Genomic DNA, 53310 nt, shown 5'->3' with positions numbered 1-53310 from the left:
TTTTGACGATGTTAACGAAGGCGGCCACGTCTTATTCGATGATGGTCTGTTAGACACTGTTGTTGACAAGAAGGACGACGCCGCTAAGGAATTAGTTGTGACTGTTCAAAACGATGGTGTGCTTGGTTCACGTAAGGGTGTTAACGCACCTGGCGTTTCAATCAACTTGCCTGGGATCACTGAAAAGGATGCCGATGACATTCGTTTTGGGTTGGATCACGAAATCAACTTCATCGCTGCTTCATTTGTTCGTAAGCCACAAGATGTTATGGATATTCGCGAACTCTTGGAAGAAAAGCACATGGAACACGTCCAAATCTTCCCTAAGATCGAATCACAAGAAGGTATCGACAACTTTGACGATATCATCAAGGTTTCTGATGGGGTGATGGTCGCTCGTGGTGACATGGGTGTTGAAATCCCAGCTGAAAACGTGCCTTTGGTACAAAAGAGCTTGATCCGCAAATGCAACATCTTGGGTAAGCCAGTAATCACTGCTACTCAAATGTTGGACTCAATGCAAGAAAACCCACGTCCTACTCGTGCCGAAGCTTCTGACGTTGCTAACGCTGTCTTTGACGGTACTGACGCAACCATGCTTTCTGGTGAATCAGCTAACGGTGAATACCCAGTAGAATCCGTTGCTACGATGAACCGGATCGACATCAAAGCTGAAAACGCATTGAAGGACTTCGGGACTGACAACATGGACTTCCAGAACGGCGACGTTACTGAATCCATTGGTGCTTCAGTTGCCCGTGTTGCTAAGACCTTGGGCGTTAAGACCATCGTTGCTGCAACTGAATCAGGTTACACTGCACGGATGATCAGCAAGTACCGTCCAGACGCAGACATCTTGGCCATCACTTTTGATGACCGGACTCGTCGCGGTTTGATGGTTAACTTTGGTGTTTACCCAATCGTTGCTGAAAAGCCAGCTAACACTGATGAAATGTTTGACTTGGCTGCTGCTAAAGCCGTTGAAACTGGCTTAGCTAAGGAAGGCGACTTGATCTTGATCACTGCCGGTGTTCCCGTTGGCGAACGCGGTACAACTAACCTGATGAAGGTTCAATTGATCGGTTCAAAGTTGGTTCGCGGCCAAGGTGTCGGCGATGACACTGTTATTGGTAAGGCCGTTGTTGCAACGTCAGCTGACGAAGCTAACAGCAAGACTACTGAAGGCAGCGTTTTGGTTACTAAGAACACTGACAAGGACTACTTGCCAGCTATCGAAAAGGCCAGCGCAATCATCGTTGAAAACGGCGGTTTGACTTCACACGCAGCTGTAGTTGGTATCTCAATGGGGATCCCAGTTATCGTTGGTGCTGAATCAGCTACTGACAAGATCTCTGATGGCGAATTGATCACTGTTGACTCACGTCGCGGTGTCGTTTACCACGGTGCCTCAAACGCACTTTAAGATCTTTAATCTTAAACAATAAAGGAGCAAGTCCATTGTGGGCTTGCTCCTTTATTGTGCTATGAAGCTGAATAAGGGGTGGCTGGGGAATTCCGTTGCATTGCGCGATTTGGCACTCCGCTGTGGTGGCTCGCGAATGAGCTAACTCAATTTCCGCTGCGCGGCTCTTGAGTGGATCTCATGCGTCTCGCATATCACTAGGTGGCCGAAACCCGCGCCCACCAAGTGATATCGACACCACAACTCCGTGCCAAATCGCTCCATTCCACTGACTTTTGGGCCGCTTTTTACAATTACCTTAGCAGCAAAAATAGAGTTAAACCAAGTCTGCGGAGAATCCGCCCTTGACTGCGACCAATTCCACTGATAGCTAAACTTGTTACATCTTTTAGGTTCGTGCAACGCACGATTAACACATCTCGTAGTGTCACTATGAAATGGCAGTCAGAGTAGACGATTTCCACAATATCAGCGTAGTGGAGCCGGTCGGCATTGCAGGCAGTAGTGTCGGTGTTTGTTGGCGAAGGTTCTTTCATCGCCTACAAACACGGGAGACGGAGGAGATCCTTGAATTTCTGCCAAGACATTCACTAGCTCCCCAGAGCGACCCACTACAGCCTGCAGGGCCGACCGGCGTAACGGAGCGCGCTACAATAAGTTATTAAAAAAGCACAATCACTCAGTTAAAACCTGATTTTTCTTCATTGGTAACGGTTACCCAGTGAAAATGCGTCGCCTTTTGGGGTAAACTTGTGTAGAATGGAAGTACTTATGAAATGAACGGAGATACCAACATGGAGAATGAATTAAGCAGTTTGCTTGGACGCATAATTGGCGGCGAGGTCACTGATGAAAATGATAAGCAGTATTTTGTGTCGATCGACGGGCGGGCGTTTCGGCTGGATAAGCGCGAAATCAATAAACCATTGAAGATCGGCAGTCACTTTAAGGGCTACGCCTACGAAAATGAAAACCATAAGCTGCAGATCACGCGGGACGCGCCAAAGATTCAGGTCGACCACTACGGTTTCGGTGAAGTGGTAAAGGGCCAGCACGGGTTAGGCGTGTTTGTGAACATTGGCCTGCCCAATAAGGACATCGTTGTTTCCCTCGATGACCTCCCTGAAATGCCATCACTGTGGCCACAAAAGGGTGACCGGCTGTTTATGGCCATTAAGACGGACAAAAAGGGCCGCATGTGGGGCGATCTGGCAGACGAAAATCTGTATCGTGCCATTGCCCAACCTGCTAAAAAAGGCCTGAATAACAAGGATGTGCACGCCACTGCGTACCGGTTGAAGTTAGCCGGGACAATGGTGATGACCGACGACTATAATTTAGGCTTCATTAACCCGCCTGAGCGGGACCAAGAACCGCGATTGGGCCAACAGTTGGATGCCCGAGTGATCGGCACCTATCCTGATGGGACCTTAAAACTATCATTGCGGCCGCGCGCATACGAAGCGATCGATGATGATTCAAAGATGGTCCTGGCAACGTTGCAACATGCACCGGAAGGTAAAATTGCGTTTACGGATAAGAGCGACCCAGACGATATCAAGGCGTACTTTGGCATCAGCAAGGGTCAATTTAAGCGGCTGTCGGTCATTTGATGAAGGCCCGGTTAGCGATTCAACATGACGGCTACCTGTGGCTTGAAAAGACTGAGGACACCACTGACAACGACTAACAAGGACTGATGCAACATGGATGACGTTATTGCGGATTATCTGCACTATCTTCAAATTGAACGGGGGCTGACTGCGAACACGATCAGCAGTTATCACCAGGATCTGAAGTCGTTTTCCGCTTACCTGAACGACCAGCACTTAACGCTAAGCCAGGTCGAGCAACTGACGATCCTCAATTACCTGAATACCTTAAGGGAAGCGGGGAAATCACGACGCACCGTGACCCGGGCAGTATCGACGCTCCGACGCTTCTTTCAATATCTCGTGCAAAATGACCAGTTGCCGGCCGACCCGATGGCGGAGATCAAAGCGCCAAAACAGGGGCAGCACTTACCGCAAGTGCTCACAGTCGAAGAGGTCGATGCCTTATTGGCCGCACCGGATACCAGTAATAAGTACGGCATTCGGGACCGGGCAATTTTGGAAGTGATGTACGCCACTGGCCTGCGGGTCAGCGAACTGGTGCATTTGAAATTAGCGGATCTCCATCTGGACATGGGGTTGATTCAAACATTGGGTAAGGGCAATAAGGAACGGATCATTCCCATCGGCGACGTGGCGATTCAGTGGTTGGACACCTATTTGGAAAAGAGTCGACCGGTATTGCTGAAACAACGCCAGTCGCCCTACGTTTTTTTAAATGCGCACGGCAACGGGTTGAGCCGCCAGAGCATTTGGCAAAAGATTCAGCAGTACGTCAGTCTGGCGGGTATCCGCAAACATGTGACACCGCATACCCTGCGGCATTCATTTGCGACGCATATCCTTGAAAACGGCGCTGATCTGCGGATCGTTCAGGAACTGCTGGGACACTCGGATATTTCGACGACTCAAATCTACACGCACATTACCAGGAAACGGTTGACTGAAGTGTATAAGAAGGCGCATCCACGCGCCTAGGCAAACAAGACAGGAGGAAACAGCATGTTACTCAAATACCGCAGTGATTATGAAAAAGTCGCCATGGGACTCCTGTCCTTTGTGCCCACACTCAAACAAATTGATCGGTTGCAGGCTGAACTGCAGTGGTATCAAGAAGGCGAGCACCGTCAACTGTTACTGTGGCGCGATGCAAATCAGGATTTCTCTGGCATTTTAGGCATTGAAGAACGGGACGACTTTGTGATCGTGAGATTGATCGCATTGACGCCTTCAAACAGAAACACGGGCCAGATCAACGGGATCCTCGATGAATTATCAGATATGTATCCGGATTCCAGAATCATGGGCACCTTGAACACCACCAAGTACATCGCAGAATGGGAGCAGACACATGGATAATCAACCGGTCATTCACATTCAAAATTTTGAGGGCCCGTTGGATCTGTTGCTGCACCTGATCAAATCGGCGTCAATTGACATTTACGATATTCCGATCGTCGAGATCACCGACCAGTACATGACGGCCCTGCGCCAGATGGAAGACCATCAGCTTGACGTGGCGGGCGACTATTTTGTGATGGCCGCAACCCTGATGAAAATGAAGGCGAAGTTATTACTGCCACAACAGGCAGAGGACGATGCTGAAGACGATGAGCCTCTTTGGAAGAGATGCAGGCCGCCCTGGTCGAACAGTTGGTGACTTATCAGCGATATAAAGAAGCCACAAAATGGTTTAAACAACGCCAGCACGACCAACAGCGGTTTTACACGCGTCCCGAAGCCGATGTGCCGGCCAATGTTCGACTGGGTAAATTAAAACCCGGCATCACGTTTGACCAGGTGCAGCAAGCCCTGATTGATCTGATGGATAAACAGCGCGAGCCGGCCATGCCACTGAGAATGATCGACGGCGAGCGGTACACGGTCAAAGCGCAGATGTCAAAGATCCGGTTTCGTCTGCAGAAGACGAAGGTGGCAATCTCGTTTAAACAATTCTTTGACCCGAAACCGAATCGGGATGAAGTGGTGACCACTTTTTTGGCCCTATTAGAAATGACGAAACAACATGAGGTGACCCTCGACCAGCCCAGTCGGGTGCTCCCAATTACCGTTAAAAAAGCAAAGCTGGGTGATGCAAAATGACAAAATTAGAAGAAATTGAAGGACTGCTGTTCGTCAGCGGCGACGAAGGTTTAACTGTTAAGGAATTGGCCGGTCTGACTGGGTTAATGGTTCCAGCGGTGAATCAGCTGCTGGGTAAACTCAACCAAAAATACACAGACGATCCCGATAGCGCACTGGTCATCCTTGAAAATAACGACACGGTGCGGTTTGGCACCAAGGGTGAGCTGGCACCGATCGTGAGCACCTATTTTGAAGCCCCGAACTCAACGGGCCTTACGCAGGCATCACTGGAAGTGCTGGCCATTATCGCGTACCAGCAGCCGATCACCAGAATCGAGATCGATGAAGTGCGCGGGGTGCAGAGTTCTGGCACATTAAATAAGTTATTATTACGGCAGCTCGTCACTGAAAATGGTCGCAAAAAGGGTCCTGGGCGGCCTAAGTTATACGGCACAACGCAGTATTTCTTGGACTACTTTGGTTTAAAACAGTTATCGGACATGCCGCCGTTACCAGAGGCGCAAGACGATAAGCCGGCTGAAGACAATCTGTTTATGAAACAATTCAACGATCAGTTTAACGTGGAGGATAATGAAACCAATGGATAGATTACAAAAGGTATTAGCGCACGCCGGCGTGGCGTCGCGGCGAGGCTCTGAGACGCTGATCACCAGTGGCCGAGTGAAGGTCAATGGTGAAGTGGTCAAGGAACTTGGACGAAGGTTGCCAAGCACGACCACATCGAAGTGGATGGCGAACCCGTTGAAATTGAAATGCCGGTGTACCTGCTGCTGTATAAGCCACGTCAGGTGGTCTCGACCGTGCACGATGATAAGAAGCGTAAAACGGTGATCGATCTGCTGGACAGTAAGATCTCCGAACGGGTCTATCCAGTTGGCCGGCTTGATTATGATACGACGGGGCTCTTGCTGCTGACAAACGATGGGACACTCGCAAATGAGCTGACCCACCCGAAGTATGAAGTGGATAAGAAATACGTCGCTAAGGTGCAGGGCATTCCAACCAACGATGAACTTAAACAGCTCCGCAAGGGTGTTAAGATCGACGGTCGGATGACCGCCCCCGCCAAGTCCAAGCTCATGTCCAGTGACGACAAGAAAAAGACGGCCATCGTTGCGCTGACGATTCACGAAGGCCAAAACCACCAGGTTAAGAAAATGTTTCAGGCAGTTGGCCACTCCGTGATGAAACTGAAGCGTGAAACGTACGCCTTTTTGGACCTGCAGGGATTGCAGCCCGGCGACTACCGGCATTTGACGCCGGAAGAGGTTAAGGAACTCAAGAAACTGATTGCCAAGCGCCAGAAACGATAAAATCCTTGCATTTGTGACAATCAGCACTTATACTGAGCTTAAGAATTAAATAAACTTGGTTCATCTTCAGGGCAGGGTGTAATTCCCGACCGGTGGTTAAAGTCCGCGACCTACCGTTATGGTAGTTGATTCGGTGAAATTCCGAAACCGACAGTTAAAGTCTGGTATATAGAAGATTGGGCTCGCATGAATTTAAATGTGAAACCGAATCGTTCTTCTCCCTGAGAAGTGTGGTTCGTTTTTTTATTTGTTGCTGCGGGTCCTTGAATTGTGAAGGTGACCATCCAGGAGGAATTTGTGATGGAACACAGTGCAACGTTTAGTATTCGCCAGGTCGTTATTATGTCATTATTTGCGGGAATTTCATTTTTACTGATGTTTATTTCATTCCCGATACTGCCATTCGTGTCGTACCTGAAAGTCGACTTTTCTGATATTCCAATCTTACTTGGGATGATCATGTTTGGCCCGGCTGGTGGGATTTTGATTGCCGCAATTAAGAGTCTGCTGTACTGGTTACTGACCGGGGTGGACGTGGCTAACTTGATTGGGATCGTGGCCTCATTCATCTCATCAATGAGTTTACTGTTACCGATTGCGGCTGCCTTAAAGCACACTCAGGGTAAGAAACTCTGGACCCGGTTGATCTTAAGCATTGTCGCAAGTACGATCAGTTTAAGCATCGTGATGGGCTTGTTGAACTACTTCATTTTGACACCGCTCTACATCTCCGTTCTGGGGATGAAGATCACGATGCCACTTGCAAAGCTGGTATTGTATGGGGTTGTCCCATTTAATCTGATCAAGGGTGTGATCGTCGGCCTGGTCTTCGCAATAGTGGTCGACCGGATGAAGCATTTCTTGAGCCAGCATTCGACGTTGATCTCTGAATAAGGGCGCGTTCATTAAAGATATCTTGAAAACTGTCTAGAGGGCTAGACAGTTTTTTTGTGGGGTGAGAAAATATAGAGCGTGAAGGAAAACGGGAACGACCAGAACCTAAGCACCAAGGACAGAAAAGTCCGGGTCTGACTTTTTTGTCCTTGGTGCTTAGGTGGCCGGTCGTTGTTTTCCGAAACGCGTTTCGGCACAGTCGCCAAGAAAGACAACAGAAATGCCTGGTTTTGGCATTTTTGCCAGCGTTGCTTAGGCAGGAGCCCTCAGTTTTCCGAAACGCGTTTCGGCTAGAGGAAAGAGACCCACAAACCGAAAAATTATAGAGGTAAAACACCTCTTCAAACAAACAACACAGCTAATCTATATAACGATGAAGCCGTTACAGAACAATTAACAACTAATCTCACCTAAAAATTACATAAATAAAAACACAACAATTCACGTAGTTACCTATAAACCAAAAAATACATCCAGAAAGGAGTCACCCATGAACGCAACCCAACTCATCCAGTACCTATCCCCAACTAGCCCCCGCCGTATCAGGGTCATTGAAAATCTGCTGATCGGCAAACGCTCGGTTTCAACGCTATACTGGGGCATGCGATACGACCTGTTGAATTGGCTTGGCTACCAAAAACATCTGACGCGTGAAGAGATGGAAACAGCGGTGGCGGATACGGCTGATCAGGGGTTGATCACGGTCAACGACCTCCAGGCAGCATTAACACCGGCTGGAATCGCCCAGCAGACGGCTGACCAATCGGTACACTATCAGCCTCAGGCACTCGATATTCGGCTGAGTGTTGATATCCCTCAGTTTTGGCAACGCCTTTTACTCGCGGTGCAGGTGGTTTCTGAGTATAGTTACCATAACCGACAGTATTATCCATTGCGCGCAGACTACCGAAATCAGCGGGTTGTGAAGCAGTGGTTTAGTGCGCATAAGGCCGACGTTACCACAACGCTGCCAGAAGCGCTGACGTTATTTTTACAAACCCAACCGACCACCGTTGCCGATTTATTTGGCCAATTGCTGATGGGCCATGACACTCCCAGGTATACTTTGCGACAATTGACTGAAGCGGGAACAATGACCGTGGCGGAGGCGCAACTCATGGAGACAGACGCGATTTGTCAATTCGCAAAACAATTGATGCAAGCGCCTAACCACGTTTTACGGCCGTTACTGGCGGGGCTGCAGCAGTCACCAGTCAGCGACAGTGCGCTGGCAACGCTGAACGCGTTTCAGCAGGGTCAGTCGTTTGACCAGATCAGTCAACGGCGGCGGTTAAAACCCAGTACGGTGCGCGAACACTTGCTTGAAGCGGCAATCTTTTTACCGGTGACAGCGATTCCTTACGACCAGCTGTTACCGACTGAGATACAGGACGTTTTTCGCACCCGGCTGAATGGTCCAATCGATGACTGGCAGTACGAAACCGTCCGCGACGATGCGATAGAATTTTGGCAGTTTCGGCTGTACGCCATTTTAAGGAGTAAACAGACATGATCACTGAAGCCACGTTTTACCAGCAATTAAATGAGCAATACGGCTTCGATAGTTTTCGGCCGGGGCAGTTAGAAACGTTAACGGCGCTCGCAGCTGGCCAGCACGTGTTATCGATCATGCCGACCGGCGCGGGAAAATCCCTGATCTACGAGCTTTACGGTCGGGTGACACAGCAGCTAGTCGTCGTGGTGTCGCCGCTCATTGCACTGATGCAAGATCAGGTTGCCACGATGAACTACCACGGCGAAAAACGGGTGACGGCGCTGACATCAATGATGCCCTATAGTGAAAAGGTGTGGACCCTGGCACATTTAGACAATTATCGGTACCTGTTTGTGTCACCGGAAATGCTGACGCAAGAGAAGGTCATGGCGCGCTTGAGTCAGCTGAAAATCGGTTTGTTTGTGGTTGATGAGGCGCACTGCATTTCGACGTGGGGACCCGATTTTCGACCGGAATACCTGTTACTGGGGCGGACCCGTGAACAGTTGGGCGCACCCTTAACGCTGATGCTGACGGCGACGGCCACACCGCGAGTGCGTGAAGATATTAAACGACGGATGCGGTTGCCGGCAGCGAGTGAGATCACGCAACCCATTGACCGGCCGAACATCTATTTGCAGGTGGAAACCGTTGCTGACACTTCTGAAAAACAGCAACGCTTGGTTGCGCTGGTGAGTCAGTTAGCGAAGCCTGGTGTCGTTTATTTTTCCAGCAAGAAACTAGCCAATGAGATGGCAACGCTGATCAATGACCAAACGGCTTGTCGGGCGGCGGCGTACCACGCTGACCTGGCGGATGAGAGCCGCTTTAAGATCCAGCAGCAGTTCATGGCCAATCAGATCCAGGTGGTTTGTGCAACGAGTGCCTTTGGGATGGGCATCGACAAAAACGATGTTCGGTTCGTGATCCACTACCATTTACCGGTGGATATTGAAAATTACTGGCAGGAAGTCGGTCGCGCTGGCCGGGATGGTCAGCAGGCCATCGCTGTGTTACTGTATCAGCCAGGTGATGAGCAGATCGCAGACTTTTTGAGTCAGGTGGGGATTCCATCTGATGATGAGATCCACTTCTATTTTCAACAGGCAAAATTACCGGAATATGATACGGATCCGAAAGCGAACCTTGTGTGGTTCTATAAGCAACACGGGATGACGGAAGCACAGGTTCGGGAGCTGTTTACCAAGCGCCTGGCGCAACGCAACGGTGCGCTGCAGCAAATGGTGCGGTATGTGCGGACGGATAATTGTAAACGACGGTTCATTACCGGTTACTTTGGGCAGGCTCACATGACGCAGCCAGAAGCCTGTTGCGTGAGCGACACCCCAACGACGATTGCTGACCTTGGTCTGGAGACAACAGAACAATCACCGGTAAGGTCGGGATTACCCGACTGGCAGACTGTTTTGAATCAGCTATTTTTACGGAAAAAATAACCAAAATGATTTAGGGGTATGGTACAATTTGTAAGAACCTTTCTGAGGAGGGAATTTAATGGGTCAAAATAACGATGAACATTCAACCGAAAATAAATCTGAATCTAAGCCTTGGGATCAATCCTTTGCGGATGACCGGGATGATTCAGGGAACCTCTCGCGAACTAAGCGACACCGTCAAAACAATAACAACCGTTTGATCACGATCATTCTCGTTGCCATTATTATCATCATCGCCGTGGGATCATTGATCTACGGTTTAGCACGACAGAGTGCGATGAACAAACCGGCTTCTTCAGATACTGAAACGAGTCTGACAAGCCAAAAATCAACCAAGTCGAGTCACGCTTCTTCTAAGAAGGCGTCTAGTGACAAGACTAAGACCGCTTCGAAAAAGGCTTCTTCTAAGGCGAAAGCCAGTTCGAAGAAGACGTATTCCACCACGGCTGCTGATACGGGTAGTACCGAGCAAGCAGCCTCGTCATCCACGACCAGCTATGCGGCGTCCTCAAGCACGGCTAGCGCCACGACCAGTTCCAGTACGGCTTCTTCAACAAAGAGCACCAGCGGCAAGTCATACGCCACTGTTGGCTCTGGTCAGGGGATGTATCGGGTAGCTGTCAATAACGGAATCTCCGTTCAAAAGTTAGAGGAACTAAATGGTCTGTCGGCAAATTCCACTTTGACGCCAGGCCAAAAATTGCGTGTTAAATAAATTTTTTATGTAGGTGAGAATAGATAATGGGTAGTAAAGGGATACAAGTTGCGATCGACGGGCCGGCCTCCGCTGGTAAGAGTACGGTTGCTAAAAAAATCGCCAACCGGTTTCAATACATTTATTGTGATACTGGGGCCATGTACCGCACCGTGACGTTAAAGGCAATGCAACAGGGGGTCGCACTGGATGACCCGGAGGCATTGGCTGAGATGCTGAAGCACACGGCCATTACGTTTAAGCCGGGAGATCCCGAACAATTAGTCTTCCTTGACGGCAATGACGTGACCGCCGCCATTCGTCAGGAGGACGTGACCAACAACGTTTCCACGACGCAGCTCAGGGTACCGTTCGGGCAGACCTGACGAATCGGCAACGTGAAATTGCGGATGCGGGCGGCATTGTCATGGATGGACGCGACATTGGGACGACGGTCTTACCGGATGCCCAGGTGAAGATCTTTTTAGTTGCCAGTGTTGAAGAACGCGCCCAACGCCGGTTTAAGGATAATGCAGAAAAGGGGATCCGTACCCCGATCGATGTGTTACGCCACGAAATTGAAGTGCGGGACCACAAAGATTCCACGCGGGCAATCTCGCCGCTGACACAGGCTGCGGATGCCGTTAAACTTGATACAACGTCATTGTCAATTGATGATGTTGTTGATAAGATCAGTGCTATAATTGACCAAAATACAGAGAAATCGAATTAATCGCGTCAACCTACTGGTATTATTGACCATTTTCGGTTAAAATTGACATTAGAGTTGTCGCAAGGAGGAAAAGTTCGTATGAGTGAAAACAATGCAAATGAGAACAACGATTTATTAAATGCTTTAAACAGCATCGAAACCGTTAACGTCGGTGATGTGGTCAAGGGTGAAATCTTAGCCATTGATGATGATAAGCAAGCAATCGTTGGTATCGAAGGTACCGGTATTGAAGGGGTCGTTCCACAAAAGGAACTCTCAACAAAACCAGTTGCTGATATTAATGACGTCGTTAAAGTTGGGGATAAGTTAGACTTAGTTGTCATTTCCCGCATCGGTAACGATAAGGAAGGCGGCAGCTACTTACTTTCAGTTCGTCGTTTGGAAGCCCGTAAAGTATGGGATGACATCCAAAAGAAGTTCGAAGCTGGTGAAACAATTGACGCCCCTGTTACCCAAGTGGTTAAGGGTGGCTTAGTTGTTGACGCTGGTGTTCGTGGCTTCGTTCCAGCTTCAATGATCAGTGATCACTTCGTTGAAGATCTTAACCAGTTTAAGGGTCAAACATTGACCTTTAAGATTATCGAAATCGAACCAATCGAAAACCGTCTGATTCTTTCTCACCGTGCAATCGTTGAAGAAGAAAAGGCTGCTAAGCGTGAAGAAGTATTGGCTAACATCCAGGCTGGTGACACTGTTACCGGGACTGTTGCCCGTTTGACTAACTTCGGTGCCTTTGTTGACTTAGGCGGCGTTGATGGGTTGGTTCACGTTTCTGAAATTGCTTACGAACGTGTTGACAAGCCTTCAGATGTCTTGAAGACTGGCCAAGAAGTTAAGGTTAAGGTCCTTTCAGTCGACCCAGACCGTGACCGGATCTCACTTTCAATCAAGCAAACCCTACCAGAACCTTGGGACGGTATCGAAGAAAAAGCTCCTGAAGGCGCAGTGCTTGAAGGAACCGTTAAGCGTATGACCAGCTTTGGTGCCTTTGTGGAAGTCTTCCCTGGTGTTGAAGGGTTAGTTCACATTTCACAAATCGCCCATGAACACATTGCTACCCCTAATGATGTGTTATCAACTGGCGAAAAGGTTCAAGTCAAGGTTCTGGAAGTACATCCAGAAGCACATCGTTTGGCCTTATCCATCAAAGCTTTGAAGGAAAAGCCAGCATCTAGCGAGCTAGAAAAGAAGCAATCAGCTCCTCGTCGTCAAAACAACAACAACAACAGTAACAACAATCGTCAAAATGTTGTTTCAACTGACGATGATGACGCTGGCTTTACTTTAGGTGACCTGATCGGTGACCAATTAAAGAAAGCACAAGATTCAGATAACGACTAGTCCTAGTTTATTCTAAGGGACAACATAACAGGTTGGGACGAAGGTGATTCGCCCTAACCTGTTTTGTTTTTGGAAACGATTTTATGTTTGAAAGAAGGGATTACAATGAGTATGCCAACTGTTGCCATCGTTGGCCGGCCAAACGTGGGGAAGTCCACGATCTTCAACCGAATTGCTGGTGACCGGATCTCCATTGTTGAAGACACGCCTGGGGTCACCCGGGACCGGATCTACGCACACGGCGAGTGGCTCAGCAACACGTTCAGTATGATCGACACTGGTGGGATCGATGTCGGTGACGAACCATTTTTAAAACAGATCACTGAACAAGCCGAAGTGGCCATTGATGAAGCAGATGTGATCGTCTTTGTGGTCAGTGCACGTGAAGGCGTGACTGACTCTGACGAAAAGGTTGCTCAGATTTTGTATCGGGCCAATAAACCCGTCATTCTAGCGGTCAATAAAGCTGATAATCCAGAACAGCGACAAGATATTTACGACTTTTATTCACTCGGGTTCGGTGATCCGTACCCCATTTCTGGAGCTCACGGATTGGGACTTGGCGACCTGCTTGATGCCGTTGTGAAAGCCTTTCCTGACGAAACAGGCGATGTTGAGGATACCAGTACTCGGTTCAGTCTGATTGGCCGACCAAACGTTGGGAAGTCCTCCTTGGTCAATGCCTTGCTGGGGGAAGACCGGGTAATCGTTTCAGATATTGCTGGGACGACTCGGGATGCCATTGACACAAAGTTTGTGACCGACAATGGTGATGAATTTACCATGGTTGACACGGCTGGTATTCGAAAACGCGGTAAGGTGTACGAAAATACTGAGCGTTACAGTGTCATGCGTGCGATGAAGGCTATCGATAATTCTGATGTTGTGTTGTTTGTGCTTAATGCTGAAGAAGGCATTCGCGAACAGGATAAAAAGGTTGCCGGTTATGCGCACGAAGCTGGCCGCGGCATCATTATTCTGGTCAACAAGTGGGATGCCATCAAGAAGAACAACCAGAGTCTGCATGACTTTGAGATCCATGTGCGTGAAGAATTCCAGTATCTAGCGTACGCGCCAATGCTGTTTGTTTCCGCTAAGACGCATCAGCGGTTGCATGAGCTGCCAGAACTGATCAAGAAGGTCTCCGTGAACCACAACAAGCGGGTCCAGTCTTCAACACTCAATGACGTGTTGATGGATGCCGTTGCAATGAATCCAACGCCAACCGATAACGGAAAACGGTTGCGGATCTTCTATGCAACGCAGGTTGCGGTGGCACCACCGACCTTTGTGATTTTTGTGAATGATCCAGAACTCATGCATTTTTCGTATGAACGTTATCTGGAAAACCAAATTCGCGAACATTTTGACTTTAGTGGGACACCAATTCATTTAATTGAACGACACAGGAAGTAGAATCTGTTGTCAAGTGAAAATGACGAAAGACGCCGTTATGTCGCGTTTTTCGCCATTTTTTAGCTAAATTTTATTCAAATATTACAAAACTAAATAAAAGTCGATGAAATTCACTAAAAAACGTTAAAAAACCTTGCTGTGAAAGGCTTTCTGTGCTATCTTAGAAACAGAAATGATACGGAGAGCCGTTATTATTTCAATAGCTGATTTCAAATTCTGAGATCAACTAGATGAGATAAATTTGTACTCATCATAATTCATCCGAGGAGGTGAATCATTCATGGCAAACAAAGCACAACTTGTTAACGATGTTGCAGCAGCAACCGGTTTAACTAAGAAGGACGCAACTGCTGCAGTTGATGCAGTATTTGATTCAGTTCAAGCAACTTTGGCTAAGGGCGAGAAGGTACAATTAATCGGCTTTGGTAACTTCGAAGTTCGCGAACGGGCAGCTCGTAAGGGTCGCAACCCACAAACGGGCGATGAAATCCAAATTCCTGCAAGCAAAGTACCAGCATTCAAGCCTGGTAAAGCTTTGAAGGATGCTGTTAAATAATTCATTTTATTAAACAGTGGGCCAACCTGAGAAATTGGGTTGGCCTTTTTGTATGGTGCGGAACGGGGCGGTTAAGGAGCGGAGCGTAAGGCATCCATGACATAAAGCCTGGTCTTTGGCTTTGTGTCATGGATCCTTACGCGCAGCCTCCTTGCCCCGCGTAGCCTGATTAGGCTTGAGGAGAGGGGAGCGGAATGTAAAACGGGGCTTTTTTTGGTGTAAGAATCAACGACATGGTGCGGAAGAAGGGCGCCCCTAAGGTGGAGCACAAGGGGGAGCAGAATGTACGTCAGGTCTTCTTTATTTAAAGATAGCATTCCCGAATATGGTGCTAGGTAGACGCTGAAATAACTGAAAAAAGTACCATATGCGTAGCTTCGTTGAAAAAGCCCTATGCCCAATAAATTAATAATGGCTCAACAAAACAAGGAAAATAATAAAAAGTTACTTTAACTTAAAAAAAAAAACAACAAAAACCCACCACCCAAAGCGTTCAAAATTTGCCCAACCTGCCCATCTTATGCTATGTTAGTAGTTATGGAATTCAATAATGGAGGCGGCCCATGAGCTACTCAGAAGAAGCGTTAGATCAACTGGATCGTGGTCAGTTAGATAAATTTAAGAAGGCTTATGCCAGCGCGTTACGCCACGATGACGATGACACACTTTATAATTTAGCAGAAGAACTTTATACGCTCGGATTTTTGAATCAATCTCGGCGGATCTATGAAAAATTATTGGAACGGTACCCAGAAGAAGACGATATTCGGGTCAATTTAGCCGATATTGCGATCGATGAGGACAAAAACGATGAAGCATTGGATTACCTTAACCAGGTCAGCGAAGACTCCGAGGCCTATGTGCGGTCGCTGATGGTCGCAGCTGACTTGTATCAGACACAAGAATTATTTGAAGTCAGTGAGCAAAAACTCTTGCAGGCGCAAGCGTTAGCACCTGAGGAACCGGCGATTATTTTTGCGTTGGCAGAGCTGTACTTTACGATGCGTGAATTTACTAAGGCGATCCCGCTCTATCTTGATTTGATCAAGCAGGGGGTCCCAGAGTTCAGCTCAGTCAATTTGGTTGAACGGATCGGGGTAGCTTACGCCAATGCCGGACGGTTTGAACAAGCAATCGGGTATTTAAAACAAGTTCATTCGGGAGACATGACACCAGATGTTAAGTTTGAAACCGGATTCACATACTTGCAGCTGAAGGATGATAAGATGGCCATTCAACTGCTGAGTGAATTGAAAGACAGTGACCCACAATACACCAGTTTGTATATTCCGCTGGGGCAAGCGCTGGTTGACGAAAATCGATTAGATGAGGCGCTAACGACGTTACAAGAAGGGCTGGGTGTTGACCAGTATAATGAAAAACTATGGTCTTAACGCGGCCGATATTGCGGCTCGTGTGAGCGATGAGCAGCTGACTGAACAGTATCTGAAAAAAGGTAACGCGCTAGACGCGGAAGATCTGGATATTGTGATTAAATTATCGAACTTATACGTAAAGCAGGAGCGCTACCAGGATACGGTTGACTTCTTAACAAACTACGTGCAAGAAGATAACCTTGACCCGCAGATCTACTGGAATCTGGCGACGTCATACGCCCAATTGGAAAATTACGATCAGGCACTGAAGTTCTACCAAGCGGCCGAGCCGTACTTCATGGATCAGGCGGACTTTTTGAAGCCGGCCGTCTACTTCTTCAGGGAAGCCGGCCAGCGTGAGGAAACAGTTAAGCTGTTGCAGGCTTATCTGAAGGTGGTGCCCGATGATTCTGAAATGGCCTTGATGCTGGAAGAATTACAGGATGATACCTACTAAATCACAAGAAGGAACTACGTGTAACTGGCGCAGTTCTTTTTTTAAATAGAAAAATAGAATAAATAGTTACTTTAACCTATTAAAACTTAAAATAAAAAACACCCACTAGGAGTGTTTAAACCAGGTTCGCTTGGGCCGCTGATAGGTGAACCCTTCACCAATGGCCTCACTGACATCAAAAATCGTCATAAACGCGTTTTGATCCAAATCGCTAACGATCATTTGCAGGTCATGCAGTTCGCCTGGACTCACTACGATGTAGAGCACGGGACGGTCCTTATGTGAATAACCGCCTTCACCATGCAGGATACTGACACCGCGACCAAGCGAGGTCATGACTTCATCAGTAATTTCCTGAGTTGCGTTGCTGACAATTAGCACGCCTTTGGCCGAATAGGTCCCACTTAGGATGAAATTAACGATTCTTGAAAAGACGTAGGAACACAGAATCGTGTACGCCATGTGGCGAATGTCAATGTAAATGAGCGACGCACACAAAACGATGACGTCTAACCACAGCAGGGTTTGACCCATTGGAATGCCACGGAACCGTTCAAGGATTCGTGCGACAATGTCAGTGCCGCCGGTGGTGCCGCCGTAACGGTAGAGTAAGCCGCTGCCAGCACCGCCTGTCAGACCGGCTGCCATTCCGGCCAAGAATAAATCGTGGTGCAGCGGCAGGACGAATGGCACCCGTTGCCAGATCCACAGGAACAGCGACAGCATTACTGTTCCGTATAATGTATAAACAATGGCCCGCCGACCAAGAAACCGATAGCCAATGATAATAAGTGGAATGTTGATGACGATGGTTGAGTAGGCGGGGTTGATCTTAAACAACGCCCGCAAAATCAACGTGATCCCGCTGATTCCGCCATCCGCCAAGTGGTTGGCAATGTTGATGTAAACCAAGGCAAACGCGTACCCGGCGCATCCAATCGCGATCATTAATAAATCCAGCGGTCGAATGCGTTCTTCTGGTTTATTGACCATAATGCACGCCCCCTTAATAATGGTGAAAGTCCTTTTCCATCATAGCATACTCAACGACTAGAGTCGCGCCATGCCAGCTGTATCACCAAAATTTCAGAGTTGGGTTATTGGAAAATCACAATTCCAGGTTTAGGCCGACCGGCAAAATATGGTACTATAGTGAAGACTTTGAAAGGGTAGATCAGACATGAGAATTGAGACATTACCAGAAGAATTTATCACAGCCCAGCCGATTATCGATACCATTGATGCGGCGGGCTACGAAGCCTATTTTGTGGGCGGGTCGGTACGCGACACTTTGCTGGGGCTGCCGATTCATGATGTGGATATTGCGACAAGTGCGTACCCGCAGGAGGTCAAACAGCTTTTTAAGCGCACGGTCGACACTGGCATCGAACACGGGACGGTGATGATCCTGGATCACGGAACGGGCTATGAAACAACGACGTTTCGAACAGAATCCGGCTATCAGGATTATCGCCGTCCGGATTCAGTGACCTTTGTGCGGTCGTTGCAGGAGGATCTCAAACGGCGTGATTTCACGATCAACGCCTTAGCACTCCGGAGCAACGGAACCATTGTGGACTACTTTAATGGTCTCGATGATTTAAAGACCAAACGCATTCGTGCCGTGGGCAACGCAGATGAACGGTTTAATGAAGATGCGCTGCGTATGATGCGGGCTGTCCGATTCGCGAGCCAGCTTGATTTTGATGTCGATCCGGCCACGATTCAAGGCATTACCCACCATGGGCCACTCTTAGAGAAAATTGCGGTGGAACGGATTCACGTTGAATTCGTGAAGATGCTGCAGGGTAACTGGCCTGCAAAGGGGTTCCAATTATTTTTAGATACTGGCCTTTACCAGTATTGTCCAGATTTTAAAACGCAATTACCGGCTTTACAAGCGCTCACCACGCGCTTGACGGGTTCAGTTGGCAATGAAACGGCCGTTTGGACGCTGATCTGCACGCAGCTTGGGTTGCAGGGGCGTCAGATCGACCAGTTTCTCAAACACTGGAAGAGCGCCAACCATTTGATCGATGATGTCCGGATCGCAACGGACATGGTACTGGCGATTCAAGCCGAAAAGCTGGATGACTGGGTGCTCTACCAAACAGGTGAAGCGCTCATTCCCATCGCAACCCAGATTGCGACGCTCATGGGTGCGACCGACGTTGACGCTACTGATCTGGTCGCCAGGTATCGCGGACTTGCCATTAAGTCCAAAAAGGAACTGGCTGTCTCTGGGCAATCCCTGATGGCAGCCGGTATTAAGCCGGGTCCCATCCTTGGTAAATTATTGAACACGTTAGAGTACCGCGTCGCTACAGGTGAACTGCCGAATGACGCCGAAAAACTCACAGGCGCGGCACTCCAATTAGCAAATTCATAACTATATTTAGAAAGCGTGACATCATGCAGACATTACGAGCTGAAAACTTAACGCGAACTTACGGCGAAAAAACGTTGTTTGATCAAATTAGTTTTATTATTAATGAACACGACCGAATTGGTCTGATTGGGACGAACGGGAGTGGTAAAACATCGCTGCTCAACACCCTGGCCGGTTTGGCGCAGTACCATGCGACATCATTACGCCAAATGATTACAGTATTGCCTACCTGACCCAAACGCCTGAGTTAAATCCTGACCAAACGGTGATGGATGCTGTCTTCTCCGGCTCACAGAAGGTGTTTCAGGTGATCCGGTACTACGAAGACACCCTCGCAGCCTACAGTAATGATCCGGAAAATGAGGATCTGCAAAAAAAGTACATGGCAGCTGAAGCACAAATGAACGAAGCTGATGCCTGGACAGCTGAAAGTGATGTCAAAACGATTTTGACGCAACTGCACATTACGGATCTGACACAAAAAATTGGCACCATGTCCGGTGGCCAGCAAAAACGGGTCGGGTTGGCCCAGGTGCTGATCCAGTCACCGGATCTCTTACTGCTGGATGAACCGACCAACCATTTGGATTTCGATTCCATTGATTGGTTACAGAATTACTTAGCCAATTACAAGGGCGCCTTACTCGTCGTTACTCATGACCGGTACTTTCTGGATCAGGTTGCCAACCATATCTGGGAGTTGTCGTTTGGCCGACTTTTCAGCTACGACGGTAATTACCAGGATTTCGTTGGTCAAAAGGCAGAGCGAGTCGAATTAGAGGCGTCACAAGACCATAAACAGCAGCAGTTATACAAGCAGGAACTCGCTTGGATGAAAGCTGGCGCTCATGCGCGTTCCACAAAGCAACAGGCACGGATCAACCGATTTAACGACCTTGAAGCCAACCTTGGCACCACACCGGTTGAACACGATGTCTCCATTGACCTTGGGCAGACTCGGCTTGGCAAGCAGGTGATTGAACTTCAGCATGCCAACTTGACCTTGGGCGATCACCACATTCTGAATGATTTTAGTCTGCTGGTTCAAGCAGGTGACCGCATTGGAATTTCCGGTGAAAACGGGGCTGGTAAGTCGTCGCTCCTAAATGTCATGGCGGATCGGCTACCGTTAGATTCCGGTACGCTCATCATTGGCGAAACGGTCAAAATGGCTTACTATACCCAACAGACTGAGCCAATTCCAGACGACAAGCGGATCATCAACTATTTGAGTGAAGTTGGTCAAAATGTAACCGATAAATCCGGCAATAAAATTTCCGTCTCCGAACTATTGGAGCAGTTCCTTTTTCCGCGATTCATGCACGGCACACTGATTCGGAAACTCTCTGGTGGTGAAAAACGGCGACTCTATCTGCTGAAACTCTTGATGGAACAGCCGAACGTTTTATTCTTGGACGAACCGACGAACGATTTGGATATTGGGACGTTAACGGTGCTGGAAGACTATGTTAAGCACTTCAATGGCACGGTGATCACCGTTTCCCATGACCGGTATTTCTTGGATAAAGTGACGGATAAGCTGCTATTCTTTGACGGGAATGCCAAAATCGAATCGTATAGTGGGCTGTTTACGGACTATTTGGCCCAGCAAACAGCAGCTAAGACTGAGTCGACCACGAGTAAAAAGGCTAAGGCAGTCAAGTCAGATGTTGACGCGCCAGCAGCACCTGTTAAAAAAGAAAAAACCAAGCTGACTTACAAGGAACAACAAGAATGGGCAACAATTGAAGATGAAATTGACGCCCTTGAGACAAAAAAGGCTGATTTGGAGTCTCAAATGACGCAAAATGGTGACAACTATGATAAATTAGCGTCATTACAATCTGACTTTGAGGAAACGGATCAAGCGTTGGACGATAAAATGGCCCGCTGGGACTATTTGAGTCAGTACGCGGAGTAGCTAGAATTGATATTGGAGTAGAGAGGAAGCTGGCAGTAATGTTAGAAGACGCTTATTTAGACTTACAACGATTTGTTTTAGAGAACGGCAACCGGAAATCTGACCGAACGGGAACGGGAACTATCAGTACCTTTGGTTACCAAATGCGGTTTGACCTCAGCAAGGGGTTTCCGTTGCTGACGACCAAGAAAGTGCCGTTTGGTTTGATTAAAAGTGAACTCCTCTGGTTTTTACATGGGGACACCAACATTCAGTATTTGCTGAAACACAAGAACCACATCTGGGACGAGTGGGCCTTTAAGAACTTTATTGAATCAAATGACTATACCGGACCAGACATGACTGACTTTGGGCGCCGTTCACTGGTAGATGCTGATTTTAATGCGCAGTATAAGGAACAAATGACGGCGTTTTGTGACCGAATCGTCAACGACGATGCCTTTGCTGAACAGTATGGCAACCTTGGCGACGTCTACGGCTCACAGTGGCGGGCGTGGAAGACACGGCAGGACGATACGATCGACCAAATTAGTGATGTGATCGAGACGTTGCGGACGCACCCGGATTCACGGCGCATGATCGTTTCCGCGTGGAATCCTGAAGATGTGCCAAGTATGGCGCTACCACCGTGTCACACGATGTTTCAATTTTACGTGGCTGATGGCAAACTCAGCTGCCAACTTTACCAACGAAGTGCGGACATTTTTCTTGGTGTGCCGTTTAATATCGCAAGTTACGCCTTACTGACAAACTTGATTGCTAAAGAAGTTGGTCTGGCACCTGGCGATTTTGTCCACACGCTTGGCGACGCTCATATTTACTTAAACCACATTGATCAAGTCAAAGAACAGCTCAGGCGCAAACCATCTGACATTCAACCACAACTTGAGTTGAACCCAGACAAGTCGTCGATCTTTGATTACGACATGAAGGACATTCACGTGACCGACTACCATCCAGCGCCAGCCATAAAGGCGCCGGTTGCCGTTTAGGAGGTTGCAAATGATTTTTATTTGGGCCGAAGACAACAACCATGGCATCGGGTATAAGGGCAACTTACCCTGGCACTTGTCTTCTGATATGCGCTTCTTTAAACGCACAACTACCGGCAACACACTGGTGTCTGGCAGCCGCACTTTTGCGTCCTATGGCAAGCCGCTGCCGCACCGGAAAAATATCGTGTTGACGACCAATCGTCACAAGACCTATCCGGAGGGCGTTCTCGTGTTGCATAGTGTCGACGACCTGCTGACTTATGAGGACCACCACCCAGATGAAACTATCTATATTAGTGGCGGTGCCAAGGTGTTTGCAAGTCTCTTGCCTTACGTCGACGAGTTATTGCGGACGCGGATCGACCATGAGTTTAAGGTCGATACCTACATGCCGGACATTGACTATTCACAGTTTGAGTTGGTTTCTAGCGAAGCTGGGGTTGTGGATGAGAAAAGTCCTTATGTGCATTATTTTGAAGCGTTTAAACGACGGTAAAATAAAAGGCCGCGCAGTCTGGGTGATTGCGCGGCCTTTTTTGAGCCTGAATTTTGAGGATTTTTTGCTGATTTTAATCGTTGAAGATTCGTTTTAAGATTGATTTAAGAGCTTTTAGTAGTTGGCTTTCTAGGCCACCGTGCCGAAACGAGTTCCGGAAGGCAAGGGGCGGCCATGTAACGGACTCTGACAAAAAATCCAGGATCGGGATTTTCTGCCAGAGTCCGTTACATTCTGCCCCTTAAACGCCTTCCTCCACTCTCTACGCATACAAATACACCGAAAAAACATCAAAATCGTCCCAAGCAACACAAACAAATGCCAAATAACGTGGCCGAATTTTATATTTTTGAAACTGTAAAGGACTGCGCCCGCCGTGAAGCTACGCCGCCTAATACTAACAAGAGAAAGCCGTGCCCCAGGCCGTTATAGAGTGGTTTGAAGCCCAGGACACAGAACCAGCCCATGACCACGTATAGGATCGTGGACAGTTTTTGAAATTTTCCTAGCCAAAGACTCTTGTAGATGATACCCAGAACCGCAGTGACCCAAGTGACACCGAATATAACCCATCCTAGCGTGCCTCTAATGACGACTAGGCAGTAAGGGGTATAAGTGCCCGCAATGAGTAAATAAATGGCACAGTGGTCGAAAATTTGGAACACGTGGCTCGCCTTAGTGAAGTAGAGGCTGTGGAACATGGTCGAGGCAAGGTAAAACAGCACCAGAATTGCACCGTAGACGGTATACGCTGTAATGCGCATTGCGCCGCCAAGGTGAACTGCTCTGATGATCAGGAGCACCAGACCGGCAATACTGAGGCCGACGCCGATGCCGTGCGTGACCGAGTTTAAAACTTCATTAATGATTTGATAGCGTCGTGAAAACTGCGGCGCCGCTGATCGTTTTTGTTTCTGGTTTGATTGAAGCAAGAAAAGACCTCCCATAAATGCTGGTGGGTCACCAAACACCCGTAATAAAATTATGAAAACACCCGCTAAATCTGCTATACTATTAGCGAATAGTTTTCGTGCTACTCGTGACATTGTAGCATGAAATGACAACCTTTTGGGAAGAAAGCGTGGTTATAACCAATTATGGCAAGTGTAAAGATAGTAACGGACTCTTCGGCGGGACTGACGGACGAAGAAGTCGAAAAATACCACATTACGATCGTGCCATTGACGGTCATGATCGATGATGTCGTTTATGTCGAACGACATACGATTACGAACGAAGAATTTATTAATAAGATGGAAAGCTCAAAAACGTTCCCTAAGACCAGTCAACACCGCTGGGGGACTTTATTAAGGTCTTTGACGAACTGGGCGCAGACGGCAGTTCTGTGGTCTGTTTGGACATGCTGGAAGGTATCAGCGGCACAGTGCACACAGCTGAACAGGCAGCAACCATCAGTAAGACTGACGTGACCGTTATTGACAGTGGCACCACCGACCGGGCGCTTGCGCTTCAGGTCATCGCAGCGGCGAAGCTGGCACAGCAGGGCGGCAGCAAAGAAGACGTTCTGGCCGTGATCGACAAGGTGCGCAACCACACCAAGTTGTTTATGGGTGTCATGACCTTAAGCAATCTGGTGAAGGGTGGCCGAATCAGCCGGGTCACTGGCGCAATTTCGTCACTCCTTAACATTAAGATCGTCCTGCAGGTCGGTGACGGTAATTTGGACATTCGGACAAAGGGCCGCGGCGCCAAACCGATCGACCGCTACTTCGACCAGGTCGTTGAACAGATGAAGGGGTTGAAGATCAATGCGATCGGTATCTCCCACGTAAACGCGATGGGGGAAGTTAAACGTCTGACGGACAAGCTCCAACCACTGTTTCCGAACGTGGACATTCTGGTCCGTGAAACGGTGCCAATCATTGCTACCCATGGTGGACCGGGCGCGTTTGCGTTGATCTACTCCTATGATTAAGATAGCCAAATGGACAAAAGTGTGATAAAGTCGAGAATTCAGAAGTGAATTCTTGATTTTTTCTTATATTGGGATTTGTCAACTTGGCATTCTCAGCGAATCTCGGTACCATTAACGCCAAATGACTTCAGATAATACGGCGAATGCGCGCCGTAAGTGTGAAAAAATAAGGAGTGTTGGTTTTAATGCGTCGATTAGTAAAATGGGTTGTGGCTGTGGTCGTGATCATCATTCTTGGTGTTGGCGGTTATTGGCTGTTTCAGCAGCACAAGACGACCACAACTGAGCAGGATAAAACACCAGCGACTAAACAGGTCAAGCTGGTCGCAATTGGGGACTCCCTCACTCAGGGAATCGGGTACGCCAACGACCATAAAGGGTATTTACCGGATTTGAAAAACGATTTGCAGAAGGCATACTATGTGAAACTAAGTTCAAGCAATTATGGCATTGGCGGGCTACGGTCTGACCAGATCGATAAACGCGTTCGGACGAATCAAAAAGAACGGGCTTCGCTGAAAAAGGCGAACGTGATCACGTTGACGGTGGGTGGTAATGACTTACTGCAGAGTCTTGAAAAAAGCATCTTTGTATCTAGCAATAAGCAGTTAGATAGCAAGCTGACACCAGTGAAGAAAACCTACCGAAAGAAAGTTCAACGCCTGATCAAAGACATTCGTGCCGTGAATCCAAATGCAACCATTTATATGTTTGGTATATACAATCCGGTCTATGTTTACTTCACAAATGCCACGATGATCACCAATGCGGTGGCGCAGTGGAACGTTGTAAACAAATCAGTGGCACAACAAAGTGATAATGTTCACTTTGTCAGCATCAGTAAACAACTGACTTATGGCCAGTACCAATCAGCTGCATCAAAGGCCAAGTTAAAACAAGAAGTGACGAAGTCGAACAGTAAATACGTGTCGGCCTCGTCAGTCGAGAGTCTGTTACAGAACCAGACCAGCAAAGAAAAGAATGACTACCTATCTGACGAAGATCATTTTCACCCCAATCATCGGGGTTATCGGTACATGGCAAAGACCTTGGCTGGCGTGATGGGCAAGTACGAATCGTGGCAATCAAAATAGTGGGGTGATACGGTGCAACGTTCAGCACAAACAAAACAAAAACAACCAAGAAATCCGTGGAAGTGGGGCTTTTTAGGCTGGTGCTCATTATCGTTATTGGATTTATCTTCCTTTTGACCCAGTTCACGGGGGCATCATCCGTTAAACAGCCAACTGCAACTACGGCTAAAAGTGCCGCTAGTTTCAATGTGAGCCTTAACAAGAAGCAATTAAACGCGATGTCAGACTATTATCTGGACCGATTCCAGGATAAGAATGACTCACAAATGAACTATAAGTTTCACGTAAAAAACGATGCAGTGGTTACCGGCCAGACCAAGGTATTAGGCATCACGGTGCACTTTGGGTTATCATTGACGCCGAAGTTGCTGAAGAACGGTAACGTTCAGCTGAAAGCAAAGAAACTTGCGGTTGGCCAGCTCAGCGTGCCGGTTAAGGCAGTGATGAGTTACATTAAGAAATCCTATAACTTGCCAAAATGGGTCGTTTTAGATACCAAACAAAAAACAATTACGCTGAACTTGAATGCCTTTCGAACAAAGGGTGTGCAGTACCGGGCAACGAAGATCGACATGAGCGGTGCCGGCAAGTTTGAATTTAAAGTCTTAATTCCTAAAAAGTAACCAGCATCAACAGAACAAAGGGGTGATCTGATGCGAAGAAGTTTTTACCAATATCTCATGACACTGCGCAACCCAGAAGACCACGGATCCGTGGCTGAGTTTGCGAACAATGCGTTCTTAGACCAGGCGTTTCCAAAACAGGATACGCACTTTGACAGCATTTCAAAATATCTTGAAGAAAACGCGCCTTACTTACCGTCCATGACCATTTTTGATGAGGCTTGGACGATGTACCAGGCAGCGGAATAGTGAGGAGAGAGTAACAATGGCAACAATTCAGTGGTTTCCTGGCCACATGGCCAAGGCCATCCGTCAACTGGAAGAAAATCTACACGTGGTCGACATTGTGTTTGAACTCGTTGATGCCCGCATTCCGGACGCCTCACGAAATCCAGAGATCGAACGGCTGATCAAAGACAAACCGCATTTGATGATCCTGACCAAGAGTGATCTGGCTGATCCCGCTCAGACCAAAAATTGGATCGCGCATTTCAAGGCAATGGGACTGCCAGCCATTGCGGTGGATTCAAAGGCTAATATCACAACCAAAACAGTGACAAAAATTGCCCAATCTATTTTGGGGGATAAACTCGCTGCCGAACAGCAAAAGGGGCTGAAAGAGCGGCCAATTCGCGCGATTACTGTGGGCATTCCGAACGTCGGGAAATCCACATTGCTGAACCGCCTTGTTAACAAACGGGTCGCCCAGGTCGGCGATACGCCTGGTGTGACAAAGGGTCAGCAGTGGCTGCGGTCCTCTTCAAAACTGTCCTTGCTGGATACGCCAGGGATTTTATGGCCAAAGTTTGAAGATGAAGAAACGGGGCAGAAGCTTGCTCTGACCGGTGCCATCAAGGATAAGCGGTTTGCGAGTGATGACGTGGCCTTGTTTGCGTTGCACTTTTTCCGTGAAACTTACCCCGAAGCGCTGCCTGAACGGTACAAACTTTCCGATGCAGATCTCGACTTATCTGACGTTGATCTCCTATTGGCCATCACCAAGAAAATTGGGATGAAGGATGACTATGACCGGGCAAGCGAACGACTGATCCAAGATACCAGAAAGGCTAAGTTGGGACGGTATACCTTAGACAGAATGGACGGCGATAGGAATGACTGATAGACGTTCCATTGCCGACTATAAAAAAGGATTTATGGCCGTTACTTCTGAAACGGATCCGTTGTTTGTCGAAGCAGCTGCAGATTCGCGCAAGGGCGTTCAACAGCTGATCGCCCAAACTCATAAACGGCTCGCCAAGTTAGCCGACGCAAAAACGCTTTTGAGAAGCGTTTTTTTTATGAAAACCAAGCTCGGGATAAAGGGCGCACAGTGATCGCCGGTATTGATGAAGTTGGCCGCGGACCGTTGGCTGGGCCGGTCATCAGTTGTGCCATTGTGTTACCTGCAGATTTTGACGTATTGGGTGTGAATGATTCCAAACAACTCAGTGACCATAAGCGCGAGGAACTGTACCCGCAGATCTTAAACGAAGCAGTCAGTGTCGGCATCGGGTGGGCTTCAGCTCAGCAGATCGATGACCTGAATATCTATCAAGCAACACGGGCCGCAATGCTTGAAGCGGTCAATCATTTAACCGTCAAACCGCAGCAATTACTCATTGATGCCATGAGCATCGACACTGATATTCCACAACTCAAGCTCATTAAGGGTGATGCCAAGAGTATCAGTATTGGGGCTGCCAGCATCGTGGCCAAAGTTTTCCGTGACCACGTGATGCAGAGCTATGACCAGCGTTACCCCGGTTATGAATTTAGCCATAATGCAGGGTACGGTACGAAAGCGCACCTGGCTGGTCTTGCCCAGTTAGGCCCAACACCCATTCACCGAAAAACGTTTGCGCCAGTTTCAGACTTTTTTTAACCATTTTGCGATTATCCTGCGTAGTTACTTCTAGGAACAAACAAAGGAGTGACAACCCATGGATAAACGACGATTATTACTGCGTCTCAGATTAGCGAAGGGCATTGGCATTAAGGGCGAAACATTGATCTACCAGTGGCTTCAGGCACATCCGACCGGTGTTAAACGACTATTGCCTGAAGACATGGCCCGCATTGCAAACCTCAATCCAACAAAAGCCAAGCAATTTTATACCAGTTTTACCAGTCAGCAACTCAGTGACGTGTTGACGCGCCACTTAAATGAAGCCAACTGGCTGACGATTTTGGACAAGCACTATCCTGCCCAACTCAAGGAAAGTTATTTGCCACCGAACGTGCTCTTTTATCAAGGTAATCTTGCCTTATTAACGGCGGGCAAACTACTCGGCGTTGTGGGCGCCAGGGAACCGAATCAATATGCCCAAACGGCGATGAAACGGCTTTTACCGCAACCGATTCAGCAAAACCACGTGATCGTTTCCGGCTTAGCAAAGGGCGTTGACGCGCTCAGTCACCGATTGGCCATTCATGCCGGTGGGCATACGATTGGCGTTATTGGTACGGGGCTGAACCTCACGTATCCTGCCCAAAATCGTAAGTTACAAGCGTACATGGCCGCTCACGAACTGGTCTTAATCGAGTATCCGATCGGTGACGTGGGCAAGCCGCACCATTTTGTGGAGCGCAACCGCATCATCGCAGGATTGACGGAAACGGTGTTGGTCGTTCAGGCCAAACAACATAGTGGCAGTTTAATCACTGCCAACCTTGCCATTCAAAATAATCGAAATGTTTTAGCGGTTCCCGGACGGATCGATGACCCCCCTTTCAGCAGGGTGCAACGAACTGATCCTAGCGGGCGCTAAACCCGTGCTAACACCGCAACACATCCTTGAAGAATTTTTGTAATATCACCTGCAATTAAGAGCCGATTTCAACGGTCACCGACACATTTACGCACTATAATATAGTAGTTCTTTGGTTGACAATCCATTTTTTATGAAATATGATGTGAAAGATTTGATGAATAAAAACCATAACATTGTATTTTCAAAAAATTTGTTAAAGGAGTAATTGGATGCCAACATCAACCAAAAAACGGGCAAAGCGTAAGAAGCCGCAAAAGAAACTTGTGATTGTGGAATCGCCTGCCAAAGCAAAAACCATCGAGAAATATCTCGGTCGGACATACAAGGTGATGGCTAGCCTGGGTCACGTGCGCGACTTACCAAAGAGTAAGATGGGCGTCGACGTTGATCACGACTACGATCCCCACTATATTTCCATCCGTGGGAAGGGTGATGTCATCAAGGAATTACGTTCCGAAGCCAAGAAAGCTAAACAAGTTTATCTCGCAGCTGACCCGGACCGTGAAGGTGAATCCATTGCTTGGCACTTGTCCCACATTCTTGATTTAGATCCGAAAGATAAAAACCGGGTCGTCTTTAATGAAATTACAAAAGATGCTGTTAAGGACGCCTTTAAGACCCCACGTTCGATCGACATGGATCTGGTCGATGCCCAACAGGCTCGGCGGATCTTAGACCGGTTAGTGGGCTACTCGATCTCACCGCTTTTATGGAAGAAAGTGAAGAAGGGGCTCAGTGCCGGTCGGGTGCAGTCCATTGCGCTTAAGCTGATCATTGATCGTGAAACCGAGATCAAGAACTTCGAACCTGAAGAGTACTGGACCATCGATACTGAATTTAAACACAAACGGTCTAAGTTTGCCGCTAGCTTCTATGGTCGTAACGTCAAGAAGCAGGATCTGCCAAACAACGAGGCGGTGCAAAAGGTCCTCGCCGACATCGATCGTGACGGCGATTTTGATATCACCAAAGTCACTCGTAAGGAACGGAAGCGGTCACCGCAACCGCCATTCACAACGAGTGCCATGCAACAGGAAGCTAACCGGAAGTTGAACTTCCGGACGCGAAAGACCATGATGGCCGCTCAGCAATTGTATGAAGGAATCAACATCGGCAAGGAAGGCTCACAGGGGCTCATTACCTATATGCGGACCGACTCGACTCGGATCTCAAACATTGCCAAGCATGAAGCGTCATCGTTCATTCACGAAAAGTACGGTGCCGAATACGCCGCTACTAAGACGATCAAAGGCAAGCTGCCAGAAGGGGCTCAGGATGCCCATGAAGCCATCCGGCCAACCTCTGTTTACCGGACACCGGCGGATCTCAAGGAATATTTGACCAACGACCAGTTCAAGCTGTATTCACTGGTCTGGAACCGATTCATGTCCAGCCAGATGACACCCGCTGTCATGGACACCATGGCGGTTACACTGGAACAAAACGGCGTCACGTTTAAGGCTAACGGCTCAAAAATGAAGTTCGACGGGTTCTTGAAGCTGTATAAGGATGGTAAGGAAAAGGATAACCTGTTGCCCGACCTCAACGAAGGCGACACGGTGACCTTGAGCAAGACCGACCCAGCGCAACACTTTACCCAGCCGCCGGCACGTTATTCTGAAGCCAACCTGATCAAGGCGCTTGAAGAAAATGGCGTTGGTCGGCCATCGACTTATGCACCAACGCTGGATACGATTCAGCGCCGGTACTATGTGAAACTCACGGGTCGCCGGTTTGAACCGACTGAACTGGGTGATATCGTCAATTCGATCATTCAGGACTACTTCCCAGACATCGTGAACGTTGGGTTCACCGCTGGCTTGGAAAAGGAACTGGATGGTATCGAAGAGGGCCATCAAAACTGGGTCAAGGTTGTGGATGACTTCTATAAGCCATTTTCAAAGGAAGTCGACCACGCTCAGGACACCATCGAAAAGATTCAGATCAAGGATGAACCAGCCGGCTTTGACTGTGATATCTGTGGGGCACCAATGGTCATTAAGATGGGCCGTTACGGCAAGTTCTACGCCTGTTCACGCTTCCCAGACTGCCGGAATACAAAGCCGATCGTCAAGGAGATCGGCGTGATCTGCCCAAAGTGTAAGCAGGGTCAAGTGATTGAACGCAAGTCAAAGAAAAACCGAATCTTCTACGGCTGTTCAAGATACCCAGACTGTGACTTCGCGACCTGGGATAAACCAGTCGGCCGTGACTGTCCAAAGGATGGCCATTACCTGGTTGAAAAGAAGGTTAAGGGCGGCTTGCAGGTTGTTTGTCCTAATGGGGATTATGAGGAAGAGGTACAGAAGTAGAGAGTGCGGAGCACGTTTGGTCTCGAGGACAGTAGAAATCCTAACTACCAAGGGCCTATACGTAAACTAAATTCACTCCTCAAAGCTTCTCAGCACCAACCCAACCAAAGTTAACCCCAAATAAACCAAAAAACAAAAAAGAAGACCAAGCCAGAACGAAAAAATCACTAGCAAAGTCTTCTTTTTACTGTCTCAAATACGACTATTCTAAAATAGTATTTCTCTATCAAAAAAATCAGCCAGGATCCATCAATCCCGACCCTCAAACCGCTTCGTCAACTTCTCCTCACTCCCACGAAGCAGCTCATCCGCACGAACCCCATACTTACTAGCACAAAACAGCACCTGATCCAACACATCCGCCATCTCTTCGCGCAGATTAGCCATCATTTTCGCATCGCTAGCCTTGCGTTCACCAGGATGGTCCCTGCCAATTTCCATCGTCCGCACAGCACGGGATAATTCGCCCACTTCCTCAGTCATAAAATTAATCCCGATCTGCGGTGAATAGGTGTCCCATCCGCGTTGGTGGTAAAAGTCGGCTAACCATTCTTGGTGGCTGTTTAAATCCATGTCATCATCTTCCTCACTTGTGTTTCATTCAGTATACCAAAGTCAGTCGGCCATGGACTTAAGTGGTTAATATCTTATTGAATCTGTTATATAATAGTTATTGTAACCGAAATCATGACCGTCATAGGCTGGTTTCGCGTTAGTTTGGCCGGTCAGACCCAGTCTTATGCAGAACTAATGCTGACAAAAGATTAAGTTTTCCTAAAAATCTTTGACCAATTTTGACCAAATGATTGAACGTCTGTTAAAGTCTGTTAAATTGTTTGTCAACGGAGGTGGTTATGTGTCAGATTTAGAGGCAACCTTTATCACGTACCTCACCAGTGAACGTCAGTACTCCGATGAGACTGTTAAAGCCTATCGTGAAGACATTGACGCGTTTCGCCACTTCCTGTCAGAGACTGGCGGGGCAACTGATCTGTTAAGCGTCAGCAAACTTGATGTTCAGGTCTATCTGAGCCAGCTGTATGATGAACACAAGGCACGCACAACGATTGCGCGAAAGATTTCCAGCCTGCGGTCATTTTACGAGTTTATGGTTCGTGAACATCAGATCACGCAAAATCCGTTTGCCTATGTCACGCTGAAAAAACGGCCGGCGCCATTGCTCGGTTCTTTTACGAAAAGGAAATGACGGCGCTGTTCCAAGCGGCTGCAGCAAATCCGGACGCGACCCTAGCGCTGCGGGACTCCGCAATTCTGGAAGTCCTGTACGCCACGGGGATCCGGGTCAGCGAATGTTGCGGGTTGCGACTCGACGACGTTGACGATAGTACCCAGCTCATGTTGATTCATGGGAAGGGAAATAAGGAGCGTTACGTGCCGTTTGGCAATTACGCTAAGCACGCCTTACAGACGTATCTGAGCGACTGTCGGGCACCGCTGATGGCCAAGTACCATCAAACGCACGACACCCTTTTTATTAATCACTACGGGCGGCCGATCACGGCCACGGGTGTCGAATACGTTTTGAACCAAGTGATCGATCGCAGTACGCTGACAGGGGACATTCATCCGCACATGTTGCGGCACACGTTTGCCACCCACCTGTTGAATCACGGCGCTGATCTGCGGACGGTGCAGGAACTGCTGGGACACAGTAGTTTATCCACGACCCAGATCTATACGCACGTGACAAAAGCGCACCTGCAGCGAGATTATCGTAAGTATTTCCCGCGGGCAACACACGACTAAAAAAGAAAGTTGGGATTTTAGATGACATCAATCGTAGCAGTACAACACAACGGCCACAGCGCAATGGCTGGTGATGGTCAGGTGACCATGGGTGAAAAGGTGATTATGAAGGGCCAAGCCCAAAAGATCCGTAAAATTTACGACGGTAAAGTCGCTGTCGGTTTCGCGGGCGGGGTGGCTGATGCCATTACTCTGGAAGAAAAATTTGAAGCTAAATTAAAAGAATTTGATGGCGACCTGCAACGGGCAGCCGTTGAATTGGCCCAACAGTGGCGCTCTGACCAGGGTCTTCAAAAGCTTGAAGCCATGCTGATCGTGATGGATAAGGATAACATGTTACTCGTTTCTGGGACCGGTGAAGTAATCGCGCCAGACGATGGCATCCTCGCCATTGGGTCCGGCGGTAACTTTGCGCAGGCTGCTGCGTTGGCGATGCACCGGCACGCAACCGATATGAGTGCGGGCGAGATTGCCAAGACCGCACTTGGTATCGCCAGTGAAATCGATATTTTCACGAACGAAAACATTAAAGTCGAAGAATTCTAAATTAATCCCAAAAAGAAAGCTGTAATTTGAATGGATCCGATTACAAAAACACCAAAAGAAATCGTGTCACTGCTTGACGACTATGTTGTCGGGCAAAGTGATGCGAAAAAATCCATTTCAATCGCGCTGCGCAACCGATACCGCCGTATGCAGTTACCGGTAGCCATGCAGGACGAAATCACCCCTAAAAACATGTTGATGATCGGCCCGACCGGGGTTGGGAAGACCGAGTTGGCACGCCGGCTGGCAAAGATCGTTAAAGCGCCCTTTGTGAAGGTCGAAGCCACGAAGTTTACCGAAGTTGGGTACGTTGGTGGCGACGTTGAATCCATGGTCCGCAGTCTCGCTGATGTGGCCGTTAAGATGGAGAAGGACAGCCAGTTCGAAAACGTTCGTGCTGAGCTGCAAGACGCGCTAACAACCGGCTAACGAAACTGATCGTTCCCGGTAAGAAGCCGAAGCAAAAACAACAAAACGACATGTCGGCCATGATGAACATGTTCTCACAACTGCAACAGGCAACATGCCATCTGCCCCCGAACAGCCTAAAGAAGAGGTTACGGACGACATCAAGAATGAACGTATGTCCGTTTCGGACCAACTGGCAAAGGGCCTGCTGGAAAACCGTGAAGTTGAAATTGAAATGGATGATCCGCAACAAGCCGCTGCTGGCAATAATCCTATGATGAACCAGATGGGCATTGACCTGAGCGATACGCTTGGTCAAATGATGCCAAAGCGTCGTGTGAAGCGGAATATGCCTGTTTCTGAAGCCCGAGAAGTGTTGATTCAAGAAGAATCCGAGAAATTGGTCAACGAAGGCGACATCAACCATGACGCCATCAAACGCGCTGAGAATACAGGAATCATCTTCATTGATGAAATCGATAAGATCGCGTCCAAGAACAATCAAAACAGTGGCGAAGTTTCTCGTGAAGGGGTGCAACGTGACATTTTACCGATCGTTGAAGGGACTCAGGTCCAGACGAAGTACGGCCTGCTGAGCACCGACCACATCCTGTTTATCGCTGCCGGGGCCTTCGCTGAATCAAAGCCGAGCGACCTGATTGCTGAATTACAAGGGCGGTTCCCGATTCGGGTTGAATTGGATGATCTGGACAAGGACGACTTTGTCCGCATTTTGACAGAACCAACGAACTCACTGATCAAGCAGTACACAGCATTGATTGGGACGGATAATATCAAGGTCACGTTCACCATGGAAGCCATTGAACGGATCGCTGAACTGTCCGCTGAGTTGAACCATGAAAACCAAAACATTGGTGCCCGTCGTTTGCACACCGTGTTGGAGAAACTGCTGGAAGACCTCCTATATGAAGGACCTGACATGCAGATGGGTGACATTACCATTACAGAAAATTATGTGAATGACAAGATCGGCAACATCGTGAAGGATAAGGACCTTTCCCGTTACATTCTTTAACGCGTGTTGCATCAGAACTCAAAAGACCGTCACAGACCCGAAAATGGGGCCTGTGACGGTCTTTTCGTTTTATTTGCATGGGTTCAAGAACGTGGACAACCCGCTAGTCGCCCAAATAACACGTTTTTAGCTAGGTACTGAGTTGCAACGATAAACGTCGTCGGTCTAATGTGATGCTCAGTCACTGATCTTCAGCACACAGGCGCCACGAATATCGCCTTTCTTCACGTACCGCAACGCTTCATCCGCTTTGTCAAAAGCGTACGGGGTCGTTTCTGGGTGAATGTTTAAGCGGTCCGCTAAGGTTAAGAATTCCTCGCCATCACGCCGCGTGTTACTCTCAACGCTGGTGAGATTCTTTCATGAAAATGTGATCCTGGTAGTTGAGACTTGGAATGTCGGTCAGATGAATCCCGGCTAGCGCTAACGTCCCGCCTGGAGCAAGTCCTTCCAACGCTTTCGGGACGATGTCGCCAACCGGCGCAAAAATAATCGATGAATCGAGTTTGACTGGTGGCAGGTCATAGGGACCCTGAGCAGATTTGGCGCCTAATTCCAGCGCAAATTTGCGGGCATCCGTCCCACGGGTCAGCACGTGGACTTCCATGCCTGATCAAGCGCAATCTGGGCGGTAATGTGGGCCGACCCGCCAAATCCATACAGGCCAAGGCGGCCACCGGCTGGTAAGTTGGCACGGTGATAGGCGCGGTAGCCGATGATGCCAGCGCAAAGCAGTGGCGCGGCAGTGATATTATCAAACTGGTCGGGGATCCGGTAGGAAAATCCTTCGGGCGCAGTGACGTATTCAGCGTAGCCGCCATCGTGATCCCACCCCGTGTACAGGGAGTTAGGGCAGAGGTTCTCACGGCCTGAACGGCAGAATTCACACACGCCGCAGGTCCAGCGCAACCATGGGATACCAATGCGATCACCCAGTTGAAAGCGACTAGTTTCGGGCCCAGTGGCCACCACCTCGCCAACAATTTCATGGCCGGGTGTGACGTGTTCATGGTGAACCGGCAAGTCGCCCTCTGTCACGTGCAGGTCGGTGTGACAAACACCACAAGCCAACACTTTAACCAGGACTTCACCGCGTTCAGGTGTTGGTACTGGTTTGGTGACAAAGGCCAGTGGTGATTCGGCGCCATCAATGGGACCTGGCGTCGTGACCTGCCAGGCTTTCATTTCCGTTGGTAAATTTTGAATTTGAGTTGTTGTCATTTTGTATCGCCTCATTTGTGATAAATGCTATTTAATGTGTTCAGTGTGGCTAGCGCGGGACTGAAAACCATGCTTATCTTCATTCTAGTCAGGTTCGTGAGCAAGTGCAATGATTTACATGTCGCTATTAGGTTCAGGTCGTTAACGGTGTCAATAAGCGGTTAATCGGGCTTATCAAGCCGTTTCTGTGATAAACTAGAAGTGTCGCACAAGGAACCCTCCCGCTAAGATTTCGTAGTCAAGTTTAAAATGACTTTCACGGTGGAAAGGTCTATACTAATTATTAAATCAGTTGTTCGGAGGAATGTTCATGATTAGCTTACACAGCAATGATTTAACCGTTAAAATCAACGAAAAAGGCGCTGAGTTGACCAGTGTGAACGATGCTGCTGAAAAAATCGAATACATCTGGCAAGCTGACCCGATGTACTGGGGTCGACACGCGCCGATCCTATTTCCAATCGTGGGGCGCTTGCAAGACAATCAGTACACCTTGGATGGGGAAACCTATCATATGGACCAGCACGGGTTCGCGCGCGACTACACCTTTAAGGTTCTGGAGCACGATGACGGCCACGCAGTCTTTCAGTTGCTAACGGACGATGAGATGAAAACAAGATATCCGTTTGAATTTGACCTGCAAGTGACCTTTACCTTGACGGGGCACACGATGGATGTCAGTTACCACGTGCTTAATCTTGACGACCGGGCCATGCCATTTTCAATTGGCGGACACCCAGGCTTTAATGTGCCATTGAACCCGTATGAGGGCGGTTTTGAAGACTATGCCATCACAGTTGCACCACGGCGGTCGTACGCCCAAATCCCGTTGGTTGGTCCCTATAACGACGCGGATCATGAAAAGACGCTGAACTTGACGACACCACTGAAACTGGACCATGACCTCTTTAATCAGGATGCCCTGATCCTTGATTTGGACCACGTTGAAACGACCGTGATGCTTAGCAGCACGGTCAATGACCACGGGGTAGCGCTGACGGTTGAAAACGCGCCGTACGTCGGGATTTGGTCACCCTATCCAAAGCGGGCACCGTTTGTCGCTATCGAACCATGGTGGGGGATTGCGGACAGTGTCAATGCAACTGGCGATTTCCGCCAGAAAATGGGCATCCAGACAATTCAACCAAACGCCGAATTTACCGCAGACTATCAAATTAGATTCTTTTAAAACCAGTGAGAAGCGATTGATAAGTTGACTATCAGTCGTTTTTTTAGTGGGTTTAATAGTGAATATCCATTGATGAGTAAGGGTAATAATGCTGATGGGTCGCTTCGTTGGGCCGCGGAACTTGTTGCAACAATTTCCACTAGAAATTCAGGGATCTCTTACATCGCGTATTAGTCACCGATCCAAGGACGCTTGCTAACTAGTCCCGACGCCGCAGCTGCCATGCCGATCGGCTGCAACACACTACTGAGTTCATAATTAGATACGAACAGCGTGACCATTACCTAATGTTGGAAAGGGTCGGTTTGCACGGAACTATCATCATCTTTTAATCAAACGTAAGTTCTATTCGGCGATTTTTCGGGTATAATAAGAGATTGTAAGCAAAAAAGCACCCGAGAAAAAACCTCAGCTGCTTTTAATTGCGTCTATATTGAGTGATGGTCCTTTAAGAGAAAGCTTTATTTTGAAGACTTTTGGTTGCGGTGCCTGAATCCCAGGCCAAACGGTACCATGTTTTCAGTGCCTTCACGGATTCGTTTAATGTTGGTGCGATGTCTGTAGAACACGAAGATCGTCAGCACAATTGCGATAATTGACAGGTACACATCATGGAACAAGATGCTTAAAATTGTGATGATTGAAAAAGAAATCATTGACGCGAGGCTCACCATACTGGTTAAATAGATAAAGCTGATGAATAACAAGCAGGCAATGATGAAGAAGACGGGATTGTAAGCGAGTAACATGCCGGCACTGGTGGCCACAGCTTTGCCACCCTTGAACCCGTCAAAGATCGAAAAGGTGTGCCCAAGAATTGCCATTAGCCCAAATAATAGGGGGTTAACCGTGGTAATATGAAACCACATGGGTAATAACGTGGCCACGGTACCTTTGGCGATGTCCAGCACCATGACGGTGGTTCCGGCAACCGGATCCAGGACCCGATAGGTGTTGGTGGTGCCAATATTGCCTGAACCTGCTTTGCGAATGTCGGTGTGGAAAAAGAGTTTGCCGATCCAAACCCCGTTTGGAATTGCGCCTAGCAGATAGGCCAGGATGAGTAATAAAACGAGTTTCAACTTAATTTCCTCCAATGTGGATTCGTTACACTGCACTGGCCCATATTTTATCATGTTTTAAACAAGTTAACGAGAATTTATAAACAATTCACATTAAAATTGTGTCTCATCAGCGAGTAGGCTGATTGAAAGGAGTCTTTTTAGTGGCGAACAAGAAGCCAACTTACGATGATTCATCCATTCAGGTCTTAGAGGGCCTAGAAGCCGTTCGAAAACGACCCGGGATGTATATCGGATCAACTGACGGCCGCGGGCTGCATCATTTGGTATATGAAATCGTGGATAACGCGGTGGACGAAGCGCTTGCCGGCTATGGGGACGAGATCGATGTCGTCATTGAAGCGGACAACAGTATTACCGTCCAAGATCATGGTCGGGGGATGCCCGTGGGGATGCATGCTTCGGGCAAACCCACACCGGAAGTGATTCTAACTGTGCTACATGCCGGCGGGAAATTTGGTCAGGGGGGTTATAAGACCTCTGGTGGCCTGCACGGTGTCGGTGCCAGCGTTGTTAATGCGCTGTCATCTGAACTGACAGTCAACATTGTCCGTGATGGCGTGATGTACGAACAAAAATTTAAAGATGGCGGCCACCCGGTCACCACGTTGGTCAAAAAAGGGAATACCCGCAAGCCAACGGGGACTCGGCTGCACTTCAAACCAGATTCAAGTATTTTTACCACGACGGTTTACAACTTCAACACATTGGCTGAACGCTTACGCGAGTCTGCCTTTTTGCTGAAGGGCGTTAAGATCACTTTGACGGATAAGCGCCAGGATCAGGAACACGAAGAAATTTACCATTTTGAAGACGGTATCAAAGAATTCGTCAGCTATTTGAACGAAGACAAGGAGACCCTTGGCGACGTCATGTACTTTGACGGTAAAAAGGACGGCGTTGAAGTTGAAGTGGCAGCCCAGTACAACGATGGGTACACTGAAAATCTGTTGTCCTTCGTCAACAACGTCCGCACCAAGGATGGCGGGACCCATGAATCAGGGATGCGCAGTGCCTGGACTAAGGCCTTCAACGAGTATGCTAAAAAAGTGGGCCTTTTGAAGGAAAAAGATAAGAATCTGGAAGGATCCGATGTCCGTGAAGGGCTGTCAGCTGTCATTTCACTGCGGGTGCCTGAAGAGATCCTTCAATTTGAAGGCCAGACCAAGGAAAAATTGGGGACACCTGAAGCCCGGACCATCGTGGATAGTGTCCTGAGCGAACAGCTTGGCTACTACCTCATGGAAAACGGTGAGTTTGCGCAAATGCTGATCCACAAATCATTGCGGGCCCGGACAGCGCGTGAAGCTGCGCGAAAAGCGCGGGATGAAAGTCGGAACGGCAAGAAGCATAAGCGTAAGGAACGGTTATTGTCAGGAAAACTGACGCCGGCCCAATCTAAGAATGCCGAAAAGAACGAATTGTTCTTAGTCGAAGGGGATTCTGCCGGCGGGTCTGCGAAGCAGGGCCGTAACCGGAAATTCCAGGCCATCCTGCCGTTGCGTGGGAAGGTGCTGAACACCGAAAAGGCTAAGCTGGAAGACGTGATGAAAAACGAAGAGTTGAACACCATGATCTATACGATCGGTGCTGGTGTCGGCTATGAGTTCAATATCAAGGATGCGAACTACGACAAAATCATTATCATGACCGATGCCGATGATGATGGTGCGCATATTCAAACACTGCTGTTGACGTTCTTTTACAAGTACATGCGACCGATGATCGACGCGGGGCGGGTCTATATCGCCCTGCCGCCGTTGTACATGATTCAAGCCGGTAGCGGTAAGAAGACCAGTATCAGTTATGCTTGGACTGACGATGAATTGGCCAAGAAGACTAAGACACTTGGCAAAAACTACAAGTTACAGCGGTTCAAGGGACTTGGTGAAATGGACGCGGAACAGCTTTGGGAAACGACCATGGATCCCGAGGCTCGGACACTGGTGCGCGTTCGAATCGATGACGCGTCACTCGCTGAACGGCGTGTCACCACGTTAATGGGTGACAAGGTCGAACCACGTCGAAAGTGGATCGAAGACAACGTGGCCTTCACCCTCGAAGAAGACGGGAGTATTCTAGATAACAACGTGGCAAAATCAGCGCACGCTGACGCCGCAAACGCCGACTAATAACGAAAGGGGATAAGATGGTGGCTGATCATATTCAAGAACTGACTTTGGAAGAAGTCATGAGCGATCGTTTTGGTCGTTATTCAAAATCAATCATCCAGGAACGGGCACTGCCAGATATTCGTGACGGTCTCAAACCCGTTCAGCGCCGAATCCTTTTCGCGATGAACAAGGATGGCAACACATACGATAAGCCGTTTCGTAAATCAGCAAAGTCTGTTGGGAACGTCATGGGTAATTTTCACCCCCATGGCGATAGCTCGATCTATGAAGCGCTCAACCGTATGAGTCAGGACTGGAAGGTCCGTGAACACTGATTGAAATGCACGGGAACAATGGGTCAATGGACGGTGATCCACCTGCCGCAATGCGGTACACGGAAGCGCGGCTCAGTAAAATTGCGGGTGAAATGCTTCGGGACATTGATAAAGATACCGTTGATATGGTGCTCAACTTTGATGATACCGAGTATGAGCCAACCGTGTTACCAGCGAAGTTTCCTAATTTGCTGGTCAATGGTGCCACTGGGATCTCAGCCGGGTACGCAACGGATATTCCGCCGCACAACTTAGGCGAAGTCATCGATGCGTTAATTTACCTCATGGACCATCCCAAGGCCGATTTAGATCAGCTCATGCAGTTTGTGAAGGGGCCTGATTTTCCAACCGGTGGGATCATTCAAGGGTTAGATGGCATTAAAAAAGCTTACAAGACTGGCCGGGGCCGGATCGTTGTGCGCTCTAAGACAGCCATTGAAGACATTCGTGGCAACAAACAATTTATCCGCGTTAGCGAGATCCCCTATGAGGTCAACAAAGCAGTGCTGGTCAAACGCATTGATGAGTTGCGTATGCTTAAAAAAGTAGATGGTATCTCTGAAGTGCGTGATGAATCTGACCGGGAAGGCTTATCGATTGCGATTGAGCTGAAACGGGAAGCTGATGCCCAAGGTATCTTGAACTATCTGTTTAAGAACACAGATCTGCAGGTGACCTACAACTTCAACATGGTGGCGATCAACCATCGCCGTCCTGAACACGTGGGGTTAAAAACGATCCTAGTCGCTTATTTAGAGCATCAACAGGACGTCATCACCCGCCGAACTAAGTTTGAATTGGACAAGGCCCAAAAACGTCAACACATCGTTGAAGGGCTGATCAAGGCACTGTCGATTCTCGACCAAGTGATCAAGACCATCCGTGCCAGCAAAAACCGTAAGGATGCCCGCGACAACTTAGTCAAAGCCTATGACTTCTCAGAAGAACAAGCCGACGCTATCGTTGCCCTGCAACTTTATCGGTTGACGAACACTGATGTTACGGCCTTGGAAAAGGAAGCTGCTGAGCTGGCTGACAGTATCAAGGAATACCATAAGATCCTTGATGAGCCCAAGGAGCTCAACAAGGTCCTGCGTGGCGAATTGCGCAGCATCAATAAGACGTACCGTAACGATCGCCGGACAGAGATCCAAGACGAAATTACACCGTTGAAGATTTCCACGGAAGTCGTTGTTTCTGACGAAGATGTTGTGGTCATGGTCAGTCGTGACGGTTACCTGAAACGCTCTGGTGTGCGGTCGTACAGCGCCTCTGATCCTGATGATAATGGGTTAAAGGAAGACGACTACCCGATCTTTATGGATAAACTCAGTACGCTGGATCATCTATACATGTTTACCAATAAGGGGAACTTGATCTACCGGCCAGTCTACGAAATTAGTGATGCCCGGTGGAAGGATACTGGCGAACACATTTCCCAAACGATTGGGTTATCTGATGATGAACAGATCATTGCGACCTACGCGTTTTCTGATTTAAAAGCGCCAGGTGAGTTCTTAATTGCGACCGATGAAGGCTATATCAAGCGAACAGAATTATCAGCGCTCCAACCAAGCCGGACCTATAAGAGCCGGGCAATGGTTTACGAAAAGTTAAAGGCCGATGATGCCCACGTGGTTGATGTCACCTTCATGGCTAAGCCGGAACAAACGACGGTCCTTTTAATGTCAAAACTTGGTCTGGCACTGCGGTTTGATATTGCTGAGATTCCAGTCAACGGTGCCCGGACAACGGGTGTTAAGTCAATGAATCTTGGTGAAGACGATTGTGTGACTGACATGCAGCTGATCACCGATGATGACGTGGTCAGTCTGATTACCCAACGTGGGGCCTTCAAGAAGATGAAGGCAAGCGAATTGCCAGTGACGAGTCGGGCGCGGAAGGGTGTCATGGTGCTGCATGCGCTTAAGAATAATCCGCACGAAGTTGTTGATTTCTTAAAACTGCAAGATGACCAAGCCATTGAAGTAATCACCGACCACCGGCGTATGCACGATATCTTGCCGGCGGAGCATCCACTCAGCACCCGCTATTCCAACGGGTCCTTCGTGATCGATATTGAAAAGGAAGGCACACCGGAAATCCTGAGACTTAAGCCGACTTCCTTAACATTATCTTAATTTTTATTAGGTATTGGTTATTTTTAGATTACATTAATTGCGTATTTTGCAAAGTATGGTTATTATAGCTATAACAAATACCTTAGGAGGCTTTCCCTAATATGAAAAGCAAGCAAGAAAGCATCTTCAGTTCGAAGACTTTGACATACTTTTTACAATTATCAGAAACAATGAACTATACACAAGCTGCACAGATCCTAGGCATTACGCAGCCTGCCTTGACCCAACAAATTAAAAAATTGGAACGGACAGTAGGTGCCCGCTTATTCTACTCAGTTGGTAAGAAACTGCGGTTAACCGATGCCGGCTACACCATGTTGGACGCCACCCATAAGATTTATGATATCTTAAACGACGCCGCTGATGAGATTCAACAATCCACCAGTGCCACTCAGGGGGATATCAAGATTGGCATCTTAGCCTCTGTTGAAGACAGTGTCTTTGAGGACTTTGCCATTCAATCTTACCGGGAAAATCCTGATGTGAAGATCAGCTTCCACATGCTGACTAGAAAAGAGATCTGGGACCGTTTAGAAAACAACCAGATCGATCTCGCCATCATGTACCTGCCTGATGAATCCATCAAGAACTGGAAGCCGTACGAATCTAAGCGGATCATCAGCGATGACCTGTTATTCATTCACCACGACGAAAGTTTGAGCAAGAAGAAGCGGATCAAGTTCGCTGATCTGCCAAGCAAGCCATGGGCAACGTATCCAAATAACTACTACCTAAACCACATGATGCGCGAATCGTTTAAGAACGCCATGGTCGACATGCCAACTAGTGTGGCCCAATTTACCACACCGTTGCAGTTACTCCGGTTCTCGAAGCAAACTGGTGCTTACACGGCACTGCCGAACTCCTTCTACGTTGGTCAGGGTGATTTTCCAAACACCTGGACGGCACGATTCGAACCAAACATTCGCTTTGAATTAGCGTTTGTCTTCCGGAGTGGCAAGGATAAGATCCCACGTATCGGCCACTTCTTAGCACAGTTTGATCAATATTTGAAGACCAAGGATTACCTGTCACGGTTACAGGAGATCCAGGCTGAAAATAAAGAATAGCTGCATGCGATAGTTCATGAAATCCATTCTCTTAATTGAGGGTGGATTTTTATGTTGGCTGAACAGTGCAATGAAGCGGCATTCTTGAGAGGATTTTATATTTTACCCGGATTTTATGTTGAAGATGGTTCCCGCCACATTTTTTTGGTATAATTAACGTTGCGTGGAATTACATAGACAGCTTGGAACACCGTCGTTGTTGAGACGATCGGTTGAGCTGTTGAACGCTTCACTTAAAAAAATATTTTTAATGCTGAGGAGAGATATACAAATGGCAAAAGAACTTGTTTTTGGTCACCAAAGTCCTGATACGGACGCCATCGTGGCCGCAAAAGCTTATGCATACTTACAATCAAAGTTAGGGTACGACGTTGAAGCCGTTGCCTTGGGCGAACCTAACATGGAAACCAACTTTGTGTTGAACTACTTTAACGAACCAACCCCACGGATCATCAAGACCGCTGCGAACGAAGTTGATTCCGTTATGCTGGTTGATCACAACGAACCCCAACAAAGTGTCAGCGACATTGCTGACGTGACTGTTACGCATGTCGTTGATCATCACCGGATCAACGGGTTTAACACCGCTGCACCACTTTATTACCGGGCAGAACCGGTTGGCTGTGTCAGCACGTTGATCACTGAATTGTTTGATGAAAACAAGGTTGAGATTCCTGCACAGTTAGCTGGTTTGATGTTATCAGCAATCATCTCAGATACGCTGTTATTAAAGTCACCAACCACAACTGACAAGGACCGTGCTGCCATCAAGGCCCTTGCTGAAATTGCTGACATCGATTACGAGACTTACGGTATTGAAATGCTAAAGGCTGGGACTAACTTGGCGTCAAAAACAGATGCTGAATTGGTTGCTAACGATGCGAAGTCATTTACCATGGGCGGCAAGAGTGTTCGAATCGACCAAATCAACACGGTCGACTTGAACGAAGTCTTAGCCCGTGAAGACGGCTTGAAGAAGGCTATGGCTGACGAAGCTGCTAAGGAAGGCTACGATTTATTCTTGGTCTTAGCTACCAACGTGTTAGACAGCAACTCTGAATTATTCGTCTATGGCGAACCAAAGGCCACTGTTGAAAAGGCCTTTAACACGACTTTGAAGGATGACCGTGCAAACTTACCTGGCGTTGTGTCACGTAAAAAGCAAGTCGTACCACCATTACAAGGTGCTTTTGAAAACTAGTCATCAGTGACGATTGAAGCAGCATTACCCTCCCGGTGATGCTGTTTTTAGTTCGGTGTCATGAGGAGGGTACTGGGCATGAAAATTGTGATTGCACCGGATTCGTTTAAGGGCGGCATGACCGCAAAGCAAGCAGCTGATGCGATCGAGACCGGTGTCAAACGGGTCTTTCCGGAAAGTGATCGTGTTAAGGTCCCAATGGCCGATGGTGGTGAAGGGACGGTTCAAGCGCTGGTCGATGCGACGGGTGGAACGATGCTCCAAAAATATGTCACCGGTCCGCTCGGTAAGCCAATTGCTACCAGTTTTGGTCTTCTGGGTGATCATGAAACAGCCGTGATCGAAATGGCAGCCGCTAGTGGGTTGGAAGCTGTACCTGTCAGCGAGCGAAATCCATCTGTAACGACAACTTATGGCACTGGTGAGTTGATCTTAGCGGCGATGGATCAGGGCGTTAAGCGCATTATTATTGGCATCGGCGGCAGTGCGACGGTCGACGGGGGTGCTGGAATGGCCCAAGCGCTTGGTGTCCATCTTCTAGACGAGACTGGCACCGAATTACAGGTCGGCGGTGGGCAGCTTGGCCAGTTAACACACATCGATATAACGGGTTTAGATCACCGCATTCAGGATGTTTCATTTCTGGTTGCTTCTGACGTGACTAACCCACTGATCGGCGAAAATGGGGCAGCTGCTGTTTTTGGCCCACAAAAGGGCGCCACTTCAGAAATGGTTAAACAGTTAGACCGGAATTTGGCCCATTTCGCGCAAATAATCGAGATGGATCTTGGTGTGAAGGTTGGCGAAATTCCAGGTGCCGGCGCTGCCGGTGGCCTTGGTGCAGGCTTGATCGCTTCTTAAGAGGGCATCTTCAGCAGGAATCGACCTTGTTATACGGTTTGCTGGCCTGCGAGAACGCGCTCAGGATGCTGATCTCGTGTTTACAGGTGAAGGGCAAGTTGATTTTCAAACCCAATACGGAAAAACGCCGCTGGGGGTCGCCCAGACAACGAAGGCGGTGGCACCTCACGCGCCCGTAATCGTGTTGACTGGTAATGTTGGGTCAGGCACTGATGTCCTATTTTCCAAGGGGATTGACGCTATTTTTCCGATCGAACAGGGCGTCACGACCCTTACTGAAGCACTCAATGACGGCGCGGCCAATTTGACCGCTACGGCTGAACAGGTTGCTCGGGTGATTGCCCAGACACGATGGTTGTGGCATTAACATGGTGTTGGTCAACGTCAGATGAGATAAGCGTTGGGGTTCTGGGCAGAATACTTGTTTAACCGCCAAATGATGCTATACTCAATCTAGCTGTACACAATCTATTTTGTGGGCAACCGAATACTAGTGTATTGAGGAGTGATCACATGACAGAATCTCAAGACGATTTAAAACAACGGTTAACACCTGAAGCCTACGAAGTAACCCAAAACGCTGCAACCGAACGCCCATTTAGCGGCCAATATGATGATTTCTATCAACAGGGGATCTACGTGGATGTTGTGAGTGGCCAAGCCTTATTCAGCTCTACTGATAAGTATGACGCCGGTTGTGGGTGGCCATCATTCACCCATCCAATTGACGAACAAGCATTGGACAGCCAGTTAGATACCTCGCATGGCATGATTCGTAATGAAGTTCAGTCGCAACAAGCAGGCTCTCACCTTGGCCACGTATTTGAAGATGGGCCTCAAGAAGCGGGTGGCTTGCGTTACTGCATCAACTCAGCCGCGCTTAAGTTTATCCCAGTTGAAGAACTAGATGCCGCTGGTTACAGTCAGTACAAGGCACTGTTTGACAAGGGGGAATAAGCCATGAGTGAAACGGCAATTTTTGCTGGCGGTTGTTTCTGGTGCATGGTCCGGCCGTTTGATGAACAGCCTGGCATTGAAAAAGTGGTTTCTGGGTACACCGGAGGTCACGTTGCCAATCCGACCTATGAGCAGGTTGCGAGTCATACAACTGGTCACACGGAAGCCGTTGAGATCACGTTTGATCCTGACGTTATTTCCTATGACCAGCTAGTGGATATCTACTGGCGACAAACGGACCCGACTGATGCCATGGGTCAATTTCAAGATCGCGGTGATTCATAATTGAGGAAATGGGCGGCCGCGAAGCGTTTATCAAGGATAATTGGCAGGCGTAGTTTTATTAAGTTTAGTCGATGTTCACACGTTTTCAATACAACTAAAGTGTCAGGCTTAAGCGACATTAAGCTACTGAGAGATTGCGCGGAAAACAATCTCTTTTTGTTTGGGATGAGTTAAGCCGTATGACGACAGTGTTTTTGACCACTTCAAGGTGATTTGAAGTGTAATATCGTTTGCAAATTCACGTGATTTAACGGAAAATAGAGACTGAATAAAGAACTAAGGAGCTGGTTTTTTTGCGAAAACAAGCAGTGATTTCATCGTGGGTCACAGCCATTTGTCTGTGCATCACAACGGTGTTGTCAGCAGTCTTTCAGCAGCACGTGACGTATATGATCTGGATCAACATGATCAGTTATTTAGGTGTGTATGGCATCTGTATCTTTTTATCAAAGAACAACTCAACGGAGAACAACTCAACGGAAAAAATCGTGCTCACATTAGTCGATATTTTAGCCATTTTTATGATGCATCATGGATCTACATGGCCGTTCAGAAGTTTAGTGTCCTTGGCATTATATTAATTATCATCGTTGGGCTGGTCGGCATCGTCGGCGCAGCTGGAGCATCTTTGCGAACAACAAGTTTCAAAAGATTGATTCAGATACGAGTAACTAGATTGATTTAAGGCTTGAGCAATTGCTTGAGCTTTTTTATTTTGGAAATCAAGCTGAAGTCTGTGACGAGACGTTAACTGGTATTGCGTCATGCATAGTGAAATCGATAAGTGTGCGTGACGGGAAACTGAATTAAAGCGACTTCTCTCTTTTGAACCACTACTTTGAATAATATATATTATGTAAAGTAGAGATAAATTTTTGGGGGAAGCCTAATTTTGACGACTTCCCTGTTTCTCTTTGTCGTAAAACTAGTTTCTGTTTTGTGTTAGCGTGATTAGTTGTTTAGGTGTCGACTCAATTCATTTACCTGATGATTATTCGCTAGCAACTCTAAATGACCTACGTGGCTCATGAATTCAACTAAAGTTCTACTAAACGTTCTTCACGCATGTTATCTTGTAATTGTTGCCGTAATCTCTAGTTTGACTCAAGACTTAATGTTGCAGAACTAGTTTGCAGTTTGATTTGCTAAATTGGCATGTTGAGTCATGGCTAGTCTAATAAAATAAGCTTTTTGCGATGTTTAGTACATCATGATCGACCAACGGTTTAACGCCAAAATAAATGGCGCGTTCTAAGAAAGTTTCGTGGTCAGTTATCCGTCTTAGAACTGAACTGTGCGTCAGAATGCGTCTGAGTAAACTGATTCTTGCTAAAGGCTGATATACCAGCGTTTATAGACCTAATAAAACTACAGATGCAGTGTGATCAAAGAAATAATGTCTGATTTGCTCCAGATTAGACTTGCTGATGTGTGCTGATGACTCAAATTTACGATGTGTTAGAAATTCCGTTGATGATTCATTACGACATGCTAGCGTTAACGATGTTGGTTACGTGATTTTGGACTTTTTTTTGATCTTTTTTTGATCTTTTTTGATCTGATGCAAGATTTAGACCAAAAATGCAACGTATTTTGCACCATAATATAGTCAAAAACACCGTTATATCAGCTTTTACACGGAATTTAACACTGATATTAACCAGATTCATCATCAAGAATCCAGTGAATCAGAAAGGCAGCTGATTCCAGCCAGTATTCGTGGTATACTAAACTTAATAAAACTGATATTTTATTAAGTTTAACTATCATGATCCACCTCTCAACCAGTCCCACCAGCCAACTCAAAACCCAAAATTTAAATCTAAGGTGGTTACCCATGCGCCAAGCTGACTACGTAAAACACAATGAAGAACTCGTTTCCCAAATGCCGGATTTTATTCGCGATTACTATTTGACCAAGTCAACCGTCCCTCTTTCGGCTGCAACACTCTACCAATATTTGAATGAATTTCACCGGTTTTTCGAATGGTTGGTCGACACTGGCGTTTCCAGCGCACAATCCCCCGCTCAAATCGCGCTAGCCGACCTGGAGCACATGAAAAAACAGGATATGGAACTCTATAAGTCCTACCTACTTAATCGTGGCAAGCAAACGGCCAACAACCCGCAAGGCGCCATTTCACACCGGACGGTCAATCGCTCATTAAACGCGCTGTCTGCCCTGTTTCGTTTTCTAACGGAAGAGACTGAAAATCAGGACGGCGAACCCTACTTCTACCGCAATGTGATGAAGAAGATCTCGCTGGTACGTGACAGTGAAACCTACGCGGCCCGCGCCAACAGTATTAAAAGTCAGCTGATGCTGGGTAAGACTGACATGGATTACCTGAACTTTATTCGCGATGACTATGCTGACAGCATTAAGGACGATGCCAGGAAGATGCGCTATTTCCAGCGTGACCGTGAGCGCGACGTCGCCATTAACGCACTGATGCTGGGAACCGGCATTCGCGTGTCAGAACTCGCCAATGCGAATTTAAAGGACCTCAGTGTCAAACAAGCGACCGTCTCCGTGCGGCGCAAGGGCGGTAAGTGGGATACAGTGCCGGTCGCAAGCTGGGTGTTGCCCTATGTGACCCCTTATCTAGAAATCAGATCCGAACGCTACCAAACGACATCCAGCATCACTGCACTATTCCTGACCAAGGGCAAGGAAGCACCGCACCGAATCACAACAGCGACGGTTGAACTGCTGGTATCAAAGTATTCGTACGCCTTTAACCACGTGCGGATCACACCACATAAGCTGCGGCACACGCTGGCATCGAAACTTTATCTGGCCACTAAGAATGAACATTTAGTGGCGACTCAACTGGGGCAAAGTTCGACCACGGCAACGGGGTTGTATACGCACATTATTGATACGAAGCAGCATGAGGCTTTGGACGAGCTGCATGAGGATGACTAGTCAGTTTTCAGTACTTGCTATTGGTTTGATCGAGCCAAATTCTGCTGCACTGTTATCGATATTACTATCGTGTCGAATAAAGTCCTACCATACCCGCACACCCAAACGCTGCAATTGATTTATACTCGTTATCTGACGGCTATTTGGCACAAAAAAAAGTGATTTTTTTGAAAATGTTTTTGACAGTGTCCCATTTTTAAGTCGAGTCAATATATTAAAAACTAGTTAAGATGAATGAACGTCTTGACTAGTTTTTTATGATGTTTTTAAAAATAATAATGATTTTTGACGTATTTGAAGATTGACCGCTGGCGATTTAGGTTATCACCACTCTCCAAATCAACAAAGAGATTCGGAATTTTCAGAGGCTGTAACCTGTTTAATCCGTGTTGTCGATTGAACTGAGTTTCCAGCCACACAAACAAACCACCCCATCGCGTTTGCAACATCAACAAACGCGTTGGGGTGGTTGAAAGGAGACACATAAATGACCTCTTCTGCCCAACTCACTAACTAGGAGTGTACCTAAAGGATAGCATGCCCCTCCCAGCCAATGCTAGAAATATGCTAAGTTATTTGTCATCAGTCGAGGACGTGGCCTTGTTTGAAAAATGTTCAAGGTGGGCCTTGAGATACTTACTCGTGTGGCCTAAACCACTCGCAGCAACCTGCCGTGGTGTGCCAGTCGTCACAATGTGGCCGCCCTCACTACCACCGCCATGACCCATATCCAAAATATAGTCGGCGTTGGCAACGATGTCTAAATCGTGCTCAATGACGAGGACGGTGCCGCCCTGATCAATGAGCTGCTGGAAGACCTGCAACAGCACTTGCACGTCCAATGGATGCAGACCAGTTGAAGGTTCATCAAAGACGAACAACGTGCTTTTTTGCGTGCTTCCCATGTGTGATGTTAGCTTCAGACGTTGCGCTTCGCCACCAGACAACGACGGCGTGCTTTCGCCTAAATGAAGGTAGCCGAGTCCCATGTCCTGCAGCGTCTTCAGCGTTTTTGCGATTGCGGGTTGATCCTTTAGCACACTCGTCGCATCGTCCACTGACAATGCCAAGAGATCAGCAATGGAATACCCGTGCCACTTGATTTCCAGCACTTCCGGATTATACCGTTTGCCGCCACAGGTGGGACAAACTTCCTGTATATCCGGCAAGAACTGGATGTCTAAATTTATCTGGCCGGTCCCGCCACAGGTTGGACAAGCACCCGCGGTCACGTTATAGGAAAAGTTGCTGGCCGTGTAGGAGCGTTTTTGTGCTTCCGGTTGCGCAGCGTATAGGGTCCGCAAATTATCCAAAATGTTGGTGTAAGTGGCGACGGTTGAGCGCACGTTCTTGCCGACTGGCGACGCATCAATGGCAACGACTGACCGCAAGCCGCCTTTTTTGACGTCGCGCACAAAAGCCGGAGCCGGTTGTTTTTTCGTGGCCGTCAGCGCAGGAATAAGTGCGTCAAAAACTAAGGTCGACTTACCAGCGCCTGAAAAGCCGCTCACAACTGACAGCTGATTAACCGGGAAGTTAACCGTCACGTTAGTTAAGTTGAATCGCTGGGTCACCGTTAATCCAAACTGTTTCTTCGCCGGATTTTCGCTATTTTGAGCGGTCGCACGGACAATATCGTTGGCGCTGCCATTGAGAAATGGACCAATCAGTGAGTGCGGTTTAGCCGCAATTTCGGCTGGTGTGCCTGATTGATCAATTGCCCACCCGCCTGACCGACGCCGGGACCGATCTCTAAAATCTCATCAGCAGCCTCAATGATGGCCGTTTTATGATCGACAACCAGGACTGAGTTACCCTGATTAACTAAGTCTCGCATCACGGTGATCAACCCTTTAATATTGGCCGGATGCAGTCCAATCGATGGCTCATCAAGGACGTAGAGCACACCGGTCGTCTTCGTCCGCAACGTGCGGCTCAACTGAATTCGCTGCAACTCACCGGTTGATAACGATGCCCCGGCCCGCGCAAGCGTCAGGTAGCCCAGCCCCAGATCCATCAGCGGCGTCATGATCTGTGTCAGTTCACTGACAATATCGTGCGCTAAGTCATCCATGTCGTCCGGCAACCACTCAAAAATGGTCGGGATAAAGGCTTCAAGTTCGCTCAACGTCATTTCACTTACTTCCGCAATGGTTTTACCATTCAAAAGCTGCGTCAAGAGCTCCGGCTTGAACCGTGACCCATGACAGGTCGGGCACTCGCCGAACTCATAAAATCTGTTTAGCCGTTTGATTGCACGTTCGTTGGTCGTTGTCGCCATACTGTCTTCCACGGCATTAAAGGCATTTTCAAAAACGGCATTGTCCATGTGGAAGATCTTGCCTGTCTTACTTGGAATGTTGATGGCGTATTTCTGCCGCGGCCCGTGCCACACGAAGTCCTGCTGGTCCTTTGGAAGATCCTGAAACGGTGTGTCAATGTCCACGCCAGCGTACGAGGCGACAATTTGCATGAAATTGCGTCCCGGTAACCGCCACGACGCCACCGCACCATTTCGAATCGTTAACGTTGGGTCAGGAATCAAGCGGTCGGTTGCCAGCGTCTTAGCCTGCCCCGTCCCATCACAGGTCGGACAGGCACCGGTGGAGTTGAACGCAAAGTCTTCGGCGCCAAACGCCTTAAATTTTACCCCACACGTTGGGCAAACAATCTCCCCCATGCCGCTCTTACCATCGTTTGGCAGGTCCATGGCCTGGGAGATGGCCAACGTTGGCATCTCCCAGCCATTGGGACACT

At 48.0% G+C, this 53310-nt stretch carries 32 protein-coding genes, 16 pseudogenes and 1 riboswitch; of the genes and pseudogenes, 42 read left to right on the top strand and 6 right to left on the bottom strand.

Annotation, left to right across the window (positions count from 1 at the left end; translation table 11 throughout):
• From pyk to JCM11969_RS07465, 17 genes and pseudogenes are all read left to right on the top strand, one after another.
• Positions 1 to 1423, top strand: a 1423-nt coding sequence (gene pyk, locus JCM11969_RS07545; RefSeq protein ID WP_054710036.1) for a pyruvate kinase, incomplete at its 5' end; no start/stop codon positions are given.
• Between the two features lie 776 nt (positions 1424 to 2199).
• A pseudogene (locus tag JCM11969_RS07540) lies at positions 2200 to 3113 on the top strand (CvfB family protein).
• 16 nt (positions 3114 to 3129) lie between these two features.
• On the top strand, positions 3130 to 4014 hold the full coding sequence (gene xerD / locus JCM11969_RS07535) for a site-specific tyrosine recombinase XerD (protein WP_054710034.1): 885 nt from the start codon (positions 3130 to 3132) through the stop codon (positions 4012 to 4014).
• Positions 4015 to 4038: 24 nt separating this feature from the next.
• Positions 4039 to 4395, top strand: a complete 357-nt coding sequence (locus tag JCM11969_RS07530) for a hypothetical protein (RefSeq protein WP_054710027.1) — start codon at positions 4039 to 4041, stop codon at positions 4393 to 4395.
• Positions 4388 to 4696, top strand: coding sequence for a segregation and condensation protein A (locus JCM11969_RS19795; RefSeq protein WP_054710024.1), 309 nt, complete (start codon positions 4388 to 4390; stop codon positions 4694 to 4696). The genes JCM11969_RS07530 and JCM11969_RS19795 overlap by 8 nt, the downstream gene beginning before the upstream one ends.
• Entirely contained in the window at positions 4666 to 5139 is a 474-nt protein-coding gene (locus JCM11969_RS19790) for a segregation and condensation protein A (protein ID WP_054710021.1), read from the top strand. The genes JCM11969_RS19795 and JCM11969_RS19790 overlap by 31 nt, the downstream gene beginning before the upstream one ends.
• Positions 5136 to 5729: an SMC-Scp complex subunit ScpB gene (scpB, locus tag JCM11969_RS07515; RefSeq protein WP_054710017.1), complete on the top strand. Its 594-nt coding sequence runs from the start codon at positions 5136 to 5138 to the stop codon at positions 5727 to 5729. The genes JCM11969_RS19790 and scpB overlap by 4 nt, the downstream gene beginning before the upstream one ends.
• Positions 5722 to 6455 (top strand): annotated as a pseudogene (locus JCM11969_RS07510) (pseudouridine synthase). The gene scpB and the pseudogene JCM11969_RS07510 overlap by 8 nt, the downstream one beginning before the upstream one ends.
• A gap of 58 nt (positions 6456 to 6513) precedes the next feature.
• Positions 6514 to 6636, top strand: a riboswitch (FMN riboswitch).
• Between the two features lie 119 nt (positions 6637 to 6755).
• Complete coding sequence (locus JCM11969_RS07505; protein ID WP_054710014.1) at positions 6756 to 7349, top strand: ECF transporter S component; 594 nt, start codon at positions 6756 to 6758, stop codon at positions 7347 to 7349.
• A gap of 490 nt (positions 7350 to 7839) precedes the next feature.
• Positions 7840 to 8862, top strand: coding sequence for a helix-turn-helix domain-containing protein (locus tag JCM11969_RS07500; protein ID WP_054710012.1), 1023 nt, complete (start codon positions 7840 to 7842; stop codon positions 8860 to 8862).
• Entirely contained in the window at positions 8859 to 10301 is a 1443-nt protein-coding gene (locus JCM11969_RS07495; RefSeq protein ID WP_054710009.1) for a RecQ family ATP-dependent DNA helicase, read from the top strand. The genes JCM11969_RS07500 and JCM11969_RS07495 overlap by 4 nt, the downstream gene beginning before the upstream one ends.
• A gap of 58 nt (positions 10302 to 10359) precedes the next feature.
• A complete protein-coding gene (locus JCM11969_RS07490) occupies positions 10360 to 11016 on the top strand; it encodes a LysM peptidoglycan-binding domain-containing protein (protein WP_054710006.1) in 657 nt (218 codons plus the stop codon).
• A gap of 26 nt (positions 11017 to 11042) precedes the next feature.
• A pseudogene (cmk, locus tag JCM11969_RS07485) lies at positions 11043 to 11728 on the top strand ((d)CMP kinase).
• 78 nt (positions 11729 to 11806) lie between these two features.
• Positions 11807 to 13069 carry a 30S ribosomal protein S1 gene (gene rpsA, locus JCM11969_RS07480; RefSeq protein ID WP_054710002.1) on the top strand — a complete coding sequence of 421 codons (1263 nt, stop codon included), beginning with the start codon at positions 11807 to 11809 and terminating at the stop codon, positions 13067 to 13069.
• 105 nt (positions 13070 to 13174) lie between these two features.
• Positions 13175 to 14485 (top strand): ribosome biogenesis GTPase Der, encoded by a 1311-nt coding sequence (der, locus tag JCM11969_RS07475; protein WP_054709999.1) that lies wholly within the window; start codon positions 13175 to 13177, stop codon positions 14483 to 14485.
• Positions 14486 to 14765: 280 nt separating this feature from the next.
• Positions 14766 to 15041 carry a non-specific DNA-binding protein Hbs gene (hbs, locus tag JCM11969_RS07470; RefSeq protein ID WP_054702092.1) on the top strand — a complete coding sequence of 92 codons (276 nt, stop codon included), beginning with the start codon at positions 14766 to 14768 and terminating at the stop codon, positions 15039 to 15041.
• A 563-nt stretch (positions 15042 to 15604) separates the two neighbouring features.
• A pseudogene (locus tag JCM11969_RS07465) lies at positions 15605 to 16874 on the top strand (tetratricopeptide repeat protein).
• A 105-nt stretch (positions 16875 to 16979) separates the two neighbouring features.
• Here the strand turns inward: JCM11969_RS07465 and JCM11969_RS07460 are convergent.
• A complete protein-coding gene (locus tag JCM11969_RS07460; protein ID WP_054709996.1) occupies positions 16980 to 17867 on the bottom strand; it encodes a YitT family protein in 888 nt (295 codons plus the stop codon).
• A gap of 187 nt (positions 17868 to 18054) precedes the next feature.
• On the opposite strand from JCM11969_RS07460, the gene JCM11969_RS07455 reads away from it, so the two are divergent.
• The 4 genes and pseudogenes from JCM11969_RS07455 to JCM11969_RS07440 all read left to right on the top strand — a co-directional run bounded on the left by JCM11969_RS07455 (position 18055) and on the right by JCM11969_RS07440 (position 22675).
• The gene (locus tag JCM11969_RS07455) at positions 18055 to 19263 is read left to right on the top strand and encodes a CCA tRNA nucleotidyltransferase (RefSeq protein WP_054709994.1); all 1209 of its coding nucleotides are present in this window, start codon (positions 18055 to 18057) and stop codon (positions 19261 to 19263) included.
• A gap of 23 nt (positions 19264 to 19286) precedes the next feature.
• Positions 19287 to 21184, top strand: a pseudogene (locus JCM11969_RS07450) (ABC-F family ATP-binding cassette domain-containing protein).
• A 38-nt stretch (positions 21185 to 21222) separates the two neighbouring features.
• A complete protein-coding gene (locus JCM11969_RS07445) occupies positions 21223 to 22176 on the top strand; it encodes a thymidylate synthase (RefSeq protein WP_054709991.1) in 954 nt (317 codons plus the stop codon).
• Between the two features lie 10 nt (positions 22177 to 22186).
• Positions 22187 to 22675 carry a dihydrofolate reductase gene (locus tag JCM11969_RS07440; RefSeq protein ID WP_054709988.1) on the top strand — a complete coding sequence of 163 codons (489 nt, stop codon included), beginning with the start codon at positions 22187 to 22189 and terminating at the stop codon, positions 22673 to 22675.
• Between the two features lie 282 nt (positions 22676 to 22957).
• On the opposite strand, the pseudogene trhA reads toward JCM11969_RS07440, so the two are convergent.
• Positions 22958 to 23622, bottom strand: a pseudogene (gene trhA, locus JCM11969_RS07435) (PAQR family membrane homeostasis protein TrhA); the annotation flags it as partial.
• Positions 23623 to 23772: 150 nt separating this feature from the next.
• Between trhA and JCM11969_RS07430 the strand changes: the two are divergent.
• The 8 genes and pseudogenes from JCM11969_RS07430 (at position 23773) to topA (ending at position 31411) form a co-directional block, all read left to right on the top strand.
• Positions 23773 to 24611 (top strand): annotated as a pseudogene (locus JCM11969_RS07430) (DegV family protein).
• A gap of 185 nt (positions 24612 to 24796) precedes the next feature.
• On the top strand, positions 24797 to 25705 hold the full coding sequence (locus JCM11969_RS07425) for a GDSL-type esterase/lipase family protein (RefSeq protein ID WP_054709985.1): 909 nt from the start codon (positions 24797 to 24799) through the stop codon (positions 25703 to 25705).
• Between the two features lie 80 nt (positions 25706 to 25785).
• Positions 25786 to 26328: a YpmS family protein gene (locus JCM11969_RS07420; protein WP_054709980.1), complete on the top strand. Its 543-nt coding sequence runs from the start codon at positions 25786 to 25788 to the stop codon at positions 26326 to 26328.
• Positions 26329 to 26358: 30 nt separating this feature from the next.
• Complete coding sequence (locus JCM11969_RS07415; protein WP_054709977.1) at positions 26359 to 26577, top strand: YozE family protein; 219 nt, start codon at positions 26359 to 26361, stop codon at positions 26575 to 26577.
• 16 nt (positions 26578 to 26593) lie between these two features.
• On the top strand, positions 26594 to 27448 hold the full coding sequence (ylqF, locus tag JCM11969_RS07410; protein ID WP_054709973.1) for a ribosome biogenesis GTPase YlqF: 855 nt from the start codon (positions 26594 to 26596) through the stop codon (positions 27446 to 27448).
• A gap of 34 nt (positions 27449 to 27482) precedes the next feature.
• Positions 27483 to 28210, top strand: a pseudogene (gene rnhB / locus JCM11969_RS07405) (ribonuclease HII).
• A 58-nt stretch (positions 28211 to 28268) separates the two neighbouring features.
• Positions 28269 to 29139: pseudogene (dprA, locus tag JCM11969_RS07400) on the top strand (DNA-processing protein DprA).
• A 169-nt stretch (positions 29140 to 29308) separates the two neighbouring features.
• On the top strand, positions 29309 to 31411 hold the full coding sequence (gene topA / locus JCM11969_RS07395) for a type I DNA topoisomerase (protein WP_054709969.1): 2103 nt from the start codon (positions 29309 to 29311) through the stop codon (positions 31409 to 31411).
• A 249-nt stretch (positions 31412 to 31660) separates the two neighbouring features.
• On the opposite strand, the gene JCM11969_RS07390 is transcribed toward topA, so the two are convergent.
• Entirely contained in the window at positions 31661 to 31984 is a 324-nt protein-coding gene (locus JCM11969_RS07390) for a MazG nucleotide pyrophosphohydrolase domain-containing protein (protein ID WP_054709966.1), read from the bottom strand.
• Positions 31985 to 32213: 229 nt separating this feature from the next.
• On the opposite strand from JCM11969_RS07390, the pseudogene xerC reads away from it, so the two are divergent.
• The 3 genes and pseudogenes from xerC (at position 32214) to hslU (ending at position 35168) form a co-directional block, all read left to right on the top strand.
• Positions 32214 to 33178, top strand: a pseudogene (xerC, locus tag JCM11969_RS20100) (tyrosine recombinase XerC).
• Between the two features lie 21 nt (positions 33179 to 33199).
• Positions 33200 to 33724: an HslVU peptidase proteolytic subunit gene (gene hslV, locus JCM11969_RS07380; protein ID WP_054709963.1), complete on the top strand. Its 525-nt coding sequence runs from the start codon at positions 33200 to 33202 to the stop codon at positions 33722 to 33724.
• A 30-nt stretch (positions 33725 to 33754) separates the two neighbouring features.
• Positions 33755 to 35168: pseudogene (hslU, locus tag JCM11969_RS07375) on the top strand (ATP-dependent protease ATPase subunit HslU).
• 177 nt (positions 35169 to 35345) lie between these two features.
• On the opposite strand, the pseudogene JCM11969_RS07370 reads toward hslU, so the two are convergent.
• Positions 35346 to 36389: pseudogene (locus JCM11969_RS07370) on the bottom strand (zinc-dependent alcohol dehydrogenase family protein).
• Between the two features lie 310 nt (positions 36390 to 36699).
• Here JCM11969_RS07370 and JCM11969_RS07365 point away from each other — a divergent pair.
• Positions 36700 to 37578 (top strand): aldose 1-epimerase family protein, encoded by an 879-nt coding sequence (locus tag JCM11969_RS07365; protein WP_054709954.1) that lies wholly within the window; start codon positions 36700 to 36702, stop codon positions 37576 to 37578.
• 461 nt (positions 37579 to 38039) lie between these two features.
• Here the strand turns inward: JCM11969_RS07365 and plsY are convergent, their stop codons facing one another.
• Positions 38040 to 38660 (bottom strand): glycerol-3-phosphate 1-O-acyltransferase PlsY, encoded by a 621-nt coding sequence (gene plsY, locus JCM11969_RS07360; protein WP_275452940.1) that lies wholly within the window; start codon positions 38658 to 38660, stop codon positions 38040 to 38042.
• 143 nt (positions 38661 to 38803) lie between these two features.
• Between plsY and parE the strand changes: the two genes are divergently transcribed.
• The 9 genes and pseudogenes from parE (at position 38804) to xerS (ending at position 50553) form a co-directional block, all read left to right on the top strand.
• Positions 38804 to 40792 (top strand): DNA topoisomerase IV subunit B, encoded by a 1989-nt coding sequence (gene parE, locus JCM11969_RS07355; protein ID WP_054709947.1) that lies wholly within the window; start codon positions 38804 to 38806, stop codon positions 40790 to 40792.
• A gap of 17 nt (positions 40793 to 40809) precedes the next feature.
• Positions 40810 to 43250: pseudogene (parC, locus tag JCM11969_RS07350) on the top strand (DNA topoisomerase IV subunit A).
• 101 nt (positions 43251 to 43351) lie between these two features.
• Positions 43352 to 44320: a LysR family transcriptional regulator gene (locus JCM11969_RS07345; protein WP_054709944.1), complete on the top strand. Its 969-nt coding sequence runs from the start codon at positions 43352 to 43354 to the stop codon at positions 44318 to 44320.
• A gap of 271 nt (positions 44321 to 44591) precedes the next feature.
• Entirely contained in the window at positions 44592 to 45521 is a 930-nt protein-coding gene (locus tag JCM11969_RS07340) for a manganese-dependent inorganic pyrophosphatase (RefSeq protein ID WP_054709941.1), read from the top strand.
• Positions 45522 to 45599: 78 nt separating this feature from the next.
• Positions 45600 to 46749, top strand: a pseudogene (locus tag JCM11969_RS07335) (glycerate kinase family protein).
• 146 nt (positions 46750 to 46895) lie between these two features.
• On the top strand, positions 46896 to 47339 hold the full coding sequence (gene msrB / locus JCM11969_RS07330) for a peptide-methionine (R)-S-oxide reductase MsrB (RefSeq protein WP_054709938.1): 444 nt from the start codon (positions 46896 to 46898) through the stop codon (positions 47337 to 47339).
• A gap of 3 nt (positions 47340 to 47342) precedes the next feature.
• A pseudogene (msrA, locus tag JCM11969_RS07325) lies at positions 47343 to 47621 on the top strand (peptide-methionine (S)-S-oxide reductase MsrA); the annotation flags it as partial.
• 296 nt (positions 47622 to 47917) lie between these two features.
• A complete protein-coding gene (locus JCM11969_RS07320) occupies positions 47918 to 48205 on the top strand; it encodes a hypothetical protein (RefSeq protein ID WP_054709935.1) in 288 nt (95 codons plus the stop codon).
• A gap of 1256 nt (positions 48206 to 49461) precedes the next feature.
• Entirely contained in the window at positions 49462 to 50553 is a 1092-nt protein-coding gene (gene xerS, locus JCM11969_RS07315) for a tyrosine recombinase XerS (protein WP_054709931.1), read from the top strand.
• 572 nt (positions 50554 to 51125) lie between these two features.
• Here xerS and JCM11969_RS18850 read toward each other — a convergent pair.
• Positions 51126 to 53310: pseudogene (locus JCM11969_RS18850) on the bottom strand (excinuclease ABC subunit UvrA); the annotation flags it as partial.

Origin of the sequence: Secundilactobacillus paracollinoides DSM 15502 = JCM 11969 (genome assembly GCF_001311135.1) — a bacterium.
GTDB classification, from domain to species: domain Bacteria; phylum Bacillota; class Bacilli; order Lactobacillales; family Lactobacillaceae; genus Secundilactobacillus; species Secundilactobacillus paracollinoides.
Note: the sequence above shows the minus strand (reverse complement) of the source record. Positions and strands in the feature narration are given on the sequence as shown.

Bases quoted from the DNA above. Each gene is read 5' to 3' on its own strand.
- xerD (WP_054710034.1), top strand. From the start codon at position 3,130: ATGGATGACGTTATTGCGGATTATCTGCACTATCTTCAAATTGAACGG.
- JCM11969_RS07530 (WP_054710027.1), top strand. From the start codon at position 4,039: ATGTTACTCAAATACCGCAGTGATTATGAAAAAGTCGCCATGGGACTC.
- JCM11969_RS19795 (WP_054710024.1), top strand. From the start codon at position 4,388: ATGGATAATCAACCGGTCATTCACATTCAAAATTTTGAGGGCCCGTTG.
- JCM11969_RS19790 (WP_054710021.1), top strand. From the start codon at position 4,666: ATGCAGGCCGCCCTGGTCGAACAGTTGGTGACTTATCAGCGATATAAA.
- scpB (WP_054710017.1), top strand. From the start codon at position 5,136: ATGACAAAATTAGAAGAAATTGAAGGACTGCTGTTCGTCAGCGGCGAC.
- JCM11969_RS07505 (WP_054710014.1), top strand. From the start codon at position 6,756: ATGGAACACAGTGCAACGTTTAGTATTCGCCAGGTCGTTATTATGTCA.
- JCM11969_RS07500 (WP_054710012.1), top strand. From the start codon at position 7,840: ATGAACGCAACCCAACTCATCCAGTACCTATCCCCAACTAGCCCCCGC.
- JCM11969_RS07495 (WP_054710009.1), top strand. From the start codon at position 8,859: ATGATCACTGAAGCCACGTTTTACCAGCAATTAAATGAGCAATACGGC.
- JCM11969_RS07490 (WP_054710006.1), top strand. From the start codon at position 10,360: ATGGGTCAAAATAACGATGAACATTCAACCGAAAATAAATCTGAATCT.
- rpsA (WP_054710002.1), top strand. From the start codon at position 11,807: ATGAGTGAAAACAATGCAAATGAGAACAACGATTTATTAAATGCTTTA.
- der (WP_054709999.1), top strand. From the start codon at position 13,175: ATGAGTATGCCAACTGTTGCCATCGTTGGCCGGCCAAACGTGGGGAAG.
- hbs (WP_054702092.1), top strand. From the start codon at position 14,766: ATGGCAAACAAAGCACAACTTGTTAACGATGTTGCAGCAGCAACCGGT.
- JCM11969_RS07460 (WP_054709996.1), bottom strand. From the start codon at position 17,867: ATGGTCAATAAACCAGAAGAACGCATTCGACCGCTGGATTTATTAATG.
- JCM11969_RS07455 (WP_054709994.1), top strand. From the start codon at position 18,055: ATGAGAATTGAGACATTACCAGAAGAATTTATCACAGCCCAGCCGATT.
- JCM11969_RS07445 (WP_054709991.1), top strand. From the start codon at position 21,223: ATGTTAGAAGACGCTTATTTAGACTTACAACGATTTGTTTTAGAGAAC.
- JCM11969_RS07440 (WP_054709988.1), top strand. From the start codon at position 22,187: ATGATTTTTATTTGGGCCGAAGACAACAACCATGGCATCGGGTATAAG.
- JCM11969_RS07425 (WP_054709985.1), top strand. From the start codon at position 24,797: ATGCGTCGATTAGTAAAATGGGTTGTGGCTGTGGTCGTGATCATCATT.
- JCM11969_RS07415 (WP_054709977.1), top strand. From the start codon at position 26,359: ATGCGAAGAAGTTTTTACCAATATCTCATGACACTGCGCAACCCAGAA.
- ylqF (WP_054709973.1), top strand. From the start codon at position 26,594: ATGGCAACAATTCAGTGGTTTCCTGGCCACATGGCCAAGGCCATCCGT.
- topA (WP_054709969.1), top strand. From the start codon at position 29,309: ATGCCAACATCAACCAAAAAACGGGCAAAGCGTAAGAAGCCGCAAAAG.
- JCM11969_RS07390 (WP_054709966.1), bottom strand. From the start codon at position 31,984: ATGGATTTAAACAGCCACCAAGAATGGTTAGCCGACTTTTACCACCAA.
- hslV (WP_054709963.1), top strand. From the start codon at position 33,200: ATGACATCAATCGTAGCAGTACAACACAACGGCCACAGCGCAATGGCT.
- JCM11969_RS07365 (WP_054709954.1), top strand. From the start codon at position 36,700: ATGATTAGCTTACACAGCAATGATTTAACCGTTAAAATCAACGAAAAA.
- JCM11969_RS07345 (WP_054709944.1), top strand. From the start codon at position 43,352: ATGAAAAGCAAGCAAGAAAGCATCTTCAGTTCGAAGACTTTGACATAC.
- JCM11969_RS07340 (WP_054709941.1), top strand. From the start codon at position 44,592: ATGGCAAAAGAACTTGTTTTTGGTCACCAAAGTCCTGATACGGACGCC.
- msrB (WP_054709938.1), top strand. From the start codon at position 46,896: ATGACAGAATCTCAAGACGATTTAAAACAACGGTTAACACCTGAAGCC.
- xerS (WP_054709931.1), top strand. From the start codon at position 49,462: ATGCGCCAAGCTGACTACGTAAAACACAATGAAGAACTCGTTTCCCAA.